The organism is Pseudomonas canadensis (assembly GCF_000503215.1).
Lineage (GTDB): Bacteria > Pseudomonadota > Gammaproteobacteria > Pseudomonadales > Pseudomonadaceae > Aquipseudomonas > Aquipseudomonas canadensis.
Genome location: NZ_AYTD01000010.1, coordinates 1 through 57,671, shown reverse-complemented (window position 1 = coordinate 57,671; position 57,671 = coordinate 1). Strand labels below are relative to the sequence as shown.

50 protein-coding genes and 1 riboswitch (1 of these 51 running past the window's edge) are annotated in these 57,671 nt (G+C 60.0%); of the genes, 25 read left to right on the top strand and 25 right to left on the bottom strand.

All coding sequences use genetic code 11. The features are described 5' to 3' along the window. Both U367_RS0104850 and U367_RS0104845 read right to left on the bottom strand, forming a co-directional pair. On the bottom strand, positions 1–1,156 hold the 5' portion of the coding sequence (locus U367_RS0104850) for a hypothetical protein (protein ID WP_028615918.1). 827 nt of this gene lie to the left of the window's left edge; 1,156 of the gene's 1,983 nt are visible here — the first part of the coding sequence; the start codon lies at positions 1,154–1,156; its stop codon lies off the left edge, out of view. 230 nt (positions 1,157–1,386) lie between these two features. Then, on the bottom strand, positions 1,387–2,670 hold the full coding sequence (locus U367_RS0104845; RefSeq protein ID WP_028615917.1) for a hypothetical protein: 1,284 nt from the start codon (positions 2,668–2,670) through the stop codon (positions 1,387–1,389). 246 nt (positions 2,671–2,916) lie between these two features. Between U367_RS0104845 and U367_RS0104840 the strand changes: the two genes are divergently transcribed. The 5 genes from U367_RS0104840 to U367_RS0104820 all read left to right on the top strand — a co-directional run bounded on the left by U367_RS0104840 (position 2,917) and on the right by U367_RS0104820 (position 8,087). Further along, positions 2,917–3,930 (top strand): LacI family DNA-binding transcriptional regulator, encoded by a 1,014-nt coding sequence (locus U367_RS0104840; RefSeq protein WP_028615916.1) that lies wholly within the window; start codon positions 2,917–2,919, stop codon positions 3,928–3,930. Positions 3,931–4,058: 128 nt separating this feature from the next. Continuing rightward, a complete protein-coding gene (locus U367_RS0104835; protein WP_028615915.1) occupies positions 4,059–4,841 on the top strand; it encodes a sugar phosphate isomerase/epimerase family protein in 783 nt (260 codons plus the stop codon). Next, the gene (locus U367_RS0104830) at positions 4,834–5,775 is read left to right on the top strand and encodes a sugar kinase (protein WP_028615914.1); all 942 of its coding nucleotides are present in this window, start codon (positions 4,834–4,836) and stop codon (positions 5,773–5,775) included. The genes U367_RS0104835 and U367_RS0104830 overlap by 8 nt, the downstream gene beginning before the upstream one ends. Positions 5,776–5,820: 45 nt before the next feature. After that, entirely contained in the window at positions 5,821–7,113 is a 1,293-nt protein-coding gene (locus tag U367_RS0104825) for an MFS transporter (RefSeq protein WP_028615913.1), read from the top strand. Continuing rightward, positions 7,110–8,087 (top strand): 2-hydroxyacid dehydrogenase, encoded by a 978-nt coding sequence (locus U367_RS0104820; protein ID WP_028615912.1) that lies wholly within the window; start codon positions 7,110–7,112, stop codon positions 8,085–8,087. Before U367_RS0104825 ends, U367_RS0104820 begins: the two co-directional genes overlap by 4 nt. Positions 8,088–8,218: 131 nt before the next feature. Here the strand turns inward: U367_RS0104820 and U367_RS0104815 are convergent, their stop codons facing one another. Then, on the bottom strand, positions 8,219–9,844 hold the full coding sequence (locus U367_RS0104815) for a methyl-accepting chemotaxis protein (protein ID WP_028615911.1): 1,626 nt from the start codon (positions 9,842–9,844) through the stop codon (positions 8,219–8,221). Positions 9,845–10,079: 235 nt separating this feature from the next. Here U367_RS0104815 and U367_RS0104810 point away from each other — a divergent pair, with 235 nt between their 5' ends. Genes U367_RS0104810 through U367_RS0104800 form a run of 3 tightly spaced genes read left to right on the top strand, consistent with a single transcriptional unit; the run spans position 10,080 to position 12,532 of the window. Beyond that, the gene (locus tag U367_RS0104810) at positions 10,080–11,507 is read left to right on the top strand and encodes a nucleobase:cation symporter-2 family protein (RefSeq protein ID WP_028615910.1); all 1,428 of its coding nucleotides are present in this window, start codon (positions 10,080–10,082) and stop codon (positions 11,505–11,507) included. Positions 11,508–11,519: 12 nt separating this feature from the next. Next, a complete protein-coding gene (locus U367_RS0104805; protein ID WP_016979398.1) occupies positions 11,520–11,981 on the top strand; it encodes an LEA type 2 family protein in 462 nt (153 codons plus the stop codon). 5 nt (positions 11,982–11,986) lie between these two features. Beyond that, on the top strand, positions 11,987–12,532 hold the full coding sequence (locus U367_RS0104800; protein WP_028615909.1) for a GNAT family N-acetyltransferase: 546 nt from the start codon (positions 11,987–11,989) through the stop codon (positions 12,530–12,532). 99 nt (positions 12,533–12,631) lie between these two features. On the opposite strand, the gene U367_RS0104795 is transcribed toward U367_RS0104800, so the two are convergent. Then, entirely contained in the window at positions 12,632–13,558 is a 927-nt protein-coding gene (locus tag U367_RS0104795) for a carbon-nitrogen hydrolase family protein (protein ID WP_028615908.1), read from the bottom strand. An 82-nt stretch (positions 13,559–13,640) separates the two neighbouring features. Between U367_RS0104795 and U367_RS0104790 the strand changes: the two genes are divergently transcribed. Then, the gene (locus tag U367_RS0104790) at positions 13,641–14,534 is read left to right on the top strand and encodes a LysR family transcriptional regulator (RefSeq protein WP_028615907.1); all 894 of its coding nucleotides are present in this window, start codon (positions 13,641–13,643) and stop codon (positions 14,532–14,534) included. Here the strand turns inward: U367_RS0104790 and U367_RS0104785 are convergent. Next, complete coding sequence (locus U367_RS0104785) at positions 14,527–14,781, bottom strand: hypothetical protein (RefSeq protein WP_003190904.1); 255 nt, start codon at positions 14,779–14,781, stop codon at positions 14,527–14,529. The genes U367_RS0104790 and U367_RS0104785 overlap by 8 nt on opposite strands. Before the next feature lie 163 nt (positions 14,782–14,944). On the opposite strand from U367_RS0104785, the gene U367_RS0104780 reads away from it, so the two are divergent. Beyond that, on the top strand, positions 14,945–15,265 hold the full coding sequence (locus U367_RS0104780; RefSeq protein WP_016979401.1) for a DUF883 family protein: 321 nt from the start codon (positions 14,945–14,947) through the stop codon (positions 15,263–15,265). Positions 15,266–15,299: 34 nt separating this feature from the next. On the opposite strand, the gene U367_RS0104775 is transcribed toward U367_RS0104780, so the two are convergent. After that, positions 15,300–16,337 carry an Ldh family oxidoreductase gene (locus U367_RS0104775; RefSeq protein WP_028615906.1) on the bottom strand — a complete coding sequence of 346 codons (1,038 nt, stop codon included), beginning with the start codon at positions 16,335–16,337 and terminating at the stop codon, positions 15,300–15,302. Positions 16,338–16,547: 210 nt separating this feature from the next. Between U367_RS0104775 and U367_RS0104770 the strand changes: the two genes are divergently transcribed. Then, positions 16,548–21,623, top strand: coding sequence for a dermonecrotic toxin domain-containing protein (locus U367_RS0104770; RefSeq protein WP_028615905.1), 5,076 nt, complete (start codon positions 16,548–16,550; stop codon positions 21,621–21,623). A 55-nt stretch (positions 21,624–21,678) separates the two neighbouring features. On the opposite strand, the gene U367_RS0104765 is transcribed toward U367_RS0104770, so the two are convergent. Continuing rightward, positions 21,679–21,948 (bottom strand): PepSY domain-containing protein, encoded by a 270-nt coding sequence (locus U367_RS0104765; protein WP_016979404.1) that lies wholly within the window; start codon positions 21,946–21,948, stop codon positions 21,679–21,681. Positions 21,949–22,090: 142 nt separating this feature from the next. Between U367_RS0104765 and U367_RS0104760 the strand changes: the two genes are divergently transcribed. From U367_RS0104760 to U367_RS0104730, 7 genes are all read left to right on the top strand, one after another. Beyond that, a complete protein-coding gene (locus U367_RS0104760; RefSeq protein WP_028615904.1) occupies positions 22,091–23,086 on the top strand; it encodes a FecR family protein in 996 nt (331 codons plus the stop codon). Between the two features lie 329 nt (positions 23,087–23,415). After that, positions 23,416–23,871, top strand: a complete 456-nt coding sequence (locus U367_RS0104755) for a hypothetical protein (RefSeq protein WP_028615903.1) — start codon at positions 23,416–23,418, stop codon at positions 23,869–23,871. Beyond that, entirely contained in the window at positions 23,871–24,422 is a 552-nt protein-coding gene (locus U367_RS0104750; RefSeq protein WP_028615902.1) for a hypothetical protein, read from the top strand. Before U367_RS0104755 ends, U367_RS0104750 begins: the two co-directional genes overlap by 1 nt. Positions 24,423–24,489: 67 nt before the next feature. After that, entirely contained in the window at positions 24,490–25,230 is a 741-nt protein-coding gene (locus tag U367_RS0104745) for a hypothetical protein (RefSeq protein ID WP_028615901.1), read from the top strand. 60 nt (positions 25,231–25,290) lie between these two features. Next, on the top strand, positions 25,291–25,971 hold the full coding sequence (locus U367_RS0104740; protein ID WP_028615900.1) for a C39 family peptidase: 681 nt from the start codon (positions 25,291–25,293) through the stop codon (positions 25,969–25,971). Between the two features lie 38 nt (positions 25,972–26,009). Further along, entirely contained in the window at positions 26,010–26,753 is a 744-nt protein-coding gene (locus tag U367_RS0104735; protein ID WP_028615899.1) for a hypothetical protein, read from the top strand. Positions 26,754–26,802: 49 nt separating this feature from the next. Then, on the top strand, positions 26,803–28,107 hold the full coding sequence (locus U367_RS0104730; protein ID WP_028615898.1) for a hypothetical protein: 1,305 nt from the start codon (positions 26,803–26,805) through the stop codon (positions 28,105–28,107). An 85-nt stretch (positions 28,108–28,192) separates the two neighbouring features. On the opposite strand, the gene U367_RS0104725 is transcribed toward U367_RS0104730, so the two are convergent. Then, entirely contained in the window at positions 28,193–29,518 is a 1,326-nt protein-coding gene (locus tag U367_RS0104725) for a sigma-54 dependent transcriptional regulator (RefSeq protein WP_028615897.1), read from the bottom strand. A 342-nt stretch (positions 29,519–29,860) separates the two neighbouring features. On the opposite strand from U367_RS0104725, the gene U367_RS0104720 reads away from it, so the two are divergent. Continuing rightward, positions 29,861–30,121 carry a hypothetical protein gene (locus U367_RS0104720; protein ID WP_028615896.1) on the top strand — a complete coding sequence of 87 codons (261 nt, stop codon included), beginning with the start codon at positions 29,861–29,863 and terminating at the stop codon, positions 30,119–30,121. Positions 30,122–30,187: 66 nt separating this feature from the next. Here U367_RS0104720 and U367_RS0104715 read toward each other — a convergent pair whose 3' ends face one another. Genes U367_RS0104715 through gnd form a run of 3 tightly spaced genes read right to left on the bottom strand, consistent with a single transcriptional unit; the run spans position 30,188 to position 33,512 of the window. Further along, positions 30,188–31,012, bottom strand: coding sequence for a Cof-type HAD-IIB family hydrolase (locus U367_RS0104715; RefSeq protein WP_028615895.1), 825 nt, complete (start codon positions 31,010–31,012; stop codon positions 30,188–30,190). Then, positions 31,009–32,532 (bottom strand): glucose-6-phosphate dehydrogenase, encoded by a 1,524-nt coding sequence (gene zwf, locus U367_RS0104710; RefSeq protein WP_028615894.1) that lies wholly within the window; start codon positions 32,530–32,532, stop codon positions 31,009–31,011. The genes U367_RS0104715 and zwf overlap by 4 nt, the downstream gene beginning before the upstream one ends. After that, positions 32,529–33,512, bottom strand: coding sequence for a phosphogluconate dehydrogenase (NAD(+)-dependent, decarboxylating) (gene gnd, locus U367_RS0104705; protein WP_021491799.1), 984 nt, complete (start codon positions 33,510–33,512; stop codon positions 32,529–32,531). Before gnd ends, zwf begins: the two co-directional genes overlap by 4 nt. Before the next feature lie 270 nt (positions 33,513–33,782). On the opposite strand from gnd, the gene U367_RS1000000132010 reads away from it, so the two are divergent. The 4 genes from U367_RS1000000132010 to U367_RS0104685 all read left to right on the top strand — a co-directional run bounded on the left by U367_RS1000000132010 (position 33,783) and on the right by U367_RS0104685 (position 38,580). Next, complete coding sequence (locus U367_RS1000000132010; protein WP_205032473.1) at positions 33,783–33,962, top strand: DUF6026 family protein; 180 nt, start codon at positions 33,783–33,785, stop codon at positions 33,960–33,962. A 160-nt stretch (positions 33,963–34,122) separates the two neighbouring features. Next, on the top strand, positions 34,123–35,871 hold the full coding sequence (locus U367_RS0104695) for a phosphoethanolamine transferase CptA (RefSeq protein WP_028615893.1): 1,749 nt from the start codon (positions 34,123–34,125) through the stop codon (positions 35,869–35,871). A gap of 114 nt (positions 35,872–35,985) precedes the next feature. Next, positions 35,986–38,214: a TonB-dependent siderophore receptor gene (locus U367_RS0104690; protein WP_028615892.1), complete on the top strand. Its 2,229-nt coding sequence runs from the start codon at positions 35,986–35,988 to the stop codon at positions 38,212–38,214. Positions 38,215–38,358: 144 nt separating this feature from the next. After that, complete coding sequence (locus U367_RS0104685; protein WP_028615891.1) at positions 38,359–38,580, top strand: hypothetical protein; 222 nt, start codon at positions 38,359–38,361, stop codon at positions 38,578–38,580. Positions 38,581–38,682: 102 nt separating this feature from the next. Here the strand turns inward: U367_RS0104685 and U367_RS0104680 are convergent, their stop codons facing one another. From U367_RS0104680 to U367_RS0104665, 4 genes are all read right to left on the bottom strand, one after another. Next, entirely contained in the window at positions 38,683–39,174 is a 492-nt protein-coding gene (locus tag U367_RS0104680; RefSeq protein WP_028615890.1) for a GNAT family N-acetyltransferase, read from the bottom strand. A 173-nt stretch (positions 39,175–39,347) separates the two neighbouring features. Continuing rightward, positions 39,348–40,451, bottom strand: coding sequence for a cell division protein ZapE (gene zapE, locus U367_RS0104675; RefSeq protein ID WP_028615889.1), 1,104 nt, complete (start codon positions 40,449–40,451; stop codon positions 39,348–39,350). 15 nt (positions 40,452–40,466) lie between these two features. After that, positions 40,467–40,802, bottom strand: coding sequence for a nuclear transport factor 2 family protein (locus U367_RS0104670; protein WP_016979423.1), 336 nt, complete (start codon positions 40,800–40,802; stop codon positions 40,467–40,469). Between the two features lie 52 nt (positions 40,803–40,854). Continuing rightward, positions 40,855–41,571, bottom strand: a complete 717-nt coding sequence (locus U367_RS0104665; protein WP_028615888.1) for a helix-turn-helix transcriptional regulator — start codon at positions 41,569–41,571, stop codon at positions 40,855–40,857. Between the two features lie 160 nt (positions 41,572–41,731). Between U367_RS0104665 and U367_RS0104660 the strand changes: the two genes are divergently transcribed. Beyond that, positions 41,732–42,778: an aldo/keto reductase gene (locus U367_RS0104660; protein WP_028615887.1), complete on the top strand. Its 1,047-nt coding sequence runs from the start codon at positions 41,732–41,734 to the stop codon at positions 42,776–42,778. Positions 42,779–42,829: 51 nt separating this feature from the next. Here U367_RS0104660 and pepN read toward each other — a convergent pair whose 3' ends face one another. From pepN to U367_RS0104630, 6 genes are read right to left on the bottom strand one after another with little or no spacing between them, the layout of a single operon-like run. Further along, positions 42,830–45,487 (bottom strand): aminopeptidase N, encoded by a 2,658-nt coding sequence (gene pepN, locus U367_RS0104655; RefSeq protein ID WP_028615886.1) that lies wholly within the window; start codon positions 45,485–45,487, stop codon positions 42,830–42,832. 13 nt (positions 45,488–45,500) lie between these two features. Continuing rightward, positions 45,501–46,331 carry a DUF2797 domain-containing protein gene (locus tag U367_RS0104650; protein ID WP_028615885.1) on the bottom strand — a complete coding sequence of 277 codons (831 nt, stop codon included), beginning with the start codon at positions 46,329–46,331 and terminating at the stop codon, positions 45,501–45,503. Next, positions 46,328–46,588: a YeaC family protein gene (locus tag U367_RS0104645; RefSeq protein WP_016972751.1), complete on the bottom strand. Its 261-nt coding sequence runs from the start codon at positions 46,586–46,588 to the stop codon at positions 46,328–46,330. Before U367_RS0104645 ends, U367_RS0104650 begins: the two co-directional genes overlap by 4 nt. 14 nt (positions 46,589–46,602) lie before the next feature. Further along, positions 46,603–47,472 carry a rhomboid family intramembrane serine protease gene (locus U367_RS0104640; RefSeq protein ID WP_028615884.1) on the bottom strand — a complete coding sequence of 290 codons (870 nt, stop codon included), beginning with the start codon at positions 47,470–47,472 and terminating at the stop codon, positions 46,603–46,605. Continuing rightward, the gene (locus U367_RS0104635) at positions 47,469–48,443 is read right to left on the bottom strand and encodes a metallophosphoesterase (RefSeq protein WP_376713302.1); all 975 of its coding nucleotides are present in this window, start codon (positions 48,441–48,443) and stop codon (positions 47,469–47,471) included. Before U367_RS0104635 ends, U367_RS0104640 begins: the two co-directional genes overlap by 4 nt. Continuing rightward, entirely contained in the window at positions 48,440–49,330 is an 891-nt protein-coding gene (locus U367_RS0104630; protein WP_003217892.1) for an NAD(+) kinase, read from the bottom strand. Before U367_RS0104630 ends, U367_RS0104635 begins: the two co-directional genes overlap by 4 nt. 144 nt (positions 49,331–49,474) lie before the next feature. On the opposite strand from U367_RS0104630, the gene U367_RS0104625 reads away from it, so the two are divergent. Beyond that, entirely contained in the window at positions 49,475–50,422 is a 948-nt protein-coding gene (locus U367_RS0104625) for a DUF1853 family protein (protein WP_028615882.1), read from the top strand. On the opposite strand, the gene U367_RS0104620 is transcribed toward U367_RS0104625, so the two are convergent. The 4 genes from U367_RS0104620 to cobW all read right to left on the bottom strand — a co-directional run bounded on the left by U367_RS0104620 (position 50,419) and on the right by cobW (position 57,082). Continuing rightward, complete coding sequence (locus U367_RS0104620; protein WP_028615881.1) at positions 50,419–51,018, bottom strand: vWA domain-containing protein; 600 nt, start codon at positions 51,016–51,018, stop codon at positions 50,419–50,421. The two genes, U367_RS0104625 and U367_RS0104620, sit on opposite strands and share 4 nt — an antisense overlap. A gap of 53 nt (positions 51,019–51,071) precedes the next feature. Next, positions 51,072–52,070: an ATP-binding protein gene (locus U367_RS0104615; protein WP_028615880.1), complete on the bottom strand. Its 999-nt coding sequence runs from the start codon at positions 52,068–52,070 to the stop codon at positions 51,072–51,074. 185 nt (positions 52,071–52,255) lie between these two features. Then, on the bottom strand, positions 52,256–56,017 hold the full coding sequence (cobN, locus tag U367_RS0104610; RefSeq protein WP_028615879.1) for a cobaltochelatase subunit CobN: 3,762 nt from the start codon (positions 56,015–56,017) through the stop codon (positions 52,256–52,258). A gap of 3 nt (positions 56,018–56,020) precedes the next feature. Further along, complete coding sequence (gene cobW / locus U367_RS0104605) at positions 56,021–57,082, bottom strand: cobalamin biosynthesis protein CobW (RefSeq protein WP_028615878.1); 1,062 nt, start codon at positions 57,080–57,082, stop codon at positions 56,021–56,023. Between the two features lie 93 nt (positions 57,083–57,175). Beyond that, positions 57,176–57,374: riboswitch (cobalamin riboswitch) on the bottom strand. Positions 57,375–57,671 lie beyond the last annotated feature (297 nt).

Below are 57,671 nucleotides of genomic sequence, written 5' to 3'. Positions count from 1 at the left end.
CGAGCATGAACGTGTGAATGAACGAAGGGAAAGAAGTACCATTGCGGGAAATCCGATACTGTACGGTCGTCGGCTGTGGCCCAATGGCCTGGGTATAAGCGGCACGGAATTCAGCCTGCAAATTACCGAATTTCTGCGGGAACGTTGTGAATGGCATTCCCAGACCGTTGTAACCCCGGCCACCAATATTCACTTCCAGCCGATCAAGCAAGGGGGCGTGATTGTTATACGTCCTGACCCATACTTCAGGGTTAAGCAGGTAATCCTTGATATCAATCAAGTTGTCTGTTTCACCAAGATCGGGTACAGGTGCCAGCGGTAAATGCGGGGTTCCGCGTTCCGGATCGTCGATCAAGGCAACGCGCCGAGTTTCGACGAACGAAGGGCGACTGACGTTACCCGCCCGGTCTGTGAGGGTGTAGAACGCGTAGTAGTCCCCACTCAAATCAATCATTGCTGCCGGCAGGAAAAACGTATTGCCTGTCGGCAGCATTGGAATCCCACCGGAGGGGCTGACGATGTCCGCTGGGCGCGGGAACATCACCGGGCTCCAGTAGAAGGTAATGAAGTCACCGGCCTGCCACCTGCCTGGGACAGGCACGAAGGTGTTATCAGGAATAACGAACTCCACCCCGCCATGCATGACCAAATATGCGTTGTCGATCACCGCACCTACGGGAAGCGTTGCGGGCCATCCTACTGCATCGGGCTGATCACGAAAGGTGGCATCGGAATAGGGCGAAAGCAGGTCAACGGTAAAATTACCAGGGTCCGAGGGTTCTCCCGTCGCTGCCGGTACACCACCGAGGTTGAGGTATTGAACGCTACGTAGCAGATAGAAACCATGCCGGAAACCACCTGCTGGCGCGCGTACGGTGATATTGAACCTATCAGGGATAGGGAAAGTAGGGTCCGTACTCATTTGCATCGGCGATGTCACAGGAACCCAGACCTTTAACGGTTGCGAATCGTCCGCCATTTCGACTTGGATAAAATCATCGTAATCTGAAATGTCGCCCGTTTTGCATCGTACAGTGAGGTCGGCCGTCGCATTACGGGCCAAAATCGTCCCGGTGGCATCATCCAATGCCCCCACAATAGTGGGAGCGGCTGGGGCTGCCCGGGGGGTCAGTGGCATATTCGGATTGCTGCTCATTTTTGATGATCTCCACGTTCGTCCAATATAGGTTTCTTACAAAAAACCACTCATCCGCCGGGCTGCGTTCGACCTCCGACCTCAAGTGCCAACGAACTCATTTCCCGGCAATACCTCTCCCTACCGCTTCATATGCGGCATAGCCAAAACACTAAATGCTTGCAATGAAATCCGCCTCGGTGCCCCGATAGCGCTAAACACACAGGAGGCTGTGCGTGTGCGCGACGGGGTCAGGGCTCGGGCGCATTGCCGTCAATCCAGCAATAGCGAGTGGGTGGCGCCGACGACACTACGCGGTCAAACCGTGCGAACCGGGAGGCAGACCGGCCAATCAATCCCCCCCCCCTGTACACCCTGTAATTCGCCTCCCCCCCCGCATTTTCCTTGAGCGGGCGGATCAAACGTTCTACATCGAGAATCCAGAAGGAATAACCCAAGGCGTCTGCCACCCCGTCCCAAATGTGACTTTGTGTATCGACGATGTCAGGAAGTGGATTCACATCGGGGGCCTGGCCGTATCCCTGAAAGTGCATCACGACCAAGTCCCCGTGTTGGATACCCGTGCCCGGGCCTGTATTCGGGTCAATGCGAATTTCGACGCCGAACCAGATTTTGGGTGTGCAGGCGCACGTCATAAATCTGTTCGGGTTCGCTATCGGTTCGGAGTCAGCCTGCGGAAAGCGCGGCCGCATATAAGTCGGGGCGGGCAGCCCCACTCGCAGCGCGGCCTGCGCTACCAGGGAAAACTCTGGGTTGAGATTACCGGCGCGATCGCGCAGCCGGTAGAAGCAAAAAATAAAAGCAGCACCCGGGAAATTCTGGAACACCGTACTGGGGACATTCACGAATATTTGCCCAGTAGCACTGATCAGCGGCGGGGAAACCACAGCGGGAGCACCGGTCGGTAATGTGTTCATATCCGAAAAATACATCAGTATTTCATCACCAATCTCACGTCCCAGATAACCCCCGGGAACTTCCATAGGCACCAGTGGCGTCATGCCCAAGTAAGCGTCAGTGATCGGATCAACCGGAAAAATGGCGGGTGGCAGCGGCCCTCCCACCCCAGGCGCATCGCGGTCTATTCTGAGCAGTGTGGGCTCAGAAATATCGAAATTTGGTGAGGTTGGCGAGTCGAGATGGATTCGAAAAGAGAGATCGACAATCGCACTTCTCAGCAGGAAAGCCTGGGGGATTTCAAATGGATAAGGAAAGTCCCCAGCGGTGAGTGGGCCATCCAGTCGCAAGGCCGGTAGCACGTCGACGGGTGCGGCGCTGTGGTCATCCCATACGGGTACGACGTAATGAGTCTCGCCAGCTTCGGGCAGAAAGGTCCATGGAGTAACGATTTCGCACTCCAGATCGTTGAAATAGTACTGCGCAGGCACTAATCCATCTGGCAGCGCGCGAACCACCTGCGGGCCATCAAAAGCCAGGACGGCCTCAGAACCAGCAGCACCCTTACCCGCCTGTGATTTTTTGGGCTTTGATTTTATCGATTTTGGCTTGCTCATGCCGCCCTCCTATGGACCCAACATCCAACACGCTTAATGCGGTAATGCCGTTAACTTGAAGCCGATTGAACACCCGAAACGCCCGCCCGGATACTGTCAGAACTAACAGGTGCAATTGCCACCCGTCGGACTCATCAACCTGAACACGGTGTCATCCTGCGAATTTCCTCTTGACTGCAAGCAATGGCTGGTGTCTTCTGAAACCGGTTTCAGTGCAATCCGAATTCCAATAAGAAAGGCTCTACCGTGACCTCATTTTCCGCCGCCCAACGCAGCCGCGTGACCATGCTCGACGTGGCCCAACACGCCGGCGTGTCCAAAGCCAGCGTGTCGCGCTTTATCGGCGACGACCGCGCCCTGCTCTCCGATGGCATTGCCCTGCGCATCGAGCAAGCCATCGAACAACTCGGCTACCGACCCAACCAGATGGCCCGTGGCCTGAAACGTGGGCGCACGCGCCTGATCGGCATGTTGGTGGCCGATATCCGCAACCCCTATTCCATTGCCGTGATGCACGGTGTCGAAACCGCTTGCCGTCAACACGGCTACAGCCTGGTGGTGTGCAACACCGACCGCGATGACGAGCAAGAACGCCAGCACTTGGCAGCGCTGCGTTCGTACAACATCGAAGGGTTGATCGTGAACACCCTCGGCCATCACCTTGACCAACTGCTGGAACTGCAACGGGAAATGCCCCTGGTGCTGGTGGACCGCAAGGTCGAACCGCTGCACAGCGACCTGGTCGGCCTGGACAACCCGGCGGCGGTGCGTATGGCGGTGGAGCACCTGGAGCAACAGGGTTATCGCGATGTGCTGATGGTGAGTGAAGCCACCGATGGCACCAGTTCGCGCCTAGAGCGCCTGAACAGTTTCAAGGCTGAAATCGCTAGCCGCCCGGCATTGACCGGCGCTGTGTTGGCGTTGGATGAAACGCTGCAAAAACACCTGAAAACCTTTCTCGCAAAACCTGGCCCCAAGGCGCTGTTCTGCGCCAACGGTGTCGCGGCGTTGGCCTGCACCCGCGCACTGAAAACCCTCGGTTGCAACTTGTTCGATGACATCGGCCTGATCGCCCTGGATGACCTGGAGTGGTATCCGCTGGTAGGCACGGGCATCACCGCCCTCGCCCAGCCCACCGAAGCCATCGGCGCCAGCGCATTCGACTGCCTGCTCAAGCGCTTGCGCGGCGATACCGAGCCGACACGCACCCTGGACTTCCTGCCCCAACTGATCATCCGAGGCTCCACAACCCCCTTGTAGGAGCCGGCTTGCCGGCGATGGGGTTCTTGAGGCAAGCGTCCATTTCAAGGACGCTATCGCCGGCAAGCCGGCTCCTACAGATGTTGGTTTACGTATAAAAATGAAACCGGTTTCAGAGGTAAACAACAATGCATAAATACCCCGTCTCCATCAGCCTTTCCAGCTACGGCGCCGAGCTGGTACGTCAGCAGGGCCAGCTTAGTTTCGTCGAAGTCCTCGCCGCCGCCGGCGCCCAGTGCATCGAATGGCGCGAAGAGCTTTTAACGGACGAACAGCCCACCGAACTGGCCCAGGCAGCAGCGCAACAGCATTTGAAGTCGGTGTTCTCATCGCCTTTGGAACTGTGGGTCGCCGGCCGTGCCCAAGCGAATGCCGAACTCGCGGCCACCCTGGATCGGGCGCAGGCGTTTGGCTCACGCTGGCTGAAAGTCTCCCTCGGCTACTTCACCGACACCAACGACCTGGAAAGCCTGCACGCCCTGCTCAACCGCCACCCGGTCCGCCTGCTGGTAGAGAACGACCAGACCCTGCACGGTGGCCGCATCGAACCCATGCAGCGCTTTTTCACCGAAGTGGAACGCCTGGGCCTGCCGGTTAAGATGACCTTCGACATCGGCAACTGGCAGTGGCAAGACCAATCCGCCCTCACCGCCGCGCGCCTGCTGGGCCGGCATGTGGATTACCTGCACTGCAAGGCGGTGGCGCGGCGTGCCGACGGCAAGCTGGTCGCCCTGCCGCCTGGCGCCACCGACCTGCATCTGTGGGAACAACTGCTCAAGCACATGACTCCAGGTATTAACCGGGCCGTGGAATTCCCGCTGCAAGGCGATGACCTGGTCGCGGTCACTGCGCAGCAGGTCGCCACCCTCACCCTGCTGGGCCAACCTCGTTCGGAGCATGCGCATGTCTGAGATCGATATCCTCTCGTTTGGTGAAACCATGGCGATGTTTGTCGCCGAACAGACCGGCGATTTGGCCCAGGTGGCTCAGTTCCATAAACGGATCGCGGGTGCCGACAGCAATGTCGCCATCGGCTTGTCGCGCCTGGGTTTCAACGTCGCCTGGCTGAGCCGAGTGGGCAATGATTCGCTCGGGCGCTTTGTGGTCGACACCTTGACCCAGGAGGGCCTGGATTGCCGGCATGTGGCGGTCGATCCGGCACACCCCACCGGTTTTCAATTCAAGTCTCGTGAAGAAGCGGGCGATGATCCCCAGGTGGAGTACTTCCGCAAGGGTTCGGCGGCCAGTCAGTTGTCTATCGCCGCCATCAGCCCTGCCCTGCTGCAAGCCCGCCATCTGCATGCCACCGGCATTCCGCCCGCATTGTCCGAGGCGACGCGCGAGTTGTCCGTCGAGCTGATGACCCAGATGCGCAAGGCCGGGCGCAGCGTGTCGTTCGACCCCAACCTGCGCCCGTCGTTGTGGGCCAGCCAACAGACAATGATCCGCGAAATCAACGCACTCGCCGGCCTGGCCGACTGGGTCTTTCCAGGCTTGGGCGAAGGCCGCCTGCTCACCGGTTTCGATGACCCGGCCGACATCGCCGCGTTCTACCTCGACCAGGGCGCCGAAGCCGTGGCGATCAAGCTCGGCCCGGATGGCGCCTACTACCGCACCCAGATGGACCAGGGCTTTGTCGCCGCCGTGCGGGTGGAAAAAGTCGTAGATACGGTCGGTGCCGGCGACGGTTTTGCCGTGGGCATGATCAGCGCCCTGCTGGAAAACCTCAGCTTCCCCGAGGCGGTACAGCGCGGTAACTGGATCGGCAGTCGCGCCGTGCAAAGCCGTGGCGATATGGAAGGCCTGCCCACCCGTTCAGAGTTACCGATCCGATCCGTTGCCTAACCCACTACCTGTTGCCACAACTACAACAAGCTCAGGAGCAACCCCATGCAAACCGTGAAGCTCGCCACCCGCCGCTGGTGGTACATCATGCCCATCGTTTTTATCACCTACAGCCTGGCCTACCTGGACCGCGCCAACTACGGCTTCGCCGCCGCCTCCGGGATGGCCGAGGACCTGATGATCACTCCCGGCATGTCGTCATTGCTGGGCGCGCTGTTTTTCCTTGGCTACTTTTTCTTCCAGGTGCCGGGGGCGATCTACGCGCAGAAACGCAGTGTCAAGAAGCTGATCTTCGTCAGCCTGATCCTGTGGGGCGGCCTCGCCACCCTCACCGGCGTGGTGTCCAACGCCTACATGCTGATCGTGATTCGCTTCATGCTCGGCGTGGTCGAAGCCGCCGTGATGCCGGCGATGCTGGTGTACCTGTGCCACTGGTTTACCCGTGCCGAACGCTCGCGCGCCAATACCTTCCTGATCCTCGGCAACCCAGTGACCATGCTGTGGATGTCGGTGGTGTCGGGCTATCTGGTGCAGCATTTCAGCTGGCGCTGGATGTTTATCATCGAAGGCCTGCCGGCCGTGCTGTGGGCCTTTATCTGGTGGAAGCTGGCCGATGAGCGTCCAAAGGATGCCAAGTGGCTGAGCGACGCTGAGAAACAGGACCTGGAAACCGCGCTGGCCGCCGAGCAAGTCGGGATCAAGGCGGTGAAGAACTACGCTGAGGCGTTCCGTTCGCCCAAAGTGATCATCCTGGCCCTGCAATTTTTCTGCTGGAGCATTGGCGTGTACGGCTTTGTGCTGTGGCTGCCGTCGATCCTCAAGCAGGGTTTGCAGATGGACATGGTCGAGGCCGGCTGGCTGTCGGCGCTGCCTTATTTGGCGGCGGTGATTGGCATGCTGGTGGTGTCGTGGGGCTCGGACAAGCTGCAAAAGCGCAAGCGTTTCGTATGGCCGCCGCTGCTGATTGCCTCGATTGCTTTCTACGCGTCCTACGTGCTCGGCGCCGAACACTTCTGGTGGTCCTACACCTTGCTGGTGATTGCCGGGGCCTGCATGTACGCGCCGTACGGTCCGTTTTTCGCGATTGTCCCGGAGATCCTGCCGGCCAATGTCGCCGGGGGCGCCATGGCGCTGATCAACAGCATGGGGGCCCTGGGTTCATTCGGCGGCTCGTACCTGGTGGGCTATCTCAATAGCAGCACCGGTTCGCCCGGCGCTTCGTACCTGCTGATGAGCGGCGCGTTGCTGCTGTCGGTGGTACTGACGATTTTTCTCAAGCCCGGCGCGAGTGACCGCACGCCGGCGCCCAATCTTGAATTGAAGGTAAAAGCCGCATGAAAAAGTCTGTCGTGTTGTACAAAAAACTCTCCGCGCCATTGATGGCCCGCCTGCATGAACAGGCCGAGGTCACGCTGGTCGAAGCGCTGGATGACACTGGCCTGGCCAAGCTGCGCGACGCCCTGCCCGGCGCCCACGGCCTGCTCGGCGCCAGCCTGCGCCTGGATGCCAAGCTGCTTGATCTGGCGCCGCAGCTGGAGGCCGTGGCCAGCGTCTCGGTCGGCGTCGACAACTACGACATCGACTACCTGACTGGGCGCGGCATCCTGCTCAGCAACACCCCCGACGTGCTCACCGAAACCACCGCCGACACCGGTTTTGCGCTGATCCTCGCCACCGCCCGGCGTGTGGTCGAATTGGCCGACATGGTGCGCGCCGGTCAATGGAACAAAAACATCGGCCCAGCGCATTTCGGCAGCGATGTGCATGGCAAGACCCTGGGCATCATCGGCATGGGCCGCATCGGTGAAGCCTTGGCCCAGCGTGGGCATTTTGGTTTTGGTATGCCGGTGATCTACCACAGCCATTCGCCCAAGCCGGCGGTGGAGGCACGTTTCGGCGCGCAGTACCGCAGCTTGAATGACTTGCTGCAACAGGCCGACTTTGTTTGCCTGACCTTGCCACTTACCGCCGAAACCGAGAAGTTGATTGGCGCAGAACAATTTGCGCTCATGGGCCCGGAGACGATCTTCATCAATATTTCGCGGGGCAAGGTGGTGGATGAAGCGGCACTGGTGGAAGCGTTGCAGCAGCGCACCATTCGGGCGGCGGGTTTGGATGTGTTTGAAAAGGAGCCGCTGGATCACGGCTCGCCGTTGTTGCGCTTGAACAATGTGGTGGCGACACCGCATATCGGCTCGGCCACCCATGAAACGCGGGAGGCCATGGCCAAATGTGCGGTGGATAATCTGTTGCAGGCGTTGGCAGGCGAGCGACCAAAAAACCTGGTGAATGCCAACGCCTGGAACCGCTGATTCCTGACACACCACAAAACCAATGTGGGAGCGGGCTTGCTCGCGAATGCGGTGTGTCAGTCGATAGACTTCTTGACTGATCCACTGCATTGGCGAGCAAGCCCGCTCCCACATGTTGACCTCATTTCAGGTCAGATAACGAAACGCGCCACCATTCCATTCAAGTCCACCGCCAGGCGCGACAGTTCGTGGCTGGCCGCACTGGTCTGGTTGGCACCGGCCGCCGACTGGGTCGCCAGGTCACGGATGTTCACCAGGTTGCGGTCCACTTCGCGGGACACTTGAGCCTGCTCTTCCGACGCGCTGGCGATCACCAGGTTGCGTTCGTTGATCAGGCTGATGGATTGGGTGATCTGTTCCAGGGCCACACCGGCGGCGCGGGCCATTTCCAGGGTGTCCTGGGTGCGCTGGTTGCTTTGCTGCATCGATTGCACGGCTTCACCGGTGCCGTTCTGGATGCCGGCGACCATTTTCTCGATTTCCTGGGTCGACTGCGCGGTGCGATGGGCCAGCGCTCGCACTTCGTCTGCCACCACGGCAAAGCCACGTCCGGCTTCACCGGCACGGGCCGCTTCAATGGCTGCGTTCAGCGCCAACAGGTTGGTCTGCTCGGCAATCGCGCGGATCACGTCCAGCACTTTGCCGATGTCGCGGCCTTGGGTGGCCAGGCCTTCAATCATCGCGGCGGTGTTTTGTACGTCTTGGGTCATGGTCTGGATCGCGCCGACAGTTTCCACCACACGGTCGCGCCCTTCACGGGCAGCCTGGTTGGACTGGCTGGACGCTTCGGAGGTGGACACTGCGTTGCGCGCCACTTCTTCCACCGCCGCCGTCATCTCGTTGACCGCCGTGGCCGCCTGATCGATTTCATTGTTCTGTTGCTGCAAGCCTTTGGAGGCTTCTTCAGTGACCGCGCTCAACTCTTCCGCTGCCGAGGCAAGCTGAGTGGCCGAGCCGGCGATCTGCTGGATGGTCTGGCGCAGGTTGGCCTGCATGGCCGCCAAGGCGCCGAGCAAGCGCGCCGGTTCGTCCTTGCCGTCATCTTCGATGGCTTTACTCAGGTTGCCACCGGCGATGGTTTCGGCAACCTCCACGGCTTTGCGCAGCGGCGTGACAATGCTGCGGGTCAACAACCACGCCAGCAGCACGGTGAGCAATGCGGCAGCCACGGAAACTGCAATGACGCCCGTAATGGCGCCGTCATAACTCTGCCCGGCTTCAGCGTCAGCGGTCTTGGCATCGGCCGCGTTGATGGCGATGAGCTTGTTCAGTTGCTCGCCCATCTGGTCGGTGCCGTCCTTGATGCGGCTGTTGATCAGTGCGCGCATCTCATCCACTTTGCCCTGCTTGGACAGCGCGAGCATGTCGGCCTGTGCCTTGAAGTAGTTGTCCAGCGTGACCACGAAGGTTTTGTACAGCGCGGCTTCTTCCGGGCCGGCAGGTAGAGCTGCGTAGCTGGCTTGGGCCGTCTTGACCTTGTCGGCGAGCACGCCCATGCGGGTTTCAGCCTCTTGCAGGCTGGCCGGCTCGCGGTTGACCAGCACGCGGAACGACAGGATGCGCAGGCGTAGTACGTTCTCGGTGATGATGCCCAGCGAGGTCACGCTGGGCAGTTGGGTCGCGGTCATTTCCACTGAGGATTGGCGAATCTGTGCCATGCGGTTGACCGCAAACACCCCCAGTAAAACCACTAACAACGCAATGAATGCAAAACCGAGGAACGCTCGAGGGGCAATGTTCAACTGGCGCAGGGACATAGGGAGTGCTCTCAGAAGTAGTGTTTGCAAGCGTCCCTGCCGCGAAACGATCAGTCGGCGTCAACGCGCCGTTCCGACCTGTGGTCACCACTGTTGTCGTTGGTATGTGGGCCTATCCTCGGTATCGGCAGGGCCTGGGGTTTCCCGCAGGTCATTCATAAATATTTTTTTACACTTCTGACGACCGGCGCTTTCTGGCATCCTGCGCCTCCATTTTCTGACCCGAGCCCGTATTTTGTCTGACGCTCAAGCCCCCCGCCCGCGCTATAAATCCGACCTGATCTACGGCCTGGAAGACCGCCCACACTTCACCGCGGCGATTTTTGCCGCGTTGCAGCACGTGCTGGCGAGTTTCGTCGGGATCATCACCCCCACGCTGATCGTCGGTGGCGTGCTGGGCCTGGAAAGCGAAGTGCCGTATCTGGTAAGCATGGCGCTGTTCGTGTCGGGGCTCGGCACCTTTGTGCAGGCGCGCAAGTTTGGCCCGATCGGTTCCGGGCTGTTGTGCCTTCAGGGCACCAGCTTTTCCTTTATCAGCGTAATTCTCAGCGCGGGCTTCATGGTCAAGGCGCGGGGCGGCGGCACCGATGAGATTCTCTCGACGATCTTTGGCATTTGCTTTTTCGCCGCGTTTATCGAGGTGGTGCTGAGCCAGTTCATCGGCAAGCTGCGCAAACTGATCACCCCGGTGGTCACGGGCACCATCATTACCTTGATGGGTTTGTCGCTGATCAAAGTGGCGGTCACCGACATGGCCGGCGGTTTCGGCGCCAGCGACCTCGGCGCCGCCAGCAACATGGGCCTGGCGGCGCTGGTACTGCTGACCATCGTGGTGCTCAACCGCTTCAACAACCCGTTCCTGCGCCTGGGCTCCATCGTGATCGGCCTGACCCTAGGCTTTGTCGTGGCGTGGCTGATGGGACGCGTGGACATGGCCGCATTGCCCCAGGTGCCCTTGATCAGCGTGCCGGTGCCGTTCAAATACGGTTTCTCGTTCGACTGGGTGGCGTTTATTCCGGTGGCGGTGATCTTCCTGATTTCGCCCCTGGAAGCGGCCGGTGACCTGACCGCCAATTCGATGATTTCCCAGCAGCCGGTCAAGGGCCCGCTGTACATCAAGCGCATCAAATCGGGCCTGTTGGCCGACGGCCTCAACTCGGCGATGGCAGCCACCTTCAACAGCCTGCCGATGGTGACTTTCGCCCAAAACAACGGGGTGATTCAGTTGACCGGCGTGGCCAGCCGCTATGTGGCGTACTTCATCGCCGGTCTGCTGGTGCTGCTGGGGCTGTTCCCGATGATCGGCGCAGTGCTGCAACTGATGCCCAAGCCGGTACTGGGCGGCGCGACCCTGATCATGTTCGGCACCGTGGCCGTGGCGGGCATCAAGATCCTCGCCGAAGCCGGGCTGCACCGCCGCAATGTGCTGATCGTGGCGATTTCCCTGGGCATGGGCCTGGGCGTGGCCGCCGTGCCGGAAGTGTTGCGCGACCTGCCCAAGGCGCTGCACAACATCTTCGAGTCGCCGATCACCGTGGGGGCTTTCTGTGCAATCCTGCTGAACATTTTCCTGCCGGAAGAGTTCATAGAGCTGGAAGAAGATGAATTTGATCCAGAGTCCTCGACCCTCAAAGTGATGCAGGATCCGGACGTCACGAAATAGGAGCACTTTTATATGCGCAAGCTCATGGTTCTATCGCTGTTGCTGCTGACCCTGAGCGCCTGCGCGCTGTTCCCCAACCGTGACCCGGTGAACATCAATGTGGTGGGCATCGAGCCCCTGCAGAGCCAGGACCTGGAAGTGCGCTTCGCGGTGAAGCTGCGGGTGCAGAACCCCAATGAAACCGCGATCGACTACAACGGCGTAGCCCTGGACCTGGAGGTCAATGGCCGGCCGCTGGCGTCAGGGGTGAGTGATCAACGCGGCTCCATCCCACGCTTTTCCGAGACCGTGCTGATGGTGCCGGTAAGTGTTTCGGCGTTTTCGGTGTTGCGTCAAACCCTGGGCCTGAGCCAAACGCAGAGTTTGAACAACCTGCCTTATGTGCTGCGGGGCAAACTGGCGGGTGGGCTGTTTGGCACGATGCGCTTTGTTGACCGTGGCACACTGGACCTGCCGAATACGGCCACCTGGTAAACGCCATGCAACCGACGCTTTACACCGAACGCTTGATCTTGCGCCCACTGACCCTGGACGATGCCGAGGTCATCCAGCAGCTTTTTCCCCACTGGGAAGTGGTGCGCTATCTCACCGCCGAGGTGCCCTGGCCTTACCCCGCCGACGGTGCGCACAGCTTCCTTGAACATGTGGCCTTGCCAGCCATGGCACGGGGCGAGGAATGGCACTGGTCGATCCGTTTGAAAAGCGCGCCTGACGCGCTGATCGGCAATATCTGCCTGACGGATACCGAGGACGACAACCGTGGGTTTTGGCTGGGCCGGCAATGGCAGGGCCAGGGACTGATGACCGAAGCCAGTGCCGCAGTCACCGATTACTGGTTCGGCGTGCTCAAGCGGCCATTGATGCGTGTGCCCAAGGCTGCGCCCAACCTGGGGTCGCGGCGGATTTCAGAACGCACGGGGATGCGCTTGATCAGGACGGATGAAGGAGCGTTTGTAGCAGGCACTTTCCCACGGGACATCTGGGAAATGACCCGTGAAGAATGGCTGGCATCACATCCTCTGTAGGAGCCGGCTTGCCGGCGATAACGGTGTATCAGTCACTGCATTGGCTGGCTGAACCGACGCTATCGCCGGCAAGCCGGCTCCTACAGGGGCTATCGTGTTTTAGTCGGTGATGTAGCGCACGCCTGGCTTGGCGCGCTCATCCACCACCAACTCGAATACATCCGGCCGGGCGTAGTGGCCCACCACGTCATAGTCATACCGCGCGCGCACCAATTCATCGGTATTGATTTGCGCCGTCAGCAGCCCGGCTTCTCCCAGCAACGGTCCCGCCAGAATGTCGCCCATGGGCCCGACAATCACGCTGCCCCCCGCAATCAACGGGCGTTCGGCAGGCCAATTGGCGACCTCAATCCCCAGCGCTGCCGGCGACGCCTGTACCTGGCACGCGCTCACCACAAAGCAGCGCCCCTCATGGGCCACATGGCGCATGCTCACCTGCCACATCTCGCGCTCATCTACCGTCGGCGCACACCAGACCTCCACGCCCTTGGCATACATTGCCGTACGCAGCAACGGCATCATGTTTTCCCAGCACACCGCGCCGCCGACACGCCCCACTGCCGTATCGATCACCGGCAGGGTCGAGCCGTCGCCCTTGCCCCAGATCAGCCGTTCTGTACCAGTGGGCATAAGCTTGCGATGCTTGGCCACCAGCCCACCCGCCGGCTCGAAATACAGCACGGTGCAATACAGCGTGCTACCGCTGCGCTCGATCACGCCAAGAACAAGGCTAGCGCCCGTGCGCGCCGACAGTCCGGCCAATGCCTGCGTTTCAGGGCCCGGCACATCGATAGCATTGGCAAAGTAGCGCGCGAAGGCTTCGCGCCCCTCCGGCAGGCGATACCCCAACTGCGTACCAAACCTCTCACCTTTGGGATAGCCACCCAGCAACGCCTCGGGCATTACCACCAGTTGCGCTCCGCTGCGCAGGATCTCGTCTTCATAACCGAGGATCTGCGCCAGGGTTTCGCCCTTGCCATCAGGCAGGGAACCGATTTGCAGGGCCGCCACAGTAGAAACAGGCATCGTGTTCACTCCAGGTAATGGGGGTTGCCCATTCTCCCGCCAGCCTCGATCATGAATAAAGCCCACCTCAGTGCTGAATGATATGAGCCAAATCAATATCGCCCAGGTCGATCTGAACCTGCTGAAAACCTTTGAAGCCCTGCACGACGAATCCAGCGCCAGCCGCGCGGCCTTGCGCCTGGGCGTGACGCAGTCGGCCATCAGCGCGGGGTTGCGGCGCTTGCGCGAGGTGTATGGCGATCAATTGTTCGTGCGCACCGGGCGTGGCCTGGCACCGACCTTGAGGGCCAACCAGTTGAAACCGCTGATCAGTGAAGCACTGGATCGCTGTCGGCAGAGCCTGGCCATGGTCGACCCGCTCAATCAGCAGTATCAGGGGCGCTCCGTAGTGCTGGGGCTGTCGGATGATTTCGAGATTGCCTACGGCCGCAGGCTGATGGATGAGATCGCCCGGCGCGCACCGAAACTACGGGTGATTTTCCGCCAGACCCATAGCCAGATCGTCGCAGGCGCCCTGCTCGACCGCACCTTGGATCTTGCGATCACAGCCGGTGGCTTTGCCCAGGGCCGGTTAAGTCGCCAAGTATTGGGAGAAGGCGATTACCGCTGCCTGGTGGATTCGGATCAGGCCAGCATCAGCCTGGAGGAGTTCGTCACTCGCGAGCACGTGCTGGTGTCGTCAGGCGGATTCATAGGGATTACCGATGAGGGTTTAGCGGCGCAAGGGCTGAGCCGACAAGTGTGTGCGTCCACCAGCCACTTCGCGGCGCTGCCTTTTCTGCTCAAGGGCAGCCAAGCGGTGGCGACCATTCCCGGTCACGCCGCCGAGGCCATCGGCGCGATGACCGGGTTGCGGGTGCTGGCTTGCCCACTGGCCCTGCCGCGCTACCCGGTGGAGTTGGGCTGGCGCACCCAAGCGCAGCTCGATCCGCTGCTGCTGAAAGTGCGTGAAGCGATTGTGGCGAGCTTTACTTAGCCGCCGCCATCAACTTGTTGACCTCACTGCGTACCATGTTGGAAAACTCCGGCGGCGACATGCCGTCGAGTTCGGCGCGCACCCACTCGGCCCACTTGCCCTTGCGCTTGGCGCGCTCACCGAACAAGCGGGCCGCTTCGCCCTTGGCCTTGCCCAGGTTGGTTTGCCACAGGTCATAGAGGCGGGACTTTTCATCTTCCAGCTCGGCACGTTCGGCGAGGGTCTTGTTGGCCAGATTGAAGCTCATGTTGATTTACCTGCTGCACAAATAGGCGACATCTTACACTGTAGGTCGAATTTTCCTGATCCGGATTTTGCTCGAAACGGCCGGTCGGCAAAAAAACTGCAACTTTTGCCAACGCCCGATACTCCATTGTTCACTGTCACATTCACTCGCAAGGAGTCACACAATGGCCCGCAAAACTGCTGCCCAAGCCGTCGAAGACCAAATCAAGGACCAAGCCTTCAGCGAACTCACCGCGCTGATCGAAGAATCGGACAAACTGCTCAAGAGCAGCGCCTCCCTGGTCGGCGAGGAAGGTGAAACCCTGCGCGAGCAGGTCGCCATCAAACTCAAGCAAGCGTTGGACTCGGTGTCCAATGTGCGCGAGCGCAGCAAGCCTGTGGTCGATGCCACCGAAACCTACATCGGTGGCCACCCATGGCAGACCGTGGCGATTTCTGCCGGTTTCGGCCTGGTCGTAGGCCTGCTGCTCGGCCGTCGCAACTGAAACAATCGGGGCTGCGCAACAGGCGCAGCCCCGTTTAACCTTCCGCCAGTGCCTGCAACTGCCTAAGATCTTTCGTGTCCATTTCAATACCTGTCTGCTGGGACTTCGCGCGCGTGCGATGACGTCGATCCCCCGGCAACCGCCGCAACCCCGCTGCATGCATCTGCCGCACCAGTTCCTGGCTGCGCTCGGCAAAGCTTTGCCCGGCGGTTTTGCTCGGGTCGATCACAATCACCAACTGGCCGGTCCAGGGCGTACGTGCCCCCGGATGCTCCGACCAATTGAACTCGAACGAAAAGTTACCGCCCGTCAACGCCGCCGCCAGCAACTCGACCATCATCGACAGCGCCGAGCCCTTGTGCCCGCCAAACGGCAATAGCGCCCCGCCTTCAAGAATGGCCTTGGGGTCCTGGGTCGGCTGACCCAGACTGTCGACGCCCATGCCCGGTGGCAGGCGCTCGCCTTTGCGTGCGGCAATCTGCACGTCGCCGTGGGCGATGGCGCTGGTGGCGAGGTCAAACACAATGGGTGGGCCGTCCGCCCGTGGCGCAGCGAACGCGATCGGGTTGGTGCCGAACAACGGCCGGTCGGCGCCATGGGGCACCACACAGGTCATGCTATTGACCACGCTCAATGCCACCAGGCCTTCTTCGGCAAAGGGCTCGACGTCCGGCCACAATGCGGCGAAGTGATGGGAGTTATGAATCGCCAGCAGCGCAATGCCGGCACTGCGCGCCTTGTCGACCAGCAGTGAGCGGGCTGCAGCCAGCGCCGGTTGGGCAAAACCATTCGCCGCGTCTACCCGAACAAAGCCGCTGGCAACGTCTTCAACGATGGGCACTGCCTTGCCGTTGACCCAACCACTGTTCAACGTCGACACATAGCCAGGCACGCGAAACACCCCGTGACTATGGGCCCCGTCACGCTCGGCGCTGGCGCAGTTCTCGGCCAGTACCTGAGCCACCGATTCAGACGCGCCGTGCCGCAGAAGGATGCGCTGTAACAGTAGCGTCAATGTCTCGTAGCTCAGGTGCGTGGTTGAAACGTCGTGATCCAAAGGCGATGCAGACATCGGTAGCTCCCGTTTAATTATTGGAAGGGGCACTGCGTACGAACAATCGGCAGTAACGATTAAACAGTGTTTCGCGCGTGACTGTCGACCACGACACGCAGCCCGGCGTGTCAGACATATCTACTGCCGAACCCTGGTATCACGACTCTAGGCTCACTACTTCCCGGAGGGGCTGTTCTCACCGCCCCCTTGCCCTTGAGGGTCTATCCAATGAGTCAGGTACAACCACCCTATTTTTTTCCTGAAGTCCTGCGCAGTGGCTGGAAGGAACGCGAACGCGAACGCCACTTCGGCATCAATGCCAACGACAGGAGTTTTCTGCGCAATCTGCCTTTGAGCAGCAATGAGGTGCGGCGCAAGCAGACTCCGCCCATGATCGCCCAGTCGCTCTGGCTGAATAAAAACAGCCCGGCGGCCCTGGAGCTGGTCGGCAGTTTCATGATGAGTTCAACCGGCACCTACACAAGCGCCTTCCTCTACACGCCGTATCGCGGACTGGAAAAATTCGACGGTCGGGCACTATTACTCAGCGCGCTGACTGAACGCCTCAAAACGCCGGCCAAAGCCGATGAGCTCTTGCAGTTCATTGCTCTGGGTATACGTTCGGGATTGAAGCTGGACACCCCCCTGGTGCTGACACCCGTGGATATTGAGGGCGATGTATTCGACGAACAGAAAAAATCCCTGAACCATCAACAAACGCTCAACCTGCAAGCCGTGCTCGCCGAGCTGGTGAAATTGCCCAACCTCGACACAATGCTACAAGCGCTGCTTAGATCCGTGTTTTACCCACTCTTCCCCAGGCTTGACCCCAACCGGACCCAAGTCAATTTTTTCAAATTGCCGCCCACCGAACGGGAACCACGGCAATGGGTCAATTCGCTGTCGATCAGCGAAGCGCTCTTGATGCTTTACCGTCAGCAAGCCTGGCCGGTAGGGCAAACCCGCGAGTTCTTCCATCCCCAATCCACCACCGCCTCCAACAACGCAGCAGGCTGGGAAGACGGCCTTAAACAGGCATCAGAACAATTATCGTCGTTCTTGCAAAATGCCCTTGAGACGTTCTGGAACACCGAGCTACCAAACGGTGCCTCGCGTCGCACATTCCTGGCGCAAACCATGGCGCACAAGGCCCGAGTCGATCTATTGCTCAAGCGCCAGAGTGAAATCATTACGCCTGAACAAGCCGATCAACTAGCCGCGCTCTATCGACCAAACGGCGCGCCGCGCACTCAAGCCAGTGACGGATTACGCTTCGAGACGGTGCGGTTCTGGGAGCATCCGACTCATTTCGTTGAGCTAACCAGTTCGGTGATGATCGCCAATGCGCATACCTTGTTTTACTCGCCGCCCAAGGGGTTGCAGGTACTGGCCGATCACGATGACTTGATCAAGGCCTTGAAGGCTGTGGTCAAGGCGCCCGCCTACGAAGAGGATGCCTACAACTTCCTATCACTGGAGGAGCGCCTGTTGTTTATCGGTTTTACCCAACCGTCGGTGAGCGGCAACCTCATTGTCGGCAACGTGTTTGAACACCTGATGGAGGGCATCATCGACAAACAACGACAGAACCTGATCTACGTCCTCGGCCAATTCCGCCGTGAACATGGCGATATCAACCTCTCGGCACTGCTGGATCACGCCATGGATGTGCGCTTCATGGTCGATGACAAGCTCTTGACGCTGGACACTGCACACCGCTGGACCACCCACTCAGTGTTGGCTGACCCTCTGCGGCCCATTTCGGTCGCCGCTAAACGAGCGGAGCAACTGCATAAACAGCTAATTGATATCCCACTCGCGCTGGAAAATCTGATCAAACCATTGCCGTCCATCATGACCCCGCTGGCCGATGCCTTGGCAAGTCACGAACGACAGGCACTCGACCCGGTGCGGGTGTTCATCAATCGCTACACCGAAGAGGCGGCCCCCTACCCTATCGTGGCACCACTGGAAAGCCAAAGCCTGGAGGATCACTTCCTCGAGCGTCTGGCCGAAGGGGTTGGCCCGGTGCCTGAAACCCGGCATTACGGCGTTTACAAGCCAGACCACACTGCCTATGGGCAAGAACTGTCTCACGTGGACGTCAAAACGCTCAATCAGATCGTCAATCAAGTGTTGGCTCATTACAAAGAGCATGACATCTACGACATCCCCCGCAAACACCTCCAGGACGTGCTGCCGCAGATGGGGATCATGATGTCCAGCGCGATGCGCAACCAGGCCCACCTGCGACGCCTCAACAAGACACTGGACGCCCGGGACGACGCCATCATTCAAGCCGTGTTTGACCCCTTCAACCCTGACCGTCGTCGACGGGAGGACCTGGAAGGGTTTATCCCGGATGTCTATCGCATCACCGTCCAACGCGATGAAGAAGAACCGCGTCACAACCTGGCCAATTGCTTGATGATCACCGAGCGCGGCGGACTGGATCACCACCATTCCGGCCACGCGATTCTCTGGACGCCGGCCTGGGGCCTGGAAACCTTCGTGTCTCCAGCCGTGGCAGAACAGCAACTTGAGGAGCGCCTGAAAGACCCCACCGCATGCTTGGCACTGTTGGAAAATCTTGATCCGCGTCTACGCCAGCCGCATACCAACTACACCCTGGGGGCATTCTGGCTGATCACCGAACCGATCAGCGAAAACCGCCAGCAGTCCTGGATCGACCACTACATCGCCCAACGGGCCCATTGGCTGGCACAGAAACCCACCGGCAAAGCACTATTGAAGCTTATGGCGGTGATGCCTAGCCCTGTCCTTGGAGGGGCTGCACAGCTCGCCCATCATTTTGTCGCACAACGCTCGCTACCCGCCTGGCTGGGCATGGCAAGCCCTGCTGAACAGCAGCACCATGCTGAGCTACTTGAGCAATATCGCCTCAATACCCAGGATGAAAAAGACTATCTGTATGAGTTTTTATCGCTACGCCAGCAGGCTCACGACAAGCTGAGCGACATGCTGGTGGGTTATTCCGTTGACCCGCAAGACGTCTTTATCACGCCACGGCTCGCCTTGGGCGGTCCACGACAGAACCTTATCGACTACGCCCTGGCTCACATCAACGAGCAGGTAAGTTCCTTTATCGTGGAGGCTGGCGCAACGCGACTGACCGAATCGACGATCCGGCAACTCTTGCTCAAATTGAACATCGCCCAGGTCGCTCACGACTACCTGAAAGAGAAACTGGCCCCCGACCAACCAGGCGCACTGTTGCGTGAGCTGCGTTTTATTCGGCAATTACCGTGGCAGCTGTTGCAACACGCCCATGCACTGAAACTGCAAGAGCGGCTATCGGAGACTGGCTACAACCTGATTCGGCAGGTCGTCGACATGCCAGACGCCATCGCACGGGCCACGATCGCAGGTGCCAATGCGACCATTCGTCCCCTTGAGATGATCGCCACACCAGGCGCGAGCATCGTCAAGGCGCTTGGGCTTTACGTGATCAGCGCAGGCGCCACTGGGCCGTTGATTCTCTACGCGCCTTACTACCCAGGCCAGTGCTTCATAGAGTTTGAAAACCTTGCGCAGTTTCTCAGCCATCTGAATGTACCTGGCAAACTGCAAGACTGGATCACTGCCCATCTACCGGTTGCTGACAAGGCGAAATATAAAAATCTACTGGCCAGCACCGCAGGTACCACCTCCGAAATCACCTTGGCCAATCAACCGATCAAAGGCCACGCCTTCAAGCAGTTTTATCAGGACAACCAGGTGGTGATGGGGCAAATGCTTAAAGCTCAGCAAGCCCCCGACGAGCAGAGCCGCTGGAACACGATCAAAAGTCTCTTGAGCAGCGGCGTGCAGATCGCCGCGCAATTCTTGCCGGGGAAACTGCGGATACCGGTTCTGATCTGGCAGAGCTATAGACTGTTCAAAGACTCTGCCCAGGCCCTGCAACAGCATCATTGGCGGGATGCATTGCGTTCGTTCATTTTCGGTATTGCGACGATGGCGGGGCTGGAGCGACTGATTCGCACACCCGTGCCCAAACCTTCTCCCCCGGCGTACAAGGAGGTGCACGAAAGCGACCTGCCCCCCTCCGACACCGCCGTTGCGCCGACCGCTCTGGACATCGACGTAACCGACCCCAGACGCACTCGCCTGCAATCTCTGGAAGCCAGCCAGGTATCTTTGAAAGACTTGCAAAAGCGACCAGGCACAGGCCTCTACGCCACTGCCGACGGCAAGACGCTTTATGGAGCCGTGGAGGGCAAGGTCTATCCAATCGAGCAAGCCAAACAGCTGCGGATTGCCAGCAACGACGGCCCCCTGGTGTCCAGTACTGTCCAAAAACAGCTGGTGTTGGCCCCACAGAGCCACACACTGCAGTACGGCAAAGCGCTCTCGCGGCTGGGCAATTATTATGTCACCCGGCACACCGCCAAGACGGTAATGAACATCGACGCCACCGGCATGGACGAGATTCGTCAGCTTTACCCAACCAAGGCCCGGCAGATTATCGAAGCACTCGATATCGCGCGAACTTATGCATTCCGTGCGATGCATAACCTGGTGCAACTGCGACACCTGACTCCCGGCACTCGCTTGGAGGGGTTCCTGAAGCAGATGTTTGACGTCAACAGTGTGGATGACGGCATTCTGCAAAAGGTGCGAAACACCCTCATCCCTCTGTGCAAAGCCTTGGTAGATCCCGACCTTGACGGGTGGGACACCTCACGTTTCGTAGTCGGCTCGAGCGGTGATCCCAACCAGAAGGTGATTGCGTTCACCATCGCCAGCGACAGGACAAAACAGGTGTTTTTTACTGAGTTGTTCTTTGATCAACAACTGGAGGAGTATGCGAACCTGTTGACTGAAGCGTTCGACATTGACGGCCATGCGCGAGCAGCCACACTGATTCACGAATTCGCCCATATCTACGGGCGCGCCGAAGACATCGCGAGCACAGAAGCCCGGCTGCCGTTTGCGGACCTGATCGAAACCCTGACGGCTAAAGGCAGGGCAGCACAAAACTGGTTGCAGGGTGTCCAACGCGACGCATTGTCATTGGGCACGCCACGTCATCGGCTGTTCTCACGCTGGAATTCTTTCCTAGGTATATGGGAGAGCATGGACTCCGACAGCTCGGAGGACCGCACCTTCAAAGCCGTCAAGGAAATTACATCCAGCCCGACTGTCGACGCGGCCCGTGATGCGTTTTTGGATGCCGCATCACCCGACAAGCGCATCGACACGATTCTTCGCAACGCCGACTCCATTGCCAGGCTTATTTGTGAAATGGGCCGCGTACTCGACCCTGCACAGGGCGCACCTTGAATGTCACGGCAACGCATGGGAGCAGGGAGCCCGAGCGGGCTCCCGGCAGGCAGCGTCAGTCTTTCTGATCGCGCAGGATATTGCCCGATGCGCCATCAATGCGCGCTTCATAGACCGTGCCATCGGACTTGCGCCCTTTGACTTCCCAATAGCCATTGTCGTCGGCTTCGGCAGCGTAGACTTCCACGTAGCCCGCCTTGGTCTTGGCGACTTCGATGGCCTTTTCAATGGTAATCCAGCCCGCGCCCGGTTTATCAGCCAGGGCGGCGCCAGCACTGAGCAGAGCGGTGGTTGCACACAACGCGACTAAGGTTTTCTTCAGCATTTTCGTTCTCCATGGTGGGAATGTCCTGAGTTTTTTAGGTGCTCTCAAACGAGAATAAGTTCCAATTGATGTGCAATCGCCATGACGGCTGTTCTCGCCACCCGCGTGCGGAGGTTAGAATGTGGGAAATCAGGATGAGTCAATGACCGAAAAGTCCCTTTCAGAAGCCGAATACGACGCCATCACCGACGCTGCTGCGCATTGGTGCATGCGCCTGCACGCGGGTGATTGCACCACGGGTGAACGTCAGGCTTTTGCACAATGGCACGACTCCCACCCGCTGCATGCCTTTGAATACGCGGCGATGCTGGAGATCTGGGACGTTGCCGACCACCTCCCCCGCAACGAACCCACGCCGGTCGTGGTGCCGTTCAAACCCCGCAGCCGCTTACGCACCTACGCCGTGGCAGCGGCGATCTGCCTGGCCGTCCTACCCTTGGCAGCCTTTACCGGGTGGGAAGCCGGCTGGCTGCCCAGTTCCTATGAACGCTACGATGCCGCCACTGGTCTGCGCCAGATCACCTTGGGTGATGGCAGCCAGGTGGAGCTGAACCTGGGCACCGAACTGGTCTACAGCAACTACAAGGACCAGCGCCGTATCACGCTGAAAAAAGGTGAAGCGTTCTTCAAAGTCAGCCATGACAGCGCCCACCCCTTTATCGTGCACGCTGGCGAAGGCCAGGTGCGGGTGACGGGCACTCAGTTCAACGTGTGGAAGTATGAAGACCAGGTGCGCGTGATGCTGCTCGAAGGCTCGGTGCAGATATCCAGCGACAAGGTGCATGGCAGCGTGCCGCTCACCCCCGGCATGCAGGCCAACTACCAACAAGGCGATGCCACGCCACGCGTAAGGGCGATCACGCCGAACGACACCGCGCTGGCCTGGCGCCAAGGCAAGCTGATCCTCGACAACCTGGCCCTGGCCGACGCGTTGCCGCTGATCAACCGCTACCTGAGCAAACCGGTGATGCTGGCCGACGCCAACACCGGCACGATTCGCATCGGCGGCATCTACAACATCAACGAGGTCAACAACCTCGTGCCCTCCCTGCCCAAGGTTTTGCCGGTCTACCTGACCCAGAACCAGGACGGCAACCCCGTACTCAACGCCATCCCGCGTAAAACGCCGAAAGGCTGAGCCGCTGCCCACAGCTGTGGGCTTCGCCACGCCTGAAGTGTCCGTTTTTTTAACACCCCCCTGCCCTGAGGCGCCCATGCGTAGCGCATTCATCGTTTCGTCATCGGTGGTGTTACAGCGCTGATACAACCGAGTGAAGCGTTTGCGCAGTGCCTGGAGAGGTGCGAATGGCTGGGGTGCTGTTTCATGCCTGAAACAGCGTTGCGATCACTTTGCCCATCAATATCTTCAACACCTTGAATAACAAAACAAAATAAAAAGCGGCACGGCTTCTGCTCTATCCCTTACAGCGCTGTTTAGGGTCAGCGCGAAGAATAAGGAATGCCGCCGTGATGACACTCACTCAAGGTTCGATGCAGGTACTGCTGATCAGCTGCGTACTCAGCGCCAGCATCAGTGTTCCAGCCCTGGCGGGTGACGGCGTGATCGTGACGGGCCGAGACGTACAAGGCCACATGTATGGCCGAGCCTCCTTTGGCCCCGACCCTTATCCCCAGACCGCCAATGCCAATCCCAGCCGAGAAATCATTGGCGCCCTGTCGGGCGAGTTGAGTGACCGTGACTTCGGAAACATCAATAGCGGCTTGGGCATCACTCGGGCCATGCAGCCCAACGGCAACCTCACCGGCTTGAGTGCCACACAAAACAGTATGTCCACCCTGGGCGCTGGCGCAGCCGCCAGCCGCTCGGGTGGCAGCGGCAGCATGGGCGGTCAGATCAGCGACTCGATCCAGCGTGGCCTTGCGCCCCTCAACAACATCGGCAGCATGATGGGGGGCAAATAATGAACCGTCCCCTTCTCCTGTTGGCCCTGCTGGGCAGCACCGCGGTAATGGCGGACAACACCGCAGTGATCAACAACAGCGGTAAAGACTACCGCGGCAACCTGATGGTCAACCAGGCCGCGGGCAATCAGCAGCAAACCGCCAACAACCGCGCCGTCGCGCTCGGCGGCCAGGCCACCACCAGCAATATCCAAAGGATGGACGGCAACGTCGACCCTTCCCTGAACGCCAACGCGGCGATCGAGGGCACTTCTTTCAGCAATGGCAACGGCATGTTGGGCATCAACCAGTCCGCCGGGGCCAACAACCAATTAGTCAATGCCGTGCGGATCAGCGTCAACCCTGGCCCGCAAAGCATCGACGACAGCGTCCTGTTGCAACAGAACACGACGACGCTGGCAACCGACTCAGGGCTCACCCCCACCACTGGCAGCCGCCAGGTCGTGACAAGCGACCAGGCCTTCACCGGCAGCCGAGGAGTGATTCAGGTGAACCAGAGTGCCGGGGTGGGGAACCGAGTGGCTAACACCCTGGGCATCACTATCAAGTAACCGCTTGGTAGCACTAGTTAGACCGTACCAACACTTAACCAACTAATTAGAAGCAAGGAGAAACACCATGAAACCTCAAATGGCCCTGAAACCAATGGTTTTCGCTCTCGCCGCACTCATGGCTGCTGCTGCTCAAGCAGGTGGCTGGCACCCTGCGCCTCAACCAACCGGTGTGGTTGCCTCCGTGGTTACGGATGTGCAAAACAGCGCCGGCAACAAATTCGACGATACCAAAACCGAAAATAACAGCTCAGCTGATAACTCGGTCAACAGCAACAGCGGTAACGTCGGTGTAAACATTCAATCCGGCAGTGGTAACCAGGCGGACAACTCTGGCGCCATCTCCAGCGCTAAAGGCGACTTCTTGACCGTGTTTGCCGTAGTCGATGTGAATCAAAACAGCGGTCTGAACAACTTCGTCAACAAAGGCACGCAAAACAACGCCTCCCTGGATAACTCCGTTAATCGTAACTCCGGCAACGTGGGTTACAACGGCCAGGCCGGTCAAGGCAACCAAGGCAAAAACAACCTGGCAATCACCACCGCTGATGGCAAAAACATCGCAGCGGCTGCCAACACCGAGCAAAACTCGCTCGCCAACAACTACCTCAACACCGCTGCCACCGGGTACGGCCATCATGGCGGCAAACCTCAATACGTTTCGAACAACGCCAGTGCTGACAACTCGATCAACAACAACTCCGGCAACATCGGTGTGAACCTGCAATCTGGTGCAGGCAACCAAGCCAGCAACAGCCTCTCGGTAGGCCAAGGTTGCAGCGTCTGCAGCAGCGGCGTGCGCTTCTGATCCAACGGGGCCTTGGCAACAAGGCCCTTTTTATTTCAGTGTCCATCAGGTCAGACGATCATGCGCCTCGCGACCCTCACCCTCTTGATGCTGCTCACCGGCCCGACCTGGGCAGGCACCATGGCGATCTCCGCCATGCCTGGCGGTGCAGTCATCTTCAAGAAGGTCGAGAGTATCCGTGAACGCCGGTTCGCGAACCTGGTGGAACAGAAAACCGATTTCAGCTGCGGTGCTGCGGCACTCGCCACCATTCTGCGCCAGGGTTATTGGCTGGATGTCGACGAAGACCACGTCATCAAAGGCATGCTGGTCAATGCAGACCAGGACCTGGTACGTACCCAGGGCTTCTCCATGCTGGACATGAAGCGCTACCTCGAAAGCATCGGCATGCGTGCCCGGGGCTACAAGATCGGGCCAGACACGCTGGCTACCGTGAAGATCCCTGTGGTGGTGTTGCTGGAGATTCGTGGCTACAAGCATTTCGTGGTACTTCAGCGCGCGGACAAGGATTGGGTCTATATCGGCGACCCGGTACTGGGCCACAAGCGCTACTCACATGACGACTTCATTAAAGGTTGGAATGGCATCGTCTTCGCCGTGCTGGGTGAAGGTTACGACAAGGCCAACGCCCTGCTCGACCCACCCATGCCGCTGACCGCCAAGAACCAGTTGAATGAGTTCAGGCCCGTAGGCGATGCCGAGCTGATGGACTTCGGTTTCATCCAGAGCGACTTCTTCTAAGAAGCGCAATAAGGGGCAGGACGCTCCAGGAGCAAAAGATGAACACTTCCCGTTGGCTGACGGTCTTGTGTCTGGCAGCCTCAATGCCCGCTTATGCTTCATCGGCATTCAAGCCGATCGAACTCAAGGACTCGGAAATGGCCGAGCTGCGCGGTCGTTATGTGATGCCGGGGCGGATTATCAGCTTTGGTATTGTCATGAGCAGCACCTGGACCAATGCCGTGGGTGACACCATTACCGGCAAGGCCAGCATGCAAGTCGACTCCTCCACCATCACCCCTCAATTTTACGTGCAGACCACCGGTTCAACAGGTACGGGCACCCCTTCGAACACTGGCACCGGTAACGTCAGCGGAGGCGCCGGCCTGGGCACCGGCACAGGCGTGACCCAAAGCGTGCGCGCTGCCGGCGACGGCAACACCGCCTACAACAATGTCGGCATTAACGTCACCGAGAACGGCTTCGCGCCCTCCAACGCTGTGCAATCCGGACAAGTGCTGGTTGCCGGCGGCACCGTCACCGGTGACAGCGCCGCAGGCCGGGTGAGTGTGTCGGCCAACAATGGCGGCTTGCAGATGGCGATCCAGGGCAACCACAACCAAGGCAATAGCCTCCAGCAGATTGGCGGCGGCCAGGTGCTGCAAGGCACCGTATTGACGGGTGACAGAAACTTCGTCAGCAACATGACGCAACTCAATGTGGTGATGAATAACGGGCTGAACAACCCGGCATTGAATTGCAATCTGGATCAACTCAAAGGCCTACGCACTCTCGGTTATTGAACTACGCTGACCCTCGACACTTACGCATTAGAAAAGGACGGCTTATTTCATGCATCGATCGTTATCACTACGTGCGGTGGTCTGTTTAAGTACGCTCTTGCCCGCATCCGTTCTGTATGCTGCGCCGGACGCCGATATCGAGACTCTCAAACAGGAGCTTCTGGAACTCAAGCAGCGTTACGAAGTGCAGCAAAAAGCCTTGGCAGTATTGGAGCAACGGGTGCGTCAGGTGGAAGATCAACCGGCGGCCCCACCACCGAAACGCCTGGCCAAATCCCCAGCGGACTTCCAGAAAGCCAGCGGCGCCACCGTCGCCGGTACTGGCGCGGCAGCGGCATCCGGTGGTGCGGGCGGCGGCGGCAGTTCTTACGGCCAGTCGCTGAAGGATGATTCGGCGCCGGCGCAGAGCGTGAGCAACCTCTACAACGAAGCCAGCGGTTTCTTTGGCAACGGCAAGTTCAGCTTTGAAACCGGTATTACCTACGCGCGCTACGATGCACGCCAGCTCACGCTCAACGGTTTCCTGGCGCTGGACTCGATCTTCCTCGGCAATATCAACCTGGATCGAATCAAGGCGGATAACTGGACGCTTGACCTGACCGGTCGCTACAACGTCGACAACCGCTGGCAGTTCGACGTGAACGTGCCGGTGGTGTACCGCGAATCGACTTACCAGTCCGGCGGTGCGGGTAACAACGCCAACGCCACCTCGGAAGAGTCGGTGAGCCGCGACCCGACCATAGGCGACGTCAACTTCGGTGTGGCCTACAAGTTCCTCGACGAAACCCCCACCCTGCCGGATGCTGTGGTGTCGGTGCGCGTCAAGGCGCCGACGGGCAAAGAACCGTTCGGCATCAAGCTGGTGCGCTCAACCGCCAACGACAACCTGTACGTGCCTGAAAACCTGCCGACGGGTAATGGAGTCTGGTCGATCACGCCGGGGATCTCGCTGGTCAAGACCTTCGACCCCGCCGTGCTGTTTGGCTCGTTCTCCTACACCCACAACTTCGAAGAGTCGTTCGACGACATCAGCAGTGACGTCAACCAGAAAGTCGGCGGCAAAGTCAGCCTGGGTGACAGCTTCCAACTGGGTGTCGGCGTGGCCTTTGCGCTGAACGAGAAGATGAGTATGTCGTTTTCGGTCTCCGACCTGATCCAGCGTAAAAGCAAGCTCAAGCCCAATGGCGGGGACTGGCAGTCGGTGGTGTCCAGCGATGCCAACGCCGGTTACTTCAACGTGGGCATGACGATTGCGGCGTCGGATAATCTGACGATTGTGCCGAACCTGGCGATCGGGATGACGGATGATGCGCCGGACTTTACGTTTAGTCTGAAATTCCCTTACTACTTCTAGCGGCCTCAAGATCACAATTGCCGACAGCAAAAGGAAAAGCCCCGCAACGATAAGGGTCGTTGCGGGGCTTTTCGGTTTACCCGCCCTAGCGGATCTGGTGTTTGTGCAGCAACCGGTAGAACGTGGGCCGGGAAACCCCTAGGACACGCGCGGCAACACTCAGGTTGTCGCTGTGCCGGTTGAGCACGTCGCACAGCGCCTGGCGCTCGGCGCGGTGTTTATAGTCTTCCAGTGTAGCCATCGGCGGCGAAATTGCCTGTTGGCCGTGCAATCCCAGATCAACGGCTTCTATCTGGCGCCCTTCGGCCAGCACCAGGCCGCGACGGACGCGGTTGGCCAGCTCGCGGACGTTACCCGGCCAGGCGTGTTCACCCATTGCCACCAGCGCATCGGCGCTGAAGCTGCGCGGGCGGCGGCCGGTCTCCTGGCTGTAGAAACGTGAGAAGTGATTGGCCAGCATCGCCACGTCGCCATGGCGATCACGCAACGGCGCCGTGACCACTTGCAGGACATTGAGGCGGTAGTACAGATCTTCGCGAAAGGTGCCCTTCTCTACCGCTGTCTCCAGGTCGACGTGAGTGGCCGCCAATACCCGCACATCCACGGGAATCGGTTGGCTGCCGCCGACGCGTTCAATTTGTTTCTCCTGCAGAAACCGCAGCAGATTGGCCTGCAATTCCATCGGTAAATCGCCGATTTCATCGAGGAACAACGTGCCACCGTTGGCGGCCTCGATACGCCCGACCTTACGCTGATGGGCGCCGGTAAATGCGCCCTTTTCATGCCCGAACAATTCCGATTGGATCAAGTGTTCAGGAATCGCCCCGCAATTGATCGCCACAAACGGCTTGGCGTGACGCTGGGATTGACGATGCAGGGTCTTGGCCACCAATTCTTTACCGGTACCGCTGTCGCCGCGGATCAACACCGGAGATTCAGTGGGTGCAAGCTTGGACAATAACTTGCGCAGTTCGCGGATCGGTCGACTGTCCCCCAGCAACTCGTGCTCGGGCTCATCCACCGGCATATGGCCCTTGCCCCGCAGGCGTGCCATGCCGAACGCGCGGCCCAGGGTGACCTGCACACGGGCCACATCGAAGGGCAAGGTATGGAAATCGAAAAACCATTCGCAGACGAAGTCACCCACGTTCTGCAGGCGGAGCACGTCCTGGCTGAGTACGGCGATCCATTCAGTGCCGCTGCGGCCGATCAGTTCCTTGACCGCTTCCGGACGCTCCAGGTGGTAGGGCTGCAGGCGCAGCAGCCCGACATCGCAGGATCGGTCGCCCACGGCCTCCAGCGTACAGCTGTCCACCTCCCACCCGGCGGTGCGCAAACCAGGCAATAGCCCATGGCAGTCGTCACAGGGGTCGACCACGAGCAAGCGACGCTGCACAGGTGTAACGACCATGACTATTCCTTGGCGTCAAAATTGTTAAAGTTATTTAGAAACAACGGTTTGTGACGCCTGGCGCTAACACTAGCAAGGTCTTGACGCCGACCTTGTACCGTTTCGCTATAAGCCTCGGCAAAAAGCAATCTGTGCGTGTTTACGCAAAAAAGTTACGCGACACCGAAACTTTCATTCAGCTTTCAAAACAGCCGCTTACATGACATTAATCACTAAACATCGAAAATAGTTGCTCTAACATGTGACCCGTACCCCGCCATCGTGCATCAGTACAAGTAACCCGCCGCACGGTCAGCCCAACCGCCGGCACTCACTTGAATGGGCAATGAGAGAGAACCCCACATGAACGCCCCGCTCCGCATCAACGAAGCTCTTTTGATCGCAGACCGTGCCTTCCAGCCCTTTCAGTGCGTGGCCTGGCATGACGGCAATGGCGCCCTCAGCCTGAGCGTCATCGACCGCACCAACAATCGTATCGGTAGCAAACAATTGTCGTCGAGTACCTATAGCGACCCGGCGCAGTTGGAAAACTTGCTGTTGCAAGCCCGCGCCGAGCTCGATAAAGATGGCCACCAGTTGCAATCCTGGGCAATGCCGAAGTAATCCAACACGGCAACTTGCGCTGATCGGTTTAGAGAGGCGCAAGTTCAGTGTTAGTCCGCGTAAAGCTTATTGAGCGGCCAGAATAAACCGCTCGATTGCTTCTGCCGCGCCGTCATCGACATTACTGCCCGTTACCACGCTGGCCTGGCGCTTGACGGCTTCTTCCGCCTGGCCCATGGCAATCGACAACCCGGCGACATGAAACATGGCCGGGTCATTGCCGCCATCACCGATAGCTGCCGTCTGTTCCATGGGAACGCCAAGGTGCGCCGCCAAGGTCTTCAAGGCCTCGCCCTTGTTGGCCAGCATCGCCGTCACGTCCAGGTAAACCGGTTGCGAACGCGATACCTGAGCCAGCCCCCGCACCTTAGGCTGCAGCTGCGCTTCCAGCTCCACCAGCAATTGCGTGTTGTTGCTGGCCGCGACGATTTTGTCCACACGCTCCAGGTAGGGTTCGAAACTCTCTACCACAATCGGCCCATAGCCCAAGCCATCGGCTTCGCGCTTCATCATCGGCCCTGGCGGGTCGCGGCGCAGCCAGTCACCGTCGGCAAACACCCAGACTTCCACATCCGGCTCTGCTGAAAACAGCGCCAGCGTGACCAGCGCCGCTTCAGCCGGCAGATGATGGGCAACCAGAATGCTGCCGTCCGGGTTGATCAAGGTGCCGCCATTAAAGCCTGCCACCGGGACATCAATACCAAATGTCTCGATCAGATGCAGCATGGCCTTGGGCGGCCGCCCACTGGCCAGGCTGAAAAACACCCCCGCCTCACGCAATGCACGAACAGCATCGATGGTGCGCTGGCTAAGCCTGTGATCCGGATGCAGCAAGGTGCCGTCCACATCACTGAGAATAAAACGGACGGGATGAATCGCCGCGTCACTCATCCGAGGCTATGCCAGGTACGGCCGTCACGGGCCAGCAAGGCGTCGGCGGCAGCCGGACCATCTTCACCGGCCTTATAGGCCTGGATTCCGTCGTCTTCCTTCCATGCATCCAGGAATGGCTGCACCGCACGCCAGCCGTTCTCGATGTTGTCCGCACGCTGGAACAAGGTCTGGTCGCCGGTCATGCAGTCGTAGATCAGGGTTTCATACCCCGTCGATGGCTGCATTTCGAAGAAGTCCTTGTAGGCAAAACCCAACTGGATATTGGCCATGTCCAGGGTCGGCCCAGGCTTTTTCGCCAACAGGTCAAACCACATGCCTTCATTAGGCTGGATCTGGATTTTCAGGTAGGTGGGCTTTAGCTCATCCACTTCGGTATCGCGAAATTGCGCGTACGGGGCAGGCTTGAAGCAGATGACGATCTCGGTGTCACGCACACTCATACGCTTGCCGGTGCGCAGGTAGAATGGCACACCGACCCAGCGCCAGTTGTCGATCATCACCTTGAGGGCGACGAAGGTTTCGGTGCTGCTGTCGGGCGCTACGTTGGCTTCTTCGCGGTAACCCGGCAGTTGCTTGCCGCCGATTTCACCGGCGGTGTACTGCCCGCGTACCGAGTTGGCCCGCGCATCTTCGAGGGACCAGGGGCGCACCGCACCAATAACCTTGGCCTTTTCACCGCGTACGGCATCGGCGCCAAAGGCAGCGGGCGGCTCCATCGCCACCATCGCCAGCAACTGGAACAGGTGATTGGGCACCATGTCGCGCAGGGTGCCGGTCTTCTCGAAGAAGTTGCCACGGGTTTCAACGCCGACGGTTTCAGCGGCGGTGATTTGCACGTGGTCGATGTAATGATTGTTCCAGAAGGCTTCGAACAGCACGTTGGAGAAACGGCTGATCAGGATGTTCTGTACCGTTTCCTTGCCCAGGTAATGGTCGATGCGATAGATCTGCTTCTCGCTCATCACCTTGAGCAGGCTGGCATTCAGCGCCTCGGCGGTAGCCAGGTCTGAGCCGAAGGGCTTCTCGATGACCACACGACGGAAGCTGTCGTCGGTTTCCGTCAGCAGGCCGGCACTGCCCAGGCGCTGCACTACGTCACTGAAGAAGCGCGGCGCAGTGGCCAGGTAGAACACGGCGTTGCCGGTGCCACTGTCGGCAATTTTCTTGCCGATGTCCGCATAGGTGCTGTCGTCGAGGAAGTCGCCCTCGACGTAGCTGATGCCTTTGGCCAATTGCGCCCACAACTGCGGGTCCAGGGCGTTTTCGCCATTGCCCTTGACCTTGCTCGCCGCTTCGGTGCGGATGAAGTCTTCAAGTTTCTTGGCGAAGTCCGCATCACTGATGGCGTTGTGATCAACGCCGACAATGCGCAGGCCATCGCCCAGAAGGCCATCCCGGCTGAGGTTGTACAGCGCCGGCATGAGCAGGCGCTTGACAAGATCACCATGGGCACCAAACAGAAACAGTGTGGTGGGCGGAGCAGGTTCGGCCTTGGGTTTCTTGCCGTTGGCGGTCATTTTTTGGAAGTCTCCACGTGGCCGCCAAAGCCGAAGCGCATGGCTGAGAGCATTTTGTCGCCGTAGGTGCTTTGCTGGCGCGAGCGGAAGCGTGCGAACAGCGAGGTAGACAGTACTGGCACCGGCACGGCTTGTTCCATGGCGGCTTCGATGGTCCAGCGGCCTTCGCCACTGTCGGCCACGGAACCCGAGTAACCATCGAGTTTCGGATCGGTCGCCAGGGCATCCGCGGTCAGGTCGAGCAGCCAGGACGAAACCACGCTGCCACGGCGCCAGACTTCAGCGATATCGGCCACATTCAGGTCGAAGCGCTGGTCTTCCGGCAGGTTCTCCGAGTTCTTGGTCTTGAGGATGTCAAAACCTTCGGCAAACGCCTGCATCATCCCGTACTCGATGCCATTGTGGATCATCTTGACGAAATGCCCGGAACCCGCAGGACCGGCATGGATATAGCCCTGCTCGGCGCGCGGGTCAGCGCTGTCTGAACGGTCCTTGGTACGCGGGATGTTGCCCAGGCCCGGGGCCAGGCTCTTGAAGATCGGGTCGAGGCGCTGCACGGTCTCGGCGTCGCCACCGATCATCATGCAGTAGCCACGCTCCAAGCCCCAGACGCCGCCGGAGGTGCCGACATCGACATAGTGCAGGCCTTTTTCCGCCAGGGCCTTGGCCCGGCGGACGTCGTCCTTATAGTTGGTGTTGCCGCCGTCGATGATTGCGTCACCGTCTTCCAGCAGCGTGCTCAATTCATTGATGGTGTCTTCGGTCGGTGCGCCGGCTGGCAGCATCACCCACACGGTGCGCGGCTTTTGCAGCCCGGCCACCAAGGCCTTGAGGTCGGCAACGCCGGTGGCGCCCTCTTCGCTCAGGCCTTTTACAAAGGCTTCGTTACGGTCGTAAACAACGGTGGTATGCCCATTGAGCATCAGGCGCCGTGCAATATTCCCGCCCATGCGGCCTAGTCCGATAATCCCCAGTTGCATGTGCTGATGCTCCTAACTACTAAAAAAATGTGTGCATAGTTTATAGCGCAATGAGGCTAATGAGGGTTAGTCCAGAGCGGATCCCTGTAGTTTCATGACAAAAAAGTAGCCATCAATTGAGCATCACGGTACAAAAAGTCACACGACCATCAAAAATAAAAAAGTTCCATTGCTCGCAAAAAGAATTCAGAATTACCCTGACTGCTGCCGAGAACCTCGACTCAAGCGTTCTGGCACACCGCGACACACCGGCTATTTGCGAGGTAAGCAATGAGCACTGCACAGATGACCCGTCCTCCACAGACCCTCTACGTCTCCATCCGACGCGACGAGTTGCGCCAGTTGAAAGACGAACGCGAACAGTTACAGCAGGAAGTCCTGCGCCTGCGTTCGCATATCATCCAGGCTCAGTTGGATCAGCCCTCCAGCGCCCAGCCTGCCCTCTGCTAAGCCCGGTCATCACTTTGTAAGATAACGGCTACGAAAATCTCACAAAGTTTTCACATGCACCTCCCGATACTCCCGCCCGAAGGGCCGCCCCATGCAAGGGCGGCCTCTGTTGCGTGCACCTCTGCGCGTCAACTGAAAAATTATCGGGTTGGAGCGCTGGATGGCGATGTTCAAACGCAGCACTGCGTCTGCGAAAGGCTTTGATTGGGCCGGTCTTGGTTGGCTGTTTCTGTTCTTCTGGTACTTCTCGGGTATTACCCAACTGCTGATCCAACTGACCGGGACCTCCGGTTTCAGTGGCTTTCGCCAAGCCTTCTTCATGAGCGCCCTGTGGCTGGCGCCCATGTTGCTGTTCCCGCGCCGTACACGCCTGCTCGCCGCGCTGATCGGCGTCGTGTTGTGGGCGTGTTCCATGGCCAGCCTGGGTTATTTCTTCATCTACCAGCAGGAATTTTCCCAAAGCGTCATCTTCATCATGTTCGAGTCGAACATCTCGGAAGCCGGTGAATACGCCACCCAGTATTTTGCCTGGTGGATCGTGCTGGCGTTCATCGCTCACACCGCCTTCGCTGTATTCCTCTGGACCCGTTTGCGCCCGGTCTATCTGCCTCGCGGTCAGTCGATGCTGGCTGCGGCGGCCATCGTGCTGGCTGTGGTGGGTTATCCGCTGGTCAAGCAGATCGCCACCAGCGACAACATGGAACAGGCCATCGATCGTTTCGAAACCCGCATCGAGCCTGCTGTGCCATGGCAGATGATTGTTGCCTATCGGCGCTACACCGAACAACTGGACAACATGCAAGGCATGCTCACCAGTGCCAGCCAGATCCCGCCCCTGAAAAACCTCAAGGACAGCATGGCCGGCCAGCCATCTACATTGGTATTGGTGATCGGCGAATCCACCAACCGCCAGCGCATGAGCCTCTACGGCTACCCGCGCAACACCACGCCCGAACTGGACAAGCTGCGCGACCAACTGGCTGTGTTCGACAACGTCATCACTCCACGCCCCTACACCATCGAAGCGTTGCAACAGGTGCTGACCTTCGCCGACGAAGAAAATCCGGATCTGTACCTCAAGACCCCGTCGATTGTCAGCGTGATGAAGCAGGCCGGCTACAAGACCTACTGGATCACCAACCAGCAGACCATGACCAAACGCAACACCATGCTCACGACCTTTTCCGAACAGGCCGACGAGCAGGTGTACCTGAACAACAACCGCAACCAGAACGCACGCCAGTACGACGGTGACGTGCTTGCCCCCTTCTCCAAGGCGCTGGCTGATCCCACCGAACGCAAGTTCATCGTGGTGCACCTCTTGGGCACTCACATGAGCTACCAGTACCGCTATCCGCCGACCTTCGACAAATTCACTGATCGCCAAGGCGTACCTGAAGGCGTCAGCGATGCGCAGTTGCCGACCTACAACAGCTACGACAATGCGGTGCTGTACAACGACTTTGTGGTGTCTAGCCTGATCAAGGACTACGCCAAGACCGACCCCAATGGTTTCCTGTTGTACCTGTCGGACCATGGCGAAGACGTCTTCGACTCCGCCGGCCACAGCACCTTGGGACGCAACGAAGGCAAGCCGACGGCGCCGATGTACACCATCCCGTTCATGGCCTATGCCTCCCCCAAATGGCGCGAAACCCACGATTGGAGTTTTGCCGGCGACCTGCAGCGCCCGTACAGCAGCTCCCAACTGATCCACACCTGGGCCGACCTGGCGGGCCTGAGTTTTGATGAGTGGGACCGTAGCAAGAGCCTGGTCAGCGACAGCTTCAAGCCTCGCCCCTTGATGATCGGCAACCCCTACGAGCGTCAACAGAAAGGCCTGATCGACTTCAGCCTGATCAAACCGAAAAAGAACACCACCGAAGTGGTACTTCAAGAGCCCTTGTAACAGAAAGATAACAATCATTCTCGTTTAGCCCTAAAGTTCCTCGCCTCCTTTCGTCTTTGAGCCAAGGCCTTCTCTTACTGAGAAGGCTGCAAAGACGACAAGGAGTCTTCCGCGATGTTCGCGCCCTTCACCCGTTCCATGACGTTCACCCTCGGCCTCTTCAGTGTGGTCGTGAGCCCGGATCTACTGGCTGAAACCGACCCCGAAAACAAAGCCCTCGAACTCGGCGCCACCAGCATCACCGCTGAAGGCCTGGGTGCCACCACCGAGCACACCGGGGCCTACACCACCAGCTCCATGAGCACCGCCACCCGGTTGAACCTGTCGGTCAAGGACACCCCGCAATCGATCTCGGTGATCACTCGCCAGCAGATGGATGATTTCAATCTCAATACACTCACCGATGCTCTGCGCCAGACCACCGGGGTGACGGTCCAACACCTGGATTCGGACCGCGCCGGCTACTCGTCGCGCGGCTACTCCATCAACAATTTCCAGGTGGATGGCATGCTCAATACCTTTGGGCGCATGAAGTCCGACTCCGACACCATCATCTACGACCGTATCGAAGTGGTGCGCGGTGCGACCGGCCTGACCACGGGTGCGGGCGATCCCTCGGCCACGGTCAACATGATCCGCAAGCGCCCGACGTCACAGTGGCAAGCCAAGACCGGCGTGAGCGGTGCCAGCCATGACAACTACTACAGCTATCTGGATGTGGGCGGCCCGCTGGCATTTGACGGACGCCTGCGCGGACGCACGGTGATGGCTTACCGCGACAGCCAATCCTTTCGCGATAATTACGCCCTGCAAAGGGAAGTCGGCTACGGCATTCTCGAGGCCGACCTGACAGACGATACCGTGGTCGCCGTAGGCTTCGACTATCAGAACAAACATGTGCAGGGCACCTCATGGGGCACACTGCCCTATTGGAACAGCGCTGGCGGCAAGGCTCGCTTGTCGCGCTCCGCCAATATGGCCACTGACTGGAGTTCCTGGCCGCTGAAGGACAAGACCACCTTTGCCTCGCTCGATCACAAACTGTCCGAGGACTGGCGCCTGAAAGCCGCCTACACCCACCGACAAAGCGATACTGATGGCAAGGTCTATTACGGCGGCGCGGGTTTCCCGAATCCGGACGGCAGCGGCATGACCGCCTGGACCAACCAGATGGTCGGCACATCGAAGATGGATGCCGTGGACTTCAACCTCGCTGGCGCCTACACACTGCTGGGCCGCGAGCATGAATTGATGGTCGGGTATGGGGAGTCGGAGCAGAGGGATTCATCGCCCTACCAGCGTTACAGCACACCCGAAGGCTACGAAACCATCCCTGACTGGCAACACATGGGCGGTATCGTCAAGTTCCCGGACCGGACCACCGGGCTCAAGGGTCCACACTCAAGCAAACAACAAAAAGCCGGGTACCTGGCCACTCGACTGAGCCTGACCGACAAGCTGCACGCGATATTGGGCAGCCGGTATGGCAGTTGGGAAATCGAAAGTACCCCTGTTGACTACGACGCCAATTACCAGCGCATCCCCCAACCCAAAACCCGCCAGACCCACAACGACATGTGGACGCCCTACGCCGGGCTACTCTACGACCTGACGCCGCAATACACGGTGTATGCCAGCTACACCGATATTTTCAACCCGCAGGACGAACGCGACGCCAGCAAGAAATACCTGGAACCGGTGGTGGGCAGCAACTACGAAATCGGCCTCAAGGGCAGCCTGCTGAACGAGCGATTGAACTTGGCCGCCGCGTACTTTTGGAGCACCCAGGATAACGTCGCCGAACTCGACAATGCCGCCCCACCCGACCCGGTCACCCGCGAGCAGTTCTACAAATCCGGTGGCAAAGGCAACAAGGTCCAGGGCTTTGAGGTCGAGGTGTCAGGCGAAGTGATGCCCGACTGGAATCTTACCGCAGGCTACACCTACACCCACTCGCTCAACGGCGATAAGCAACGAAACAACACCGATCAGCCGATGAACCTGCTGAAGATGTCGACAGCCTATCGCTTGCCCGGTGAATGGCGCGGGTTGACGGTGGGAGGCGCAGTCAATTGGCAAAGCGACTTCTACGCATTTGCCGGGCGTCCAACGGGTGGCCGCAATCAGGACGGTGACCTCATCACCACTGCGACCAAGATCACCCAGCAGGCCTACACCGTGATCAACCTGATGTCGCGCTACCAGTTCGACGAACATGTTTCGGCATCACTTAACGTCAACAATCTATTTGATAAAAAATATTACGAACGCGTCGGTTTCTATAACGGCGTGTATTGGGGCGACCCGCGTTCGATCACGCTGGCATTGGACTGGAAGCTGTAAGGCTTTTTAACCCGAAGTTAACGAAATTGTTAACTTCGGGGTTTTTTCGCGTTAATTCCTACTTAATAAACTCACGCCAAACTCGCCCCATGAATCTGATCAAGGACAGAGCGGATACCGATCACTCTTAATGGGAATATTGCCATGAAACTCTCCACTCTGGTGCTTGCCAGCCTGATGACCCTGACCTCCGCCGCAGCCTTTGCCGAAGGCGGTTCCGAGCGTTCGAAGGAGTTCTACAACAACTTCACGTTCATGCAGCAAAAGACTCACGGCACGGCTGAACAAACCGCGCAGGCTGATGGGAAGAACGTGAAGAAAGAGCCGGCCGGTCAATCCACCGCTGAGCAACAACCGAACACTTGATTCAACTGATTTAACCGCACTGCCCTTTACCATCCTGCTCCTATGGCTAAGGTGAACTTGGCGCCATTTAATTAATGGCGCCCTTTTTTTGCCTGTTATTTATTAAAGCGGTTTGCTCCAGAACAACATGCGTCCGTGGACTGGATCAAATATCGAATCATCAAAACCGAACTTGCGATAGGCCGACTGAGCCACCGCATTGCCTTCCAGCACCTCCAGGGTGATTTTGCAGCAGCCGCGCTGACGGGCAATCTCCTCGACTTTCTGCAACATTTTCTGGCTGAGCCCAAGCCCCCGAAACGTGTCCTTTACCACCACGTCGTGGACGTTGACCAGCGGACGGCAGGCAAATGTGGAAAATCCTTCAAAACAATTCACCAGCCCGGCCGGCTCTCCGCTCACAAACGCCAATACGCTGAACGCATGCGCACGCTTGGCCAATTCTGCTGGCAACTGCGCCAGCAAATCCGGATCCAGGCTGTGCCCGCCCCCCATGGGATCCTTGGCGTAATGATTGAGTAACAGCGCAATGGCTTCGGCATGCACGGCATTGGTGTAGCTGGCTTGCAGCACCAGGATGTCAGGGGTGTCCATTTCCTTCCTCGATAACGGCAACAAGGGATTCGGTTCCCTCTAAGGGCATGATTGTAAGCGTGGAAGCACCGCCAACTGAAGGAGATTAACTGCCAATAGGCGTTTGAAAACGCTGAAATTATGCCGCTAGAAAAGGCGGGACTGCCCATTCCAGGGGTTTCGTCGCACACGCCTCAGGCAAAACGCTGCAATTGCATTTCTTGCAGGCGGCTCAAAGTACGACGGAAGGGGAACTCCAGGTAACCCTCGGTATAGAGGCAATCGAGCGGGACCTGCGCCTCGATGAACAGCGGCACTTTACGGTCGTAGCACTCGTCCACCAGCGCGATAAACCGCCGCACGCTGTCATCGTGCACCGACAATTGGGGCAATTCGCGATCACCCGCCGCCACGCGCTGTGCGCCGTCTTCGGTGCCCCGGGCAATCCGGCCGGGGCGTTTTTGTGCGCTGAGGTTAGGCACTTCGCCCAGCAGGATCGCCTTGAAGCGATCGCAGATCAGCATGAAATCCATGGCTGCCAAGGGCTGCTCGCACAGATCCGCATAACGACACCACAGCACGGTATCACTGGATTGCACCGCGACAATGGAGCGATGTCCCACTGCGACAGGCCCACTGCGCACTGGCTGGCCTTCGGCCAATTGCTTGAACACACCGGCCAACGCGCAGGGCTGACTGACCCAATAGCGTTGGATACCGATACCCGGATGCAGACGGTGGTCCTCTCCCCCATCCACCGCAATCACTTGCATATGCTGTTGTATCGCCGCAATCCCCGGTAGGAACCGCTCGCGGTTGAAGCCATCGGCATAAAGCTGGTCTGGCGGTTGGTTGGAGGTGCAGACCATCACCACGCCTTCCTCGAACATCACTTGAAACAAACGCCCCAGGATGATTGCGTCACCAATGTCATTGACGAATAGCTCGTCAAAGCACAGCACCCGTACCTCACGGCTCAATTCCCGCGCAAGCGCCTGCAAAGGATCCTGCGTACCGGTCAGTTGAAACAGGCGTTGATGCACCCAGCCCATGAAGTGATGAAAATGCTGGCGGCGCGCAGGCACCTGCAGGCTTTGATAAAACTGATCCATCAGCCAGGTTTTGCCACGGCCCACCGGCCCCCACAGATAGACGCCCATGCTGGGCGCACGACCTTGGTGCAAGGCTTCATGGCAGGCTTGCAATGCTTCCACCGCGCGACGCTGGGCGTCGTCGGCCACGAAGCCTTGTTGAGCGATGGCGTGTTGGTAGGCAGCGAGGGGCGAGTCGAAAGTCATGCTCGCCAGTATGACCTACAGGGAAATATCCAGCCGTGAAATCTTGCCCTGCTCGTTCAAGCGAAAGGTGTAGCGCAACTCCAAGGGGCTTCCGGGAAAATTGCCGGACACCACATTGCTGACCAGGACCTTACCCGTGCGGTGTTGCACCTTGAGCACTTCGACCCGCGGCTGGTAGCGGCGCGCGGTGTCTTCCATCCAGCGCGCGATGGCGGCGGTACCGACTTGATGCTGCCCCTCGTCGAACACATTGGCGTCATCGGCAAAACAGTGAGCGACAGCCGAAGTGTCACGGGCATTGGCGGCTTCGAGATAGGCCACGATGGCCGGCGCCAACTCAGGAATAGACATGGCACAGCTCCTTTCTTGGTGATTTATGACGCCATGCTAAGCCAGGGTTGTGTCAGTTTTTGTCAGGAGTGAATGGCCCGGACTCATTCTGCTCCATCAGCTTGCGCCAGCCGCGCAGCCAGTCACTGCGCCGCCCCGGATAACGCTCGCCATGGGCCTCGGCACTCGCCACACGGTCGGTACGAAAGGTGCGATACGCGCCACGCAGCTCACACCAAGCGACGATCACCCGCACTTCATTCAGGAACCCCAGGGCCAGGGGCCAGATCAGGCGTTCGCTTTGGGTCTGGCTGGCGTCCGCGTAATCGATATGCAACTTGGCCTGGTTGCGAATGGCCTCGCGAAACACGTTCAACGGCACACGGTTCTCCGGGTAACCGAAACCCGGCGGACCGGGCAACACCGTGGGGTTGCGCAGGGCTTCCTGAGCGGCTGGGTCGAGCACGTCGGCGATTTTTGCCAGGGCGTTGGCGGCGGCGCGGCTGAGCACGTCATCACCGCGCTGATCCACGTAGCGCAAGCCAAGCACAATGGCTTCGGTTTCCTCGGCGTTCAGCATCAAGGGCGGCAGAAACAACCCGCTGCGCAACACATACCCAACCCCTGCCTCGCCGAAAATCGGCGCACCCAGCGCTGTTAATTCCGCAATATCACGGTAAAGCGTGCGCTCGGACACTTCCAACTGTGCTGCCAGCACGGCAGCAGTCACCGGGCGTTTCTTGCCCCGCAAGGCCTGGAGCAACGTCAATAGACGAGTGGTACGCGACACGGGAAGCCCCGCCAAAAAAGGAAAAGTGCCGCAGCTTAGCAGAGCCCCCTGTCAGAAAACGTCAGCAGTAAAAAAGGCCCTTGACCGAATAAATTATCGCGATCATATTAAATACATGTTGCTAAACATGTAAGAAAATCACTGCCTCAGGAGTCCTTGTATGCGCAATAAAGTCTTTGGCCGCCGCAGCGGCCTGCAGGTATCTGAACTGGCGTTGGGTACTGCCAATTTCGGCACGGGCTGGGGCCATGGTGCCGAGCGTGATGAGTCCAAACAGATTTTCGATGGTTACCTCGAAGCCGGTGGCAATTTCCTGGATACCGCCAACGGCTACCAGTTCGGCCAGTCGGAAAAGCTGCTGGGGGAATTCATCGCCTCCGAGCGCGACAACCTGGTGGTCGCCAGCAAATACACACTGCGCAGCCAACCGTCCGATGAAGGCACGATCCGGCTCGGCAACAACCGCAAGAATCTGGTCCGCTCAGTGGAAGAAAGCCTCAAGCGCTTGAACACCGACCGCATCGACCTGCTCTGGGCGCACATGAGCGACAACGTCACGCCCATGGAAGAGATCCTGCGCGGCCTCGATGACCTGGTTCGCGCTGGCAAGATCCACTACGCCGGCCTTTCCAACTTCCCCGCCTGGCGCATCGCCCGTGCCGACCTGCTGGCTGAAGTGCGCAACTTCGCGCCGATCATCGGCATCCAGGTGGAATACAGCCTGGTCGAGCGCACCGCCGACCGTGAACTGCTGCCGATGGCCGAAGCCCTGGGCCTGGCTGCCACACTGTGGTCGCCCCTCGGCGGTGGCTTCCTGACCGGCAAGTACCGCAACACCCAGGACGACAACCGCGCCAACAAGCTCGGTATCCTGGTGCACGCCGAGCACAGCGCCCGCGAAACCGCCGTGCTGGACACTCTGCTGGCGGTCGCCGCCGAAGTGGACGCCTCCCCAACCCACGTTGCCATCGCCTGGCTACGGGAAAAGGCTCGCCGCTCCACCACCGCACTGATCCCGATCCTGGGTTCGCGCACACGCGCCCAACTGGACAGCACCTTAGGCGCATTGAATGTGCAGTTGTCAACCGAGCAAGTCACCCGTCTCGACACCGCCAGCGCCATACCGCTGGGTGTGCCGCACGGGATCATCGCCGAGCGTTTCCCCCTCGATATCGGCCTGGACACCCCTCGCCCGCCGGTTATCTGAGGCAAAAAAAACGGCCTGTCGAACAGGCCGTTTTTTATTCAGCGATCCCGCTTAAGCCAGGCTCTTGCTGACCACCTCGAACACATCGCTCGACAGCTCACCCGACGCCCGAATGCGCTCCAGCTCCGCCTTCATCAGTGCCTGGCGCGCGCTGTCGTATTTGCGCCAGCGGGTCAACGGCGCCAATTGGCGCGAAGCGATCTGTGGGTTGAAGCCATTCAGCTCGATCACCAGATCCGCCAGGAAGCGATAGCCCGAACCGTCCGCCGCGTGAAAGTTGATCAAGTTCTGCCCGGCAAAGGCGCCAATCAACGCACGCACCTTGTTCGGGTTCTTCATCGTGAACGCCGGGTGTTCCATCAACGCCTTCACGCGCTCCAGCCCGCCCGGCAAGGTGCTGCCAGCCTGTACGCTGAACCACTGGTCCATGACCAGCGGGTTGTCCTTGAAGTTCTCGGCAAACACCGCCAGGGCCTTGGCCTTTTCGGCGTCGAACGGCGAATTCACCAGCACCGCCAGCGCGGTCAGGCGCTCGGTCATGTTGTCGGCCGTGTCGAACTGTTCGATGGTCGCCGCCAGCACTTGCGGCTTGCCACTGAGCATCAGGTACGAAAGCGCGATGTTCTGCAACGCGCGACGGGCAAAGTGCTCGGCCGCAGCCACATAAGGCGTCTGCTTGGACAGCTCGCGATTGGCCTGATAGCGCAACCACAGTGCTTCGTGCAGATTCTCCGACAGTTGTTTGCGAGCAAACTCACGGGCAGCGTGGATGGCATCCACATCCGCAACCTCGCTGATTTCCGTAAGATAGGCTTCACCCGGCAACGACAGCATCTCCGCCACCATCGCCTGGTCCAAGCGTTCGTCGCTCAACACGCTGCGCAGCGCGGTGATCAAACGCTGATCCATGTGCAACGCCTGGCCCTGCTGATGCTGGGCGATGAGTTCCTGCAACACCTGCACCGACAACTGCTGACCGGCATCCCAGCGATTGAAACCATCGCTGTCGTGCTGCATCAGGAACATCAGTTGATCGCGGTTGTACGGGAAGCTCAATTTCACCGGTGCCGAGAAACCGCGCAGCAGCGAAGGCAGTGGCTGCTCGGGGATATCAATGAAGGTAAAGGTCTGCTCGGCTTCAGTCACCGAGATCACGCGAGACGTGGCACCGACAGCCGTTTCCCCGACCAGGCGCAAGGCAATAGCGGCGCCCTTCCCGTCCAGCAAGCCCAGTTCCACCGGGATCACGAACGGTAGTTTTTCCACCTTGTCCGGGGTTTCCGGGCAGCTCTGGCGGAAGGTCAGGCTGTAGGTTTTTGCCGTCGCATCGTAGGACTCGCTCACTGCCAGACGGGGCGTACCGGCCTGGCTGTACCAGCGCTTGAACTGCGTCAGATCAGCGCCGTTCGCGTCTTCCATGGCCTTGATGAAGTCATCACAGGTCACGGCCTGGCCGTCGTGGCGTTCGAAGTACAGGTCACTGCCTTTGCGGAAGCCTTCGGCACCGAGCAACGTGTGAATCATGCCCACGACTTCCGAGCCCTTTTCGTACACGGTCAGGGTGTAGAAGTTGGAAATCTCGATAAAGCTGTCCGGACGCACCGCGTGGGCCATAGGGCCGGCATCTTCGGCGAACTGGTGGGTACGCAGGTACGCCACGTCCTGGATGCGCTTGACCGTGGCCGAGTTCATGTCGGCGGAGAATTGCGAGTCGCGGTAAACGGTGAAGCCTTCCTTGAGCGACAGCTGGAACCAGTCGCGGCAGGTCACGCGGTTGCCCGACCAGTTGTGGAAGTATTCGTGAGCGACGATCGCCTCAACCCGCTGGTGCGCGGCGTCGGTAGCGGTTTCGGCGCGGGCGAGCACGGCACTGGAGTTGAAGATGTTGAGGCCCTTGTTTTCCATGGCGCCCATGTTGAAGTCGTTCACCGCCACGATCATGAAGATGTCGAGGTCGTACTCGCGACCGTAGGTTTCTTCGTCCCAGCGCATGGATTTTTTCAGGCTGGTCATGGCGTGCTGGCACTTGTCGATGTTTTCCGGCTCGACGTAGATGCGCAGGGCGACCTCGCGGTTGGTCATGGTGGTGAAGGTGTCTTCGACACACCACAAGTCACCCGCCACCAGGGCAAACAGGTACGCCGGCTTCTTGAACGGGTCTTCCCAGGTCGCCCAGTGGCGACCGTCTTCACCGGGGCCGCTGGCAATCGGGTTGCCGTTGGACAGCAGGATCGGGTAACGATGCTGCTCGGCGATCACCGTGGTGGTGAAGGTGCTCATCACGTCCGGGCGGTCGAGGTAATAGGTGATCTTGCGGAAGCCTTCAGCTTCGCACTGGGTGCAGAACATGCTGCCGGACTTGTACAGGCCTTCCAGGGCGGTGTTGGTTTCCGGGTGGATTTTTACCGTGGTATCCAAGGTAAAGGTCGCACTCTTCGGCTGTACCGTCAGGTGGCTGTCGGTCAGTTGGTAGTCATCTGCCGTCAATTCCTGATCGGCAAGGTTCACGCTCAGCAGCTCCAGTTGCTGGCCGTCCAGCACCAATGGCGGCAAGCCGGCGCCGCGCTCAGGGTTGCGGCGCATCACCAGTTGCGCGTGGACCAGGCTGTGGTCCTCGAACAACTCGAAGGTCAGGTGCGTTTCTTCGATCAGGTAGTCCGGCGCCTGATAGTCCTTCAGGTAGATCATCTTCGGTTGTTCGGTGCGCATGGGTGGCATCCTTCTACTGATGCACGGCGAGCTGGTAGGCCGTGTACTTACGAATGTTGATAACGCCGGTGTCGAAGATCAGGTATTGGCCTTTGATCCCCAGCAGCGTGCCTTCGGCAATCGGGTTCTTGTCCAGGTTGAAGCTAACGATCTTGGCCGGATACTGCTCGACCGGATAGCGGATTTCGATCGGCTCAATGTCGGCAATCGTTTGGATGGCCTGCAGGCCAAAGCGTTCCTGCAGACTCACCAGGCCTTCGGCGCAGGAGGCGAACAGCTCGTCACGCACCTGCTTGAGGTCGACGGACTGGGCGTCGCCCTTGAGCAGCGCGCGCCAGTTAGTCTTGTCGGCCACCTGGCTGCGGAACAGGTCCTCGACGAAGCCGGATTGCTGGCGGGTCGCCACGCGCATGATCGGCAGCGCCTGGCTCGCGCCCTGGTCGAGCCAGCGCGTCGGCAACTGGGTGGCGCGGGTGATGCCGACCTTGATCCCCGATGAATTCGCCAGGTAAACCACATGGTCGGTCATACAGAACTTTTCACCCCAGCCCGGATCGCGGCAGGTGCCGGCGTCGTAATGGCAACGCTCGGGGCTCATGATGCACAGGTCACACTGGGCCAGCTTGGTCATGCACGGGTAGCAGTAACCCTGGCTGAAGCTGGTCTTGGTCTTGCGGCCGCAATGGCTGCAATGGATGGCACCGAGGTATTCCAGGCGTACGTGTGTACCAATCAACGGGTTGACCGGCACCTCGACATCACCCAGTCGAAACGCGTATTGAACGGTCGGCTCACCGAGTTGCGCCGACATCTTGCTGACTGCACCGCGACCAATTTCAATCAATGGATCGCATCCGACTTGAACAGAATATTCGGTACTGGCGCGGACTTGGAGGCACATTCCTGCGGGCCCATGTAACCGGTGCGCTGGTCTTCCGGCAGGTTCTGGATTTCCCAGGCGATCACCGCTTGCAGGGACAGCTCGCGCTGTTCGGCAGTGAGCTTGCGGCCATCGGACCACTTGCCGATTTCCACGGCAAGCTTGAGGCTCTCGTAGATGTCCGGGGTGATGTTTTCGATCATTTCAGCAAAAGAGGACATAAGGCTCTTCCTTATCAAAGAGAGGCTTTGCGGCGGCTGTACAGCCCACCCAGCAAACCCGTCAGGCAACCGATAACCAGGCCGCCGACATGGGCAGCATTGGCGATTTCGCCGAAACCGATCATCGAGACCAGCCCCGACAGGCAGAGCAGCAGCCACACCAGCATCATCACCAGCACCCCACGGGGCAGGCGATAGGCCGGATTAGGCGACAGTAATTGAAAAATCCAGCAATGCCCGAGCAGGCCGTACAGCACACCGGACAACCCACCGAACAGGCCAGGACCGCCAAAAACGTATTGAGCGTAGTTCGACACCAGGCTGAACAACAGCGTCAGGCCCAGCAAGTTAATGCTGCCCTGGCGCGCTTCGATGCGCCGGCCCAGTTCCCAGTACCACATGCCGTTCATGGCCAAGTGCAGGATACCGAAGTGGATCAGCATCGGCGTGACCAGGCGCCACCACTGCCCCGCCGCCAGGCTGTCGGCCAGCGGTGTGAACTGGATGTACTCGCCGACGATGCGGAACTGCAGGAACGTCAGCCAACTCATGACTTGCAGGTTTTCACCGAGCAAGGTCACGGCGCCCACAATGATACTTGCCAGCAGCACCAACGCGGTTAACGGGCTGTGCCGCAGCTGCTGGAGAAACCCAGGGCGCTTGATCGGCGCCTGCTCGGGAATATCCAGTTGCTGGTCCGGGTCACCCGCAGGAAAGCGTTGATACAGCACACGCACGTCGTCACTGATGGTTTCCGGCACCCACAACACCTGCTCACCCGCCTCTTCGCTGACACGATGGGGCACTTGCATGCGTTGCAGCAACAGGACAAAGCCGCCCAGGTCGACGCTCAAGGGCAGGCGTAATACCGCCACAGCACTCATTTGATAACCTCGGGGCGCTCTACGTCGACCCATACGAATTTACTCGGATCCAGGCGGGTTTCCTGATCCAGGCGATAAGCCACCAGCTTGCCGTAGAGCACGGCGCTGTAGTCCAGGCACGCCAGGTTCTCGCGGATCGGCGCCGGTTTCCCGCTGCGCCAGTAATGGCCGACGAACAACATAGGTTCGTCGACGCCGTAGCGCAGCAGGGAATTCTTTTCGGTGGACGACAAGGGCGTACGCGCCACTGGCTCCGGCAAGGCGTCGGGCTGGAACACGATGTCGCCGTAGGTCTTGGGATCGTCCTCCCAGAACTTGGTGCGGAAAAACGAGCGCGTCAGGCCATCGCCACCGGTCAGCGTGAGGCCATCCGGCAGGCGCATATCAGTGCCGCGCAACAGTCGGTCGAAGGCGTTGCAGGCAAAACTGCCCGGCACGGCGGCGGCCTGCAGGAAATGCTGGTCGATGCAGCCGTCCGGGAAAGTGGCGCGCAGCGGATCGATAAAGCCGTCATCCCAGCAGGCATGCACTACGCGAAAGCGCCCGGCATCGACAAACAGCGGCATGTCATAGAACCAGCCGAGGAAGTCGTGCCAGTCGGCCGGGTGGTGTTCGAATTGCGCCAGTGTCTCGTGGATCAACCGCGCATGCCGTGGGTTGTGCTCACGCACAAACTGTTTGCCACTGCCGGGCGGCGCGGGCGTGGTCCAGCCCAGTGCGTTGAACTCATGGTTACCCATGATGCACAGCGCCTGGCCGGCTTCAGTCATGTCGTGGACGATATGCAACGCCTCGCGGATGCGTGGGCCACGGTCGATGATATCGCCGAGGAACACCGCCATGCGCGATGGGTGCCGCCAAACACCGCCGATCTTGTGATAGCCCAACTGGTCGAGCAAGTGCTCAAGGGTATGAGCGCAACCGTGCACGTCACCAATCAGGTCGTAGCTACGCGCGGGATCGAGCATCAGTCGCCTCCACCCCCCAAGCGGCTGCCCCAGCCCAGCTTGGTGCGGCACACTTCGTAGTAGTTGTGGTCCAGCGGGTGGATCAACCGCAACTTCTGTGCCTTTTTGCTCACGGTGATAGTGTCACCGGGGGCGCAGGTGAAATGGTTCTGCCCGTCACACGACACCTGCGGGTAGATTTGCATGTCTTTGGACACCACGATTTTCAGCTCACTGTTGCCGTCGACCACAATCGGCCTGCTCGACAACATATGGGGGTACATCGGCACGATCACAATGGCATCCAGCTTGGGATGCATGATCGGGCCACCCGCCGACAACGCATAGGCGGTGGAGCCGGTGGGCGTGGCTACAATCAGGCCGTCAGCCTTCTGGCTGCACACGAACTGGCCGTCGATATAGAGTTCGAACTCGATCATCCGCGTGGACTTGCCGGGGTGCAGCACCACGTCGTTGAGGGCGTCGCCCTGGCCGATGGCTTCGCCGTGGCGGCGCACTTCGGCTTGCAGCAGGAAGCGGTTCTCCACCAGGTAATGGCCGTCGAGCACCTTGGCCACTTCGACTTCCAGCTCATCCGGGCGGATATCGGTGAGAAAACCCAGGCTGCCACGGTTGATCCCCAGCACCGGCACGTTATGTCGCGCCAAGGCTCGAGCTGCGCCGAGCAGGCTGCCGTCGCCGCCGACCACAATCACCATGTCACACACTTCACCGAGCATCTTGCGTGATGAGGTCTGCAGGCCGTGGCCAGGAAGGATTTCGGCGATGGTGTCTTCGAGGATCACATGCAGGTGGCGTTCCAGCAGGAATTTTTTCAGCCGGCGGACGGTGTCCAACACCTGGGTACTGCCCAGGCGACCGATAATGCCGATATTGCGAAATTGCTCCATGAGGCTCCTGCGGGATGTGGGGTGTGGCAAAAAGAAGGATTATGGGCGAAAGGCCGCCCCAGGCAAAATCCTTTGTCGCCGTGAAGCCTTGATGACAATGGTTCTCAGCCACCTGCCCGGCACTTAAAAGGCTATGCTCGGACCATGACTGTGTTCCCGGATCTGCACAACCTGCCCCGCCAGCTGCGCCACCCCGAAGTGCGCGACCTGGCGTGGGTGATGCTCGCCCCGCCGATGCTCGCGCAAACGCCGTGGCCGCAACGCCATCCGCTGACCGGCAGCGATTGGGTGCAAGCGCCTCATCTGCTGGAGCACTGGCTGCGCCAGCTCGATCAGGACAGCAGCGCCTTGCAGCAGTGGCTGAACCAGTCACGCACCCGGCGCCTGGGCCTGTATTACGAGCGCCTGTGGCAGTTCGCCGTACAGCATGCGCCGGGCGTGGAATTGTTGGCGGCCAATCTGCCAATCCGCCGCGCCGGGCATACCCTCGGCGAGCTGGACATGCTGCTGCGCGACCGTGACGGCGTGCATCACCTGGAACTGGCGATCAAACTCTATCTCGGCCCGCAGGACGGCAATGGCCAGGACACGGATCAATGGTTGGGGCCGGGCTGCCACGACCGGCTGGACCGCAAGCTGGCGCATCTGGCCCAGCATCAGCTGCCGATTTCTAAGCGGGCGGAAAGCCGAGAGGCGCTGGCGGCGCTGGATATCCAGCATTTCGATGCGCATTTGTGGCTGGGCGGCTATCTGTTGTACCCCTGGCCTGGCGAGGCCCAAGCCCCCATGGGTGCCCATCCACAGCATTTACGTGGGCGCTGGTTGCATCAGCGTGATTGGCCAGCGTTTGTCAGCCAAAGTCCGCCCGGCCGCTGGCAGCCCCTGCCCAGGCATGCGTGGTTGGCGCCGGCGCATTACCCGGCGGGTGAAGTCTGGAGTGAAGAACAGATGAGGGGCTGGCTGGCGCAGCTGGATCCCATGGCGCCGGCGCAGTTGTTGGTGCGGATGGTTCAAGTCGATCAGGATTGGGAGGAAGCCGAGCGGCTGTTCCTGGTGGCGGACCTTTGGCCCAACGTGCCGGGCAATAGCTAATCGTCAATATGCCGATAGTCCAGCTGCAACCCCACCGCCAACTCCCGAGCCCGACCCAACCTGATCGGCCCGCGCTCGATATCCACCAACAGCCCCGGACACTCCAGCAACGGCAACCCGGCGATGTCCTTGAGTCGCCCGTCAGTGATCACCAGCAGCCGCTGTTGTTCAGCCGGATACCGCTTGCGGCGCAGCGTCAACCACGCCCCGGCCTCGGTCAACGCCGCGAGCAACGGCGTACCACCGCCCGCGCCCAATTGATCCAGCCAGTCCGCCAAGCCCTTCGCCGCCTTCAACCCCTGTACCTGCCATTTAGGCGAGTGACCGCTGGCCGTCAACAACGCCATCCGCGCCCGCTGGCGGTAGGCGTCATCAAACAATTGCGCCAACAAACCCTTGGCATCGGTGAGCGCACGGTGCCGCCGGGTGGACGCCGACGCATCGACGATCACCAGCCACAGCTCATGGGCCGAACGGCTGCGCAGGTGATAGCGCAAATCTTCACGGGTTTGCGGGCGACCACTGAGCAAGGTACCCGGCCAGTTGATCGAGCCTTGTTTCGCGCTGCGCGCCTTACCGTACCTGCCGCTGTCCAGTCGCCCTGCCTTGGGGCGGGCATCCGCCCCCGTGTCAGGTCGGGGGCGAATGCCTAGGGCTTTTTTGGCCAGGTGGGGACTTCCCGGCGCGCCCCCGTGGGCAGGGCCGGAGCGGGCATGTCGCCCCACTGGCCTTGGCCTGGCGAAGCGTCGGAAGATTTGGGCGACTGCCCTTCACTTGGCGGGTTGGACGATGGGGCTTGTTCCTGGCGACGATGGCGCAGGGCAAACTCGGCCACCGCTTCGATATCTTCCTCGGCGATCGCACTGGCGCCACGCCAGGCGGCATGGGCCCGAGCGCCGCGCAACCAGACCAAGTCCGCACGCAAACCGTCGACGCCCGCCGCGAAGCACCGTTCGCTGATCCTTGCCAGCGCCTCGTCGTCCAGCGCGATAGTGTCCAGCTGTGCCCGCGCCTGAGTGCAGCGTTCGCGCAAGGCCGCCTGCGACGCTTCCCATTGCGCGCAGAACGCCGCCGGGTCGCTGTCGAAATCCAGGCGCCGACGAATAATCTGCCCACGCTCGGCCGGCAAGGTCTGCCCGCTCAACGCCACGTTGAAACCGAAACGGTCGAGCAGTTGCGGACGCAACTCGCCCTCCTCCGGGTTCATGGTGCCGATCAGCACAAACCGCGCCGAATGGCGATGGGAAATGCCGTCGCGCTCGATCAGATTGGTGCCGCTGGCGGCCACGTCCAGCAGCAAATCCACCAAATGATCGGGCAGCAGGTTGACTTCATCGACGTACAGCACGCCGCCATCCGCCTTGGCCAATACGCCGGGCGAAAACTGCGCCCGGCCCTCGCCCAATGCAGCATCCAGGTCCAGCGTGCCGACAAGGCGCTCTTCAGTCGCGCCCAGGGGCAAAGTCACGAATTGACCACTGGCCAGCAGGTCCGCCAAACCACGCGCCAAAGTCGACTTGGCCATGCCGCGCGGGCCTTCGATCAGCACACCGCCGATCTTCGGGTCGATGGCGGTCAGGCACAGCGCCAGTTTCAGGTCATCGGCGCCGACTACGGCGGACAGCGGGAAATGGGGAATATCAGTCATACGATCCCTCTTCAAATTCTGCGGCACAAGCAACCTCACTGTAGTGAGCGGGCTTGCCCCGCGCTGGGCTGCGTAGCAGCCCCAATAAAGCTAAGCGGATTCTTCCTGGCAAAATGCGGTGTCCGGTTTTGGGGCCGCTTCGCAGCCCAGCGCGGGCAAGCCCGCTCACCACAACAAGCTTGCCTTCAGCCATCCTCTTCGATATCCAGCAACAAGTTTTCCAACGCCTCGCGGTACGGCCCCGGTTCCTGCCACATGCCACGCTGCTGCGCTTCGAGCATGCGCTCGGTCATGTCACGCAGCGCATCGGGGTTGTGTTGCTGCACAAAGGCGCGGGTGTCGGGGTCGAGCAAATAAGCATCGGCCAACAGGGCATATTGGTGATCGTCAATCAGCGCCGTGGTGGCGTCAAAGGCGAACAGGTTGTCCACGGTTGCCGCCATCTCGAAGGCACCTTTATAGCCATGGCGCTTCACGCCTTCGATCCACTTGGGGTTGGCGGCGCGGGAACGGATCACCCGGTTCAGCTCTTCCTTCAGGGTGCGGATCTTAGGCAGGTCGGGCTGGCTGTGGTCACCATGATAGCTGGCCGCCTTATCGCCGCTCAGGGTTTCCACGGCGGCGAGCATGCCGCCGTGGAATTGGTAGTAATCGTTGGAGTCAAGCAAGTCGTGCTCGCGGTTGTCCTGGTTTTGCAACACCGCCTGCACCTGGCTCAAACGCAGGGCAAACTGCGCGCGGGCGGCGGTGCCTTCGTCGGAACCACCATAGGCGTAGCCGCCCCAGTTCAAGTAAACCTCGGCCAGGTCTTCACGACTTTGCCACAGGCGACCGTCGACCGCGCCCTGCACGCCCGCGCCATAGGCGCCGGGCTTGGCGCCGAAGATGCGCCAACCGGCTTGTTTCGCCGCCGCCTCTTCGTCCAGGCCCGACATGAGCAGCGCCTCACGCTCACTACGCACCTTGGCGGCCAGCGGGTTCATGTCGTCCGGCTCATCCAGCGCCGCCACGGCCTGCACCGCGGCGTCGAACAGGCGGATCAAATTGGCGAAGGCATCGCGGAAAAAACCCGACACACGCAAGGTCACGTCTACGCGCGGGCGATCCAACAGGCTGATCGGCAGGATCTCGAAATCATCCACCCGCTGGCTGCCGGTCGCCCACACCGGGCGCACGCCCATCAGTGCCATGGCCTGGGCGATATCGTCGCCGCCGGTGCGCATGGTGGCAGTGCCCCACACCGACAGGCCGAGCTGGCGCAGGTGGTCGCCGTGGTCCTGTAAATGCCGCTCAAGAATCAGGTTGGCGGATTGGAAGCCGATGCGCCAGGCCGTGGTGGTCGGCAGGTTGCGCACGTCGACGGTGAAGAAGTTGCGCCCCGTTGGCAACACATCCAAACGCCCGCGACTCGGTGCACCACTCGGACCCGCCGGTACAAACCGGCCGCTGAGGGCATCCAGCAATCCGCGCATTTCCGCGGGACCACAGGCGTCAAGGCGCGGCGCCACTACGATGCGCAGGCTTTCGATAACCGCCTTCACCTCTTCCCAACCGGGCTCTTCCAACTGTTCAAGCGGGCCTTCGAGCGCCTGCTCGATCAGCCGTGCGGCATACAGCTCCAGGCGTTCGCGGGTATCGCCAGCGGTGCGCCACAATTGCGCGTCGATCTTCTGCAATACCAGAGGTCGGCGCCCCGTCCAAGGTTCGGCCAGGGCACAGTCCAACGGATCAAAGCCCAAGTCGAAAGCCTTGGCCAATACACGCAGCAGGCTCGACTGTGGGCCACGCCCATCGCCACGCGGGATACGCAACAAGGCCAGCAACGTGTCGATACGCAAGCGGCCTGCGGGCGACTCACCAAAAATGTGCAGGCCATCGCGGATCTGCGACTCCTTCAAGTCGCACAGGTAAGTGTCCAGGCGCGGCAACCACACGGCAGCGTCAGCGTCGCTCTCCAGCTCAAGTTCCTGGTCGATGCGGGTTTCGCGCACCAGTTTGAGGATGTCTTTCTGCAACTCCAGGGCCCGGCGCGGATCAAGCAGTTGCGCTTCGTAATACTCGTCCGCCAGCAGTTCAAGGTTACGCAGCGGGCCGTAGGTTTCAGCACGGGTCAGCGGCGGCATCAGGTGATCGATGATCACCGCCTGGGTACGTCGCTTGGCCTGGGCGCCCTCGCCCGGATCGTTGACGATAAACGGGTAGATATTCGGCAGCGGCCCCAACAGCGCATCGGGCCAGCAGCTTTCCGACAGGCCGACACCCTTGCCCGGCAACCATTCAAGGTTGCCGTGCTTGCCCACATGAATCACGCCGTGGGCGCCATAGGTGTGGCGCAGCCAGAAATAGAACGCCAGGTAGCCGTGGGGCGGCACCAGGTCCGGATCATGGTAAACCGCGCTGGCGTCCACCTGATAACCCCGCGCCGGTTGGATACCGACAAAGGCCAGGCCCAGGCGCAGCCCGGCGATCATCATGCGGCCATCGCGGAACATCGGATCGTTATGGGGCGTGCCCCAGCGCGCCAGCACCGCCTGGCGATTGGCCTCGGGCAAGCGGCTGAACATCGCCTCGTAGTCATCCAGGCCCAGGCTTTGATGACAGGGGCGAAGGTCGAGGCTGTCCAGGTCGTTAGTGATGCCGCCGAGCAAATCGTGGATCAGTGCCGTGCCGCTTTCCGGCAGTGCATCCGGCACCGGATAGCCTTCGACGTGCAACGCACGCAGGATATTCAGCGCCGCCGCCGGCGTATCCAGGCCGACACCATTGCCGATACGCCCATCGCGGGTCGGGTAGTTGGCAAGGATCAGCGCAATGCGTTTGTCGGCATTCGGCACCCGCGCCAACTCGACCCAGCGTCGTGCCAATTCTGCGACAAAATCCATGCGTTCCGGCGCCGCTCGATAGCACACCACATCCGACTGGCTGCGTTCGCTGCGCCAGGCCAGGTCCTTGAAGCTGATCGGCCGGCTGATGATGCGTCCGTCCAACTCTGGCAGGGCAATGTGCATCGCCAGGTCCCGGGGGCCGAGGCCTTGCTCGCTGGCTTCCCAGCCGGGCTGGTTGTCCTGGGCGCAGATCGCCTGGATCACCGGGATATTGCGGCGAAACGGGCGCAAATGCGGCGCTTCCGGGCTGGATTGGGCGAAGCCGGTGGTGTTGAGGATCACCGCCGCGCCCACCTCGTCCAGCAGGTCCTCGACCACCGCCAGGCAGCCGGGCTCTTTTAAACTGGCCACCGCCATCGGCAACGGGTTGAGGCCCGCCGCTTGCAAGCGCTGGCAGAACACATCGATAAAGCCGGTATTGGCCGCCTGCAAATGGGAGCGGTAGAACAGCACCGCCGCCACCGGCCACTCGGCATTCCAGTCGGCCTGCCAATCATTCAGGCGGGCGTTAGCGTGGCGCGGATGATAAATCGCCGTGCGCGGCAGGGTCTGCGGCTCCGCCCAGGCGTAGTCACGGCCCAGGTAGGCACTGGCCAGGCAGCGATAAAAATCCAGCGCATTGCCTAGGCCGCCCTGGCGCAGGAAGTGCCAGAGGCGATCACGCGCTTCGGCGCCGACGGTGCTCAACCCGCTGAGTTCCGGGTCCGGGCGATCATCCCCCGGCACCAGGATCAGCTGCACGCCCCTTTCGGCCAACTCCACCAGGCGCTCGATGCCGTAACGCCAATAACCGATACCGCCATGCAGCGAGATCAGGATGACCTTGGCGTGGCGCAGCACTTCATCGACGTAGAGGTCGACCGAGGCGTGGTTCTGCACCTGCATCGGGTTGGCCAGGCGAAAGCTGGGGTAATCGTCGGGTAACTGCTGCGCCGCCTCGGCCAGCAGCGCCAGGCTGGAATCGCCGCTGCACAGGATCACCAGGTCAGCAGGGGTTTGGCCAAGGTCGGCAATATTGTCGTCCGAGACGAAACCACCGGGCTGGGTCCTGAGCAGGTGCATGGGTTAAACGCTGAGGGCGGCGCGCAGTTGCGCTTCAAGGCCGGCCGCATCGAGGTCCTGACCGATCAGCACCAGGCGCGTAATACGCGGCTCGTCAGCGCTCCAGGCACGGTCGAAGTGCTTGTCGAAACGCGTGCCCACGCCCTGGATCAGCAGGCGCATCGGCTTGTTCGGGATTGCGGCGAAGCCTTTTACACGCAGGATGCCGTGTTGCACCACCAACTGGGTCAGGGCGTCGAGCAGCAGCGCTTCGTCGGCTTGCGGCAGGTCGATGGAGATGGAATCGAAGGCGTCGTGATCGTGATCGTCTTCACCTTCGTGATGATGATCGTGATGGCTGTGGCGACCGTCGATGTGTTCTTCGGAGCCGGCACCCAGGCCGATCAGCACGTCCAGCGGCAGGCGACCGCTGCTGGCCTCGATGATCTTCACCGCAGGTGGCAGTTCTTCCGCGACTTCAAGGCGCACGCGGGCCAGGTCTTCAGGGCTGATCAGGTCGGTCTTGTTGAGGATTACCAGGTCAGCGCTGGCCAGTTGGTCGGCGAACAGCTCGTGCAGGGGTGATTCGTGGTCCAGGTTCGGGTCGAGCTTGCGCTGCGCATCCACTTGGTCCGGAAAGGCGGCGAAGGTGCCGGCGGCCACAGCCGGGCTGTCGACCACGGTGATCACCGCGTCAACGGTGCAGGCGCTGCGGATTTCCGGCCATTGGAAGGCTTGGACCAGCGGTTTTGGCAGGGCCAGGCCGGAGGTTTCGATGAGAATGTGGTCGAGGTCCCCGCGGCGGGCCACCAATTCGCGCATCACTGGGAAGAACTCTTCCTGCACGGTGCAGCACAGGCAGCCGTTGGCCAGCTCGTAGACGCGGCCGTTGGCTTCTTCTTCGGTGCAGCCGATGGAGCACTGCTTGAGGATTTCACCGTCGATACCCAGCTCGCCGAATTCGTTGACGATCACGGCAATGCGACGGCCCTGGGCGTTGTCGAGCATGTGGCGCAGCAAGGTGGTTTTGCCTGAGCCGAGGAAGCCGGTAACGATGGTGACGGGGAGTTTGGCCAGTGTTTTCATCGGATGCCCTTGGGGGCGGGCATACGGGACGATAGGCCCTGCGACGGTGCGCAGCAGCGGATTTCGTCACCGGATCACCCCGCCCGGTTGAAGTAGAAAATCGGTTGCGAGGCAGGTCTCCTGGCTTGGGGCTTGCGGGTCTTGCGACCGGCGCTGGCTGCGCCTTCCCGCCTTTCGGCAGTGGCGTGGCAGTCAGCTGAACCCTTTACAGTTGCGGGGGCAGCCGCGGCTTGGACCGCGTTCCCTTCTTAGCTTCGGCCTGGGCCGAAGAACCTCGAGGGTGCAAGGCTACGCAGTGCTTGGGGGATGGTCAATGATGGGGTTTGGGTTGGTGTTGGTGTACATATCCGTTATTTGGGTGATGGCGGGTATTGGTTCCGCCCTTACGGCGGGTCACTTTGGAAAAGCCCCAAAGTAACCAAAGGGCTCTTGCCCCAACACTCGGCACCTCGCTCACGCTCGGTGTGCCCGTAATCCGACAGGGATTTGGGGGGCCGCCGCCACGCGCCATCCATGGCGCGGGGCGGCTAAACCGGCATCCCTGCCGGTTTACCCCCCAAATCCCTGCCGAATTCCGGCCAGCGTGTTT

Bases quoted from the DNA above. Each gene is read 5' to 3' on its own strand.
- U367_RS0104815 (WP_028615911.1), bottom strand. From the start codon at position 9,844: ATGTCCCTGCGCCAGTTGAACATTGCCCCTCGAGCGTTCCTCGGTTTT.
- gnd (WP_021491799.1), bottom strand. From the start codon at position 33,512: ATGCAACTGGGGATTATCGGACTAGGCCGCATGGGCGGGAATATTGCA.
- U367_RS0104660 (WP_028615887.1), top strand. From the start codon at position 41,732: ATGCGCAATAAAGTCTTTGGCCGCCGCAGCGGCCTGCAGGTATCTGAA.
- U367_RS0104745 (WP_028615901.1), top strand. From the start codon at position 24,490: ATGAAACCTCAAATGGCCCTGAAACCAATGGTTTTCGCTCTCGCCGCA.
- U367_RS0104790 (WP_028615907.1), top strand. From the start codon at position 13,641: ATGAGCCAAATCAATATCGCCCAGGTCGATCTGAACCTGCTGAAAACC.
- U367_RS0104625 (WP_028615882.1), top strand. From the start codon at position 49,475: ATGACTGTGTTCCCGGATCTGCACAACCTGCCCCGCCAGCTGCGCCAC.
- U367_RS0104780 (WP_016979401.1), top strand. From the start codon at position 14,945: ATGGCCCGCAAAACTGCTGCCCAAGCCGTCGAAGACCAAATCAAGGAC.
- zapE (WP_028615889.1), bottom strand. From the start codon at position 40,451: ATGACTTTCGACTCGCCCCTCGCTGCCTACCAACACGCCATCGCTCAA.
- U367_RS0104770 (WP_028615905.1), top strand. From the start codon at position 16,548: ATGAGTCAGGTACAACCACCCTATTTTTTTCCTGAAGTCCTGCGCAGT.
- U367_RS0104720 (WP_028615896.1), top strand. From the start codon at position 29,861: ATGAACGCCCCGCTCCGCATCAACGAAGCTCTTTTGATCGCAGACCGT.
- U367_RS0104775 (WP_028615906.1), bottom strand. From the start codon at position 16,337: ATGTCTGCATCGCCTTTGGATCACGACGTTTCAACCACGCACCTGAGC.
- U367_RS0104735 (WP_028615899.1), top strand. From the start codon at position 26,010: ATGAACACTTCCCGTTGGCTGACGGTCTTGTGTCTGGCAGCCTCAATG.
- U367_RS0104670 (WP_016979423.1), bottom strand. From the start codon at position 40,802: ATGTCTATTCCTGAGTTGGCGCCGGCCATCGTGGCCTATCTCGAAGCC.
- U367_RS0104765 (WP_016979404.1), bottom strand. From the start codon at position 21,948: ATGCTGAAGAAAACCTTAGTCGCGTTGTGTGCAACCACCGCTCTGCTC.
- cobW (WP_028615878.1), bottom strand. From the start codon at position 57,082: ATGAAAACACTGGCCAAACTCCCCGTCACCATCGTTACCGGCTTCCTC.
- U367_RS0104820 (WP_028615912.1), top strand. From the start codon at position 7,110: ATGAAAAAGTCTGTCGTGTTGTACAAAAAACTCTCCGCGCCATTGATG.
- zwf (WP_028615894.1), bottom strand. From the start codon at position 32,532: ATGACCGCCAACGGCAAGAAACCCAAGGCCGAACCTGCTCCGCCCACC.
- U367_RS0104830 (WP_028615914.1), top strand. From the start codon at position 4,834: ATGTCTGAGATCGATATCCTCTCGTTTGGTGAAACCATGGCGATGTTT.
- U367_RS0104725 (WP_028615897.1), bottom strand. From the start codon at position 29,518: ATGGTCGTTACACCTGTGCAGCGTCGCTTGCTCGTGGTCGACCCCTGT.
- U367_RS0104695 (WP_028615893.1), top strand. From the start codon at position 34,123: ATGGCGATGTTCAAACGCAGCACTGCGTCTGCGAAAGGCTTTGATTGG.
- U367_RS0104795 (WP_028615908.1), bottom strand. From the start codon at position 13,558: ATGCCTGTTTCTACTGTGGCGGCCCTGCAAATCGGTTCCCTGCCTGAT.
- cobN (WP_028615879.1), bottom strand. From the start codon at position 56,017: ATGCACCTGCTCAGGACCCAGCCCGGTGGTTTCGTCTCGGACGACAAT.
- U367_RS0104685 (WP_028615891.1), top strand. From the start codon at position 38,359: ATGAAACTCTCCACTCTGGTGCTTGCCAGCCTGATGACCCTGACCTCC.
- U367_RS0104750 (WP_028615902.1), top strand. From the start codon at position 23,871: ATGAACCGTCCCCTTCTCCTGTTGGCCCTGCTGGGCAGCACCGCGGTA.
- U367_RS0104805 (WP_016979398.1), top strand. From the start codon at position 11,520: ATGCGCAAGCTCATGGTTCTATCGCTGTTGCTGCTGACCCTGAGCGCC.
- U367_RS0104690 (WP_028615892.1), top strand. From the start codon at position 35,986: ATGTTCGCGCCCTTCACCCGTTCCATGACGTTCACCCTCGGCCTCTTC.
- U367_RS0104760 (WP_028615904.1), top strand. From the start codon at position 22,091: ATGACCGAAAAGTCCCTTTCAGAAGCCGAATACGACGCCATCACCGAC.
- U367_RS0104835 (WP_028615915.1), top strand. From the start codon at position 4,059: ATGCATAAATACCCCGTCTCCATCAGCCTTTCCAGCTACGGCGCCGAG.
- U367_RS0104845 (WP_028615917.1), bottom strand. From the start codon at position 2,670: ATGAGCAAGCCAAAATCGATAAAATCAAAGCCCAAAAAATCACAGGCG.
- U367_RS0104715 (WP_028615895.1), bottom strand. From the start codon at position 31,012: ATGAGTGACGCGGCGATTCATCCCGTCCGTTTTATTCTCAGTGATGTG.
- U367_RS0104785 (WP_003190904.1), bottom strand. From the start codon at position 14,781: ATGAGCTTCAATCTGGCCAACAAGACCCTCGCCGAACGTGCCGAGCTG.
- U367_RS0104630 (WP_003217892.1), bottom strand. From the start codon at position 49,330: ATGGAGCAATTTCGCAATATCGGCATTATCGGTCGCCTGGGCAGTACC.
- U367_RS0104730 (WP_028615898.1), top strand. From the start codon at position 26,803: ATGCATCGATCGTTATCACTACGTGCGGTGGTCTGTTTAAGTACGCTC.
- pepN (WP_028615886.1), bottom strand. From the start codon at position 45,487: ATGCGCACCGAACAACCGAAGATGATCTACCTGAAGGACTATCAGGCG.
- U367_RS0104740 (WP_028615900.1), top strand. From the start codon at position 25,291: ATGCGCCTCGCGACCCTCACCCTCTTGATGCTGCTCACCGGCCCGACC.
- U367_RS0104680 (WP_028615890.1), bottom strand. From the start codon at position 39,174: ATGGACACCCCTGACATCCTGGTGCTGCAAGCCAGCTACACCAATGCC.
- U367_RS0104640 (WP_028615884.1), bottom strand. From the start codon at position 47,472: ATGAGTGCTGTGGCGGTATTACGCCTGCCCTTGAGCGTCGACCTGGGC.
- U367_RS0104825 (WP_028615913.1), top strand. From the start codon at position 5,821: ATGCAAACCGTGAAGCTCGCCACCCGCCGCTGGTGGTACATCATGCCC.
- U367_RS1000000132010 (WP_205032473.1), top strand. From the start codon at position 33,783: ATGAGCACTGCACAGATGACCCGTCCTCCACAGACCCTCTACGTCTCC.
- U367_RS0104645 (WP_016972751.1), bottom strand. From the start codon at position 46,588: ATGTCCTCTTTTGCTGAAATGATCGAAAACATCACCCCGGACATCTAC.
- U367_RS0104800 (WP_028615909.1), top strand. From the start codon at position 11,987: ATGCAACCGACGCTTTACACCGAACGCTTGATCTTGCGCCCACTGACC.
- U367_RS0104615 (WP_028615880.1), bottom strand. From the start codon at position 52,070: ATGACTGATATTCCCCATTTCCCGCTGTCCGCCGTAGTCGGCGCCGAT.